General features: G+C 33.7%; 52 protein-coding genes and 2 pseudogenes (1 of these 54 running past the window's edge). 37 read left to right on the top strand and 17 right to left on the bottom strand.

The genetic code is table 11. From position 1 onward, the window contains the following. Window positions 1-179 precede the first annotated feature (179 nt). The 14 genes and pseudogenes from DMB65_RS20010 (at window position 180) to DMB65_RS20080 (ending at window position 14692) form a co-directional block, all read left to right on the top strand. Window positions 180-1081, top strand: a pseudogene (locus DMB65_RS20010) (IS1595 family transposase). A 77-nt stretch (window positions 1082-1158) separates the two neighbouring features. After that, window positions 1159-1608: a hypothetical protein gene (locus DMB65_RS20015; protein ID WP_110308404.1), complete on the top strand. Its 450-nt coding sequence runs from the start codon at window positions 1159-1161 to the stop codon at window positions 1606-1608. A gap of 113 nt (window positions 1609-1721) precedes the next feature. After that, window positions 1722-2906 carry a hypothetical protein gene (locus DMB65_RS20020; protein ID WP_110308452.1) on the top strand — a complete coding sequence of 395 codons (1185 nt, stop codon included), beginning with the start codon at window positions 1722-1724 and terminating at the stop codon, window positions 2904-2906. Window positions 2907-3120: 214 nt separating this feature from the next. Next, a complete protein-coding gene (locus DMB65_RS20025; RefSeq protein ID WP_110308405.1) occupies window positions 3121-3636 on the top strand; it encodes a hypothetical protein in 516 nt (171 codons plus the stop codon). Between the two features lie 66 nt (window positions 3637-3702). Next, the gene (locus DMB65_RS20030; protein WP_110308453.1) at window positions 3703-4569 is read left to right on the top strand and encodes an alpha/beta hydrolase; all 867 of its coding nucleotides are present in this window, start codon (window positions 3703-3705) and stop codon (window positions 4567-4569) included. Between the two features lie 2 nt (window positions 4570-4571). Next, complete coding sequence (locus DMB65_RS20035; protein WP_110308406.1) at window positions 4572-5021, top strand: hypothetical protein; 450 nt, start codon at window positions 4572-4574, stop codon at window positions 5019-5021. A 722-nt stretch (window positions 5022-5743) separates the two neighbouring features. After that, on the top strand, window positions 5744-8119 hold the full coding sequence (locus DMB65_RS20045) for a TonB-dependent receptor (RefSeq protein ID WP_110308408.1): 2376 nt from the start codon (window positions 5744-5746) through the stop codon (window positions 8117-8119). Between the two features lie 35 nt (window positions 8120-8154). Next, window positions 8155-8970, top strand: a complete 816-nt coding sequence (locus DMB65_RS20050; RefSeq protein WP_110308409.1) for a DUF4249 domain-containing protein — start codon at window positions 8155-8157, stop codon at window positions 8968-8970. Between the two features lie 9 nt (window positions 8971-8979). Continuing rightward, complete coding sequence (locus DMB65_RS20055) at window positions 8980-9456, top strand: GyrI-like domain-containing protein (RefSeq protein WP_110308410.1); 477 nt, start codon at window positions 8980-8982, stop codon at window positions 9454-9456. A gap of 11 nt (window positions 9457-9467) precedes the next feature. Continuing rightward, entirely contained in the window at window positions 9468-9911 is a 444-nt protein-coding gene (locus tag DMB65_RS20060; protein ID WP_110308411.1) for a DinB family protein, read from the top strand. Window positions 9912-10031: 120 nt separating this feature from the next. Further along, the gene (locus tag DMB65_RS20065; RefSeq protein ID WP_110308412.1) at window positions 10032-10694 is read left to right on the top strand and encodes a thiamine diphosphokinase; all 663 of its coding nucleotides are present in this window, start codon (window positions 10032-10034) and stop codon (window positions 10692-10694) included. 205 nt (window positions 10695-10899) lie between these two features. Next, a complete protein-coding gene (gene trmD, locus DMB65_RS20070; RefSeq protein WP_110308413.1) occupies window positions 10900-11580 on the top strand; it encodes a tRNA (guanosine(37)-N1)-methyltransferase TrmD in 681 nt (226 codons plus the stop codon). 258 nt (window positions 11581-11838) lie between these two features. Continuing rightward, window positions 11839-12189 (top strand): 50S ribosomal protein L19, encoded by a 351-nt coding sequence (gene rplS, locus DMB65_RS20075; RefSeq protein WP_110308414.1) that lies wholly within the window; start codon window positions 11839-11841, stop codon window positions 12187-12189. Between the two features lie 280 nt (window positions 12190-12469). Further along, complete coding sequence (locus DMB65_RS20080) at window positions 12470-14692, top strand: NADP-dependent isocitrate dehydrogenase (protein ID WP_110308454.1); 2223 nt, start codon at window positions 12470-12472, stop codon at window positions 14690-14692. Window positions 14693-15113: 421 nt separating this feature from the next. Here the strand turns inward: DMB65_RS20080 and DMB65_RS20085 are convergent, their stop codons facing one another. The 3 genes from DMB65_RS20085 to DMB65_RS20095 all read right to left on the bottom strand — a co-directional run bounded on the left by DMB65_RS20085 (window position 15114) and on the right by DMB65_RS20095 (window position 19318). After that, the gene (locus tag DMB65_RS20085) at window positions 15114-16553 is read right to left on the bottom strand and encodes an ApeA N-terminal domain 1-containing protein (RefSeq protein WP_110308415.1); all 1440 of its coding nucleotides are present in this window, start codon (window positions 16551-16553) and stop codon (window positions 15114-15116) included. Window positions 16554-16704: 151 nt separating this feature from the next. Next, a complete protein-coding gene (locus DMB65_RS20090; protein ID WP_110308416.1) occupies window positions 16705-18240 on the bottom strand; it encodes a YifB family Mg chelatase-like AAA ATPase in 1536 nt (511 codons plus the stop codon). 103 nt (window positions 18241-18343) lie between these two features. Continuing rightward, window positions 18344-19318: a Gfo/Idh/MocA family protein gene (locus DMB65_RS20095; protein WP_110308417.1), complete on the bottom strand. Its 975-nt coding sequence runs from the start codon at window positions 19316-19318 to the stop codon at window positions 18344-18346. A gap of 307 nt (window positions 19319-19625) precedes the next feature. On the opposite strand from DMB65_RS20095, the gene DMB65_RS20100 reads away from it, so the two are divergent. Continuing rightward, window positions 19626-20951, top strand: a complete 1326-nt coding sequence (locus DMB65_RS20100; protein ID WP_110308418.1) for an ammonium transporter — start codon at window positions 19626-19628, stop codon at window positions 20949-20951. Between the two features lie 436 nt (window positions 20952-21387). On the opposite strand, the gene DMB65_RS20105 is transcribed toward DMB65_RS20100, so the two are convergent. From DMB65_RS20105 to rlmF, 4 genes are all read right to left on the bottom strand, one after another. After that, a complete protein-coding gene (locus DMB65_RS20105) occupies window positions 21388-23481 on the bottom strand; it encodes a protein-disulfide reductase DsbD family protein (RefSeq protein ID WP_110308419.1) in 2094 nt (697 codons plus the stop codon). Further along, window positions 23478-24788: a tRNA lysidine(34) synthetase TilS gene (gene tilS, locus DMB65_RS20110; protein ID WP_110308420.1), complete on the bottom strand. Its 1311-nt coding sequence runs from the start codon at window positions 24786-24788 to the stop codon at window positions 23478-23480. Before tilS ends, DMB65_RS20105 begins: the two co-directional genes overlap by 4 nt. Before the next feature lie 70 nt (window positions 24789-24858). Further along, window positions 24859-26850 (bottom strand): excinuclease ABC subunit UvrB, encoded by a 1992-nt coding sequence (uvrB, locus tag DMB65_RS20115; protein WP_110308421.1) that lies wholly within the window; start codon window positions 26848-26850, stop codon window positions 24859-24861. 183 nt (window positions 26851-27033) lie between these two features. After that, the gene (rlmF, locus tag DMB65_RS20120; RefSeq protein WP_110308422.1) at window positions 27034-27984 is read right to left on the bottom strand and encodes a 23S rRNA (adenine(1618)-N(6))-methyltransferase RlmF; all 951 of its coding nucleotides are present in this window, start codon (window positions 27982-27984) and stop codon (window positions 27034-27036) included. Window positions 27985-28230: 246 nt separating this feature from the next. Here rlmF and DMB65_RS20125 point away from each other — a divergent pair, with 246 nt between their 5' ends. Further along, window positions 28231-29100, top strand: coding sequence for an archaemetzincin (locus tag DMB65_RS20125; RefSeq protein ID WP_110308423.1), 870 nt, complete (start codon window positions 28231-28233; stop codon window positions 29098-29100). Between the two features lie 101 nt (window positions 29101-29201). Beyond that, complete coding sequence (locus DMB65_RS22545) at window positions 29202-29489, top strand: NADPH-dependent FMN reductase (RefSeq protein ID WP_230470731.1); 288 nt, start codon at window positions 29202-29204, stop codon at window positions 29487-29489. 95 nt (window positions 29490-29584) lie between these two features. Here the strand turns inward: DMB65_RS22545 and DMB65_RS20135 are convergent, their stop codons facing one another. Then, window positions 29585-30607, bottom strand: a complete 1023-nt coding sequence (locus tag DMB65_RS20135) for a hypothetical protein (protein WP_110308424.1) — start codon at window positions 30605-30607, stop codon at window positions 29585-29587. A gap of 277 nt (window positions 30608-30884) precedes the next feature. On the opposite strand from DMB65_RS20135, the gene DMB65_RS20140 reads away from it, so the two are divergent. The 13 genes from DMB65_RS20140 to DMB65_RS20200 all read left to right on the top strand — a co-directional run bounded on the left by DMB65_RS20140 (window position 30885) and on the right by DMB65_RS20200 (window position 42152). Further along, on the top strand, window positions 30885-31400 hold the full coding sequence (locus DMB65_RS20140) for an RNA polymerase sigma factor (protein ID WP_110308425.1): 516 nt from the start codon (window positions 30885-30887) through the stop codon (window positions 31398-31400). A gap of 52 nt (window positions 31401-31452) precedes the next feature. Then, window positions 31453-32352: a FecR family protein gene (locus DMB65_RS20145; protein ID WP_110308426.1), complete on the top strand. Its 900-nt coding sequence runs from the start codon at window positions 31453-31455 to the stop codon at window positions 32350-32352. Window positions 32353-32436: 84 nt separating this feature from the next. Beyond that, window positions 32437-34887: a TonB-dependent receptor gene (locus tag DMB65_RS20150; RefSeq protein ID WP_230470733.1), complete on the top strand. Its 2451-nt coding sequence runs from the start codon at window positions 32437-32439 to the stop codon at window positions 34885-34887. Window positions 34888-34995: 108 nt separating this feature from the next. Next, window positions 34996-35385 (top strand): OB-fold protein, encoded by a 390-nt coding sequence (locus DMB65_RS20155; protein WP_110308428.1) that lies wholly within the window; start codon window positions 34996-34998, stop codon window positions 35383-35385. Between the two features lie 10 nt (window positions 35386-35395). Further along, on the top strand, window positions 35396-36259 hold the full coding sequence (locus DMB65_RS20160) for a DUF5777 family beta-barrel protein (protein WP_110308429.1): 864 nt from the start codon (window positions 35396-35398) through the stop codon (window positions 36257-36259). A gap of 15 nt (window positions 36260-36274) precedes the next feature. Next, entirely contained in the window at window positions 36275-36625 is a 351-nt protein-coding gene (locus tag DMB65_RS20165; RefSeq protein ID WP_110308430.1) for a hypothetical protein, read from the top strand. A 12-nt stretch (window positions 36626-36637) separates the two neighbouring features. After that, window positions 36638-37183, top strand: a complete 546-nt coding sequence (locus DMB65_RS20170; protein ID WP_110308431.1) for a YceI family protein — start codon at window positions 36638-36640, stop codon at window positions 37181-37183. Window positions 37184-37201: 18 nt separating this feature from the next. Then, complete coding sequence (locus DMB65_RS20175; RefSeq protein ID WP_110308432.1) at window positions 37202-37717, top strand: ankyrin repeat domain-containing protein; 516 nt, start codon at window positions 37202-37204, stop codon at window positions 37715-37717. A gap of 6 nt (window positions 37718-37723) precedes the next feature. Further along, window positions 37724-38506, top strand: a complete 783-nt coding sequence (locus tag DMB65_RS20180) for a T9SS type A sorting domain-containing protein (protein WP_110308433.1) — start codon at window positions 37724-37726, stop codon at window positions 38504-38506. Window positions 38507-38708: 202 nt separating this feature from the next. Continuing rightward, complete coding sequence (locus DMB65_RS20185; RefSeq protein ID WP_110308434.1) at window positions 38709-39059, top strand: cupin domain-containing protein; 351 nt, start codon at window positions 38709-38711, stop codon at window positions 39057-39059. A 103-nt stretch (window positions 39060-39162) separates the two neighbouring features. Continuing rightward, window positions 39163-40329 carry an MFS transporter gene (locus tag DMB65_RS20190; RefSeq protein ID WP_110308435.1) on the top strand — a complete coding sequence of 389 codons (1167 nt, stop codon included), beginning with the start codon at window positions 39163-39165 and terminating at the stop codon, window positions 40327-40329. Window positions 40330-40337: 8 nt separating this feature from the next. Then, entirely contained in the window at window positions 40338-41159 is an 822-nt protein-coding gene (gene blaOXA, locus DMB65_RS20195) for a class D beta-lactamase (protein WP_110308436.1), read from the top strand. A 60-nt stretch (window positions 41160-41219) separates the two neighbouring features. After that, entirely contained in the window at window positions 41220-42152 is a 933-nt protein-coding gene (locus tag DMB65_RS20200; protein WP_110308437.1) for a peptidylprolyl isomerase, read from the top strand. Window positions 42153-42222: 70 nt separating this feature from the next. Here DMB65_RS20200 and DMB65_RS20205 read toward each other — a convergent pair whose 3' ends face one another. After that, window positions 42223-42777, bottom strand: coding sequence for a thioredoxin family protein (locus DMB65_RS20205; protein WP_110308438.1), 555 nt, complete (start codon window positions 42775-42777; stop codon window positions 42223-42225). 467 nt (window positions 42778-43244) lie between these two features. On the opposite strand from DMB65_RS20205, the gene DMB65_RS20215 reads away from it, so the two are divergent. Continuing rightward, entirely contained in the window at window positions 43245-43580 is a 336-nt protein-coding gene (locus tag DMB65_RS20215) for a tRNA-binding protein (RefSeq protein WP_110308439.1), read from the top strand. Window positions 43581-43629: 49 nt separating this feature from the next. On the opposite strand, the gene DMB65_RS20220 is transcribed toward DMB65_RS20215, so the two are convergent. The 3 genes from DMB65_RS20220 to DMB65_RS20230 form a co-directional block, all read right to left on the bottom strand. Beyond that, complete coding sequence (locus DMB65_RS20220; RefSeq protein WP_110308455.1) at window positions 43630-44175, bottom strand: RBBP9/YdeN family alpha/beta hydrolase; 546 nt, start codon at window positions 44173-44175, stop codon at window positions 43630-43632. A 110-nt stretch (window positions 44176-44285) separates the two neighbouring features. After that, complete coding sequence (locus DMB65_RS20225) at window positions 44286-44654, bottom strand: PUR family DNA/RNA-binding protein (protein ID WP_110308456.1); 369 nt, start codon at window positions 44652-44654, stop codon at window positions 44286-44288. Window positions 44655-44721: 67 nt separating this feature from the next. Further along, complete coding sequence (locus tag DMB65_RS20230) at window positions 44722-46500, bottom strand: ABC transporter ATP-binding protein (RefSeq protein ID WP_110308440.1); 1779 nt, start codon at window positions 46498-46500, stop codon at window positions 44722-44724. A gap of 205 nt (window positions 46501-46705) precedes the next feature. On the opposite strand from DMB65_RS20230, the gene DMB65_RS20235 reads away from it, so the two are divergent. The 3 genes from DMB65_RS20235 (at window position 46706) to yajC (ending at window position 49316) form a co-directional block, all read left to right on the top strand. Continuing rightward, window positions 46706-47815: a Glu/Leu/Phe/Val family dehydrogenase gene (locus tag DMB65_RS20235; RefSeq protein WP_110308441.1), complete on the top strand. Its 1110-nt coding sequence runs from the start codon at window positions 46706-46708 to the stop codon at window positions 47813-47815. Between the two features lie 239 nt (window positions 47816-48054). Next, window positions 48055-48966: a transcription antitermination factor NusB gene (gene nusB / locus DMB65_RS20240; RefSeq protein ID WP_110308442.1), complete on the top strand. Its 912-nt coding sequence runs from the start codon at window positions 48055-48057 to the stop codon at window positions 48964-48966. A 74-nt stretch (window positions 48967-49040) separates the two neighbouring features. After that, entirely contained in the window at window positions 49041-49316 is a 276-nt protein-coding gene (gene yajC / locus DMB65_RS20245) for a preprotein translocase subunit YajC (protein WP_110308443.1), read from the top strand. A 231-nt stretch (window positions 49317-49547) separates the two neighbouring features. Here yajC and pepT read toward each other — a convergent pair whose 3' ends face one another. From pepT to DMB65_RS20260, 3 genes are all read right to left on the bottom strand, one after another. Then, window positions 49548-50825, bottom strand: a complete 1278-nt coding sequence (gene pepT / locus DMB65_RS20250) for a peptidase T (protein ID WP_110308444.1) — start codon at window positions 50823-50825, stop codon at window positions 49548-49550. Between the two features lie 118 nt (window positions 50826-50943). After that, entirely contained in the window at window positions 50944-52083 is a 1140-nt protein-coding gene (locus DMB65_RS20255; RefSeq protein ID WP_110308445.1) for a formylglycine-generating enzyme family protein, read from the bottom strand. Window positions 52084-52197: 114 nt separating this feature from the next. Then, window positions 52198-53121, bottom strand: a complete 924-nt coding sequence (locus tag DMB65_RS20260; protein WP_110308446.1) for a DUF6515 family protein — start codon at window positions 53119-53121, stop codon at window positions 52198-52200. A gap of 327 nt (window positions 53122-53448) precedes the next feature. Between DMB65_RS20260 and DMB65_RS20265 the strand changes: the two genes are divergently transcribed. Then, window positions 53449-54483 (top strand): quinone-dependent dihydroorotate dehydrogenase, encoded by a 1035-nt coding sequence (locus tag DMB65_RS20265; protein ID WP_110308447.1) that lies wholly within the window; start codon window positions 53449-53451, stop codon window positions 54481-54483. Here DMB65_RS20265 and DMB65_RS20270 read toward each other — a convergent pair. Further along, window positions 54469-55185, bottom strand: a pseudogene (locus DMB65_RS20270) (DUF3307 domain-containing protein). The gene DMB65_RS20265 and the pseudogene DMB65_RS20270 overlap by 15 nt on opposite strands. Further along, on the bottom strand, window positions 55182-55796 hold the full coding sequence (locus DMB65_RS20275) for a hypothetical protein (protein WP_110308448.1): 615 nt from the start codon (window positions 55794-55796) through the stop codon (window positions 55182-55184). The pseudogene DMB65_RS20270 and the gene DMB65_RS20275 overlap by 4 nt, the downstream one beginning before the upstream one ends. A 207-nt stretch (window positions 55797-56003) precedes the next feature. Here DMB65_RS20275 and DMB65_RS20280 point away from each other — a divergent pair, with 207 nt between their 5' ends. Together DMB65_RS20280 and guaB are read left to right on the top strand one after the other, a co-directional pair. After that, window positions 56004-56870 carry a hydroxymethylglutaryl-CoA lyase gene (locus tag DMB65_RS20280; protein WP_110308449.1) on the top strand — a complete coding sequence of 289 codons (867 nt, stop codon included), beginning with the start codon at window positions 56004-56006 and terminating at the stop codon, window positions 56868-56870. 261 nt (window positions 56871-57131) lie between these two features. After that, on the top strand, window positions 57132-57671 hold the 5' end (the start) of the coding sequence (guaB, locus tag DMB65_RS20285; RefSeq protein ID WP_110308450.1) for an IMP dehydrogenase. 933 nt of this gene lie beyond the right edge of the window; only the first 540 of its 1473 coding nucleotides appear in the window; its start codon is at window positions 57132-57134; the stop codon falls past the right edge of the window.

The raw sequence follows: 57671 nt of genomic DNA on the forward strand, positions 1-57671 counted from the left end.
ACCGGATAAAATTCGATAGAACAAACCAAAAATTATATTTTTTAGTACATCGAATTCTCAATAAAGTAGTCGAAAACAAGCTGAACTAGGTTAAAACCTCGTAAAGCCTTGAAGAATAAAGAAAAAATAACGTTCCGATTATTTATATCGGACAACAATGATCTTTAATAAAAAAAGCAATGAATTTATTTAGTTTTACAGCAAATTTTGGGAGTAAGAATCTTGTAGAATTCATTTTAAAGAAGAAAGAGACAAGATCGGAATTCAATGCAAATGTGGATGCAAAGAACATTTTTGGATAAAAAGCAGATGGAGTTATGAATGCATAGAATGTAGAAAACGAACTTCGTTGCGTAGTGGGACTATACTGTAAAGTTCAAATTTATCGTTCATGATTTGGTATAAAACAATGTTTTTATTGACTGCAACTAAAAAAGGATTCTCTACTAAAGAAATTCAAAATCAACTTGGTTTGAAAGGGTATGAACCTGTTTGGGCGATGGTTCATAAGTTACGAAAAGCAATGGGAAACAGTGATTCTCGTTATAGTTTGGAAGGAATGATAGATTGATAAAGACTATTTCAGTATTGAATCATCAGTGATTGAACACGAAAAGGTATTAGAGGTTGTAAAGCTGTGGGCAAATCAAATGTAGCCATTATAGCCGAATCTACTCCTTTAGAAGATATTGAAACTGGAGAAAAATCAAGTGATTGTCGATGTTTCTAAGCAAAAATACTTACAGACCATATTGTAGATAAAATTAATGAAACAATTCAAGAATCAATTTCAGAGAAAAGTGTTGTTTTTTCAGATAAAAGTACCTCTTATGTTGATATTTCAGATTATGTTGAAATACATATTACTGAAAAATCAGATAAACACACAACAAAAGAAACTTTGTGCTACGTTCATATCGCAATTAGTAATGCAGAACGAAATTTTCTGGAAAATCATCACAAAATCAAAAGAGAATATCTGCAATTCTATCTAAATGAGTTTGTTTACAAGTTAAATCGAAGGTATTTTGGAGAAAGACTTTTCGATAGACTAATAATAGCAAGCATTACGGGAGTATGATACAAAGCAGAGAATCATTTATTTTTTTTACACTTTCAAATTTTAACGTTTAAGACTTACAAAAACACTCCAAAACCATGAAAATCTCAATTCCCTTATTGGTGGTATTCACCTTGTTCAACTCTAATTTATTCAGTCAGACAATAGCTGATTTAAAGCTAAAACCTAAAGAAATTCCAAAAGGCTATACCATCAGCGACGGAAACAACTGTGTTTCTATACAGGCCTGTACTTTTTACAATGATATTGAAACATACAGTAACATTGTTGGGACTTTGAAAACCAAAGCAATGCAAAGTTTTAAAAGCAGACCGGATAGTGGATCAATCATGTATTTTGAATTTGAGCACGTATTTAAAGGAGAGCGTTTTCTGCAGGGATTGTTGTGGGGAAAAGCCGGTCAGCCTACAGATGAACATCCTGAGGAATATATCGTAAAAGGAAAATTTCTCGTCATTTGGAGTTTTCATCCGGACAGCCCAGTAAAAGAAAAATCAGAAGCTAAAATTGATGGGATTTTGCAGTAAACCTCAAAGAAGCGATTATGTAAATGATATTCTGATTCTTAAAATTAAATTTCAAAAAAGGTATAGTTGTTGAAAGTTAAAAAAGATATATTTACATCTTTAAAATGATCCGTATGCAAAAAATTACTTTATTAATAGCTATATTATTTCTTGCTTCATCATGTGGCGTAAAAACTACACAATCACTTATTAGCGATGGTAATTATGATGCTGCAATAAACCGCGCTGTAGAAGCATTAAAAACCAACAAAGATTCTAAAGGAAAACAAGAGTATGTGTATTTGCTGGAAGAAGCTTTTGTAAAAGCAAAAGACAGGGACTTGAGAAATCTTGAAATGATGGAAAAAGAAAAAAATCCCGCCAATCTCGAGCTCATCTACAATACCTATCTGCAGCTAAACAATCGGCAGGAAAAGATCAGGCCTATATTACCGCTTCAGTTGTTGAAGCAGGGAAAAAATGCTCAATTTCTTTTTGATAATTATTCTGATCAGATTGTAAACAGTAAAAATGCTTTATCTAAGTTTTTATATGAAAATGCGCAAGTTTTAATAAAATCTCCCAATAAACTTGATGCAAGAAAGGCGTATGATGATTTGGCGTATGTAGAAAACATTAATCCAAATTATAAAAACGCCAGAAAATTAATGAATGATGCCCAGTTTAAAGGAACTGATTTCGTGAATGTTTATGCTACTAACGAAACCAATATGGTTATTCCGAAGCAATTGCAGGATGATTTACTGGATTTTAGTGCTTATGGACTAAACGACAAATGGACAGTTTATCATAACGTCAAACAAAAAAACATTCATTACGATTATGGTCTGATTTTAAATTTCAGGGAAATTTATATTTCTCCGGAACAAATAAAAGAAAAGGAATTTGAAAAAGAAAAAGAGATTAAGGATGGGGTTAAAACCCTTTTAGACAGCAGAGGAAAACCGGTGAAAGATAGCTTAGGGCGCCCGATTAAAGTGGATAATTTTAAGAAGATTAAAATTAGAATTTTCGAATTCAGACAATTTAAAGCATGTCAGGTAACTGCTAAAGTGGATTATGTAGATTTAAAGAGCAATCAGCTACTACAATCATTTCCTTTAGCAAGCGAATATGTTTTTGAAAACGTTTATTCGACTTATCGAGGTGACAGAGACGCATGCGACGAAAATTATTTAGGTTACTTTAATAAACGGTCAGTACCTTTTCCTAATAACGAACAAATGGTTTTTGATACCGGTGAAGATCTAAAAGCCAAATTTAAAAACATTATAGTCAGGAATAGAATTAGAAGATAAAATACATTTCGAAAATCAAGTTTTAAATAGTGTAATGCTTTAAGTAACAACGAACGAAATTGAAACAAAGATTTCAAGCGTTCTGATTGTAATCTTGCTTTATTTGAATATGAAATTTCGCTTACTTGAGATGGGATTTTGTTTTTAAATTGATAATATTGTTTAATTGAAATATGATTTTAATTTGTATTTTCGGTTAAAAATATTTTTTTATATGCTTAAAAAATATCTGCCTTTTGAAGAACTAGTTTACCATTCAAATTTGACAAAAGAAGAACTGTTAAAACAGCTTCAGAATGAAATTGAAGTTGAAAAATCTTTTGGTTTTCGAGCTAATAATTATTGTTATAGTAAACCTTATGTTGGTAAAATCTACAAGAATAGTTTTGAAATAAAAAGGGCAATTAATTATCGAAATTCCTTTTTACCTGTCATAAAAGGATATATTAAAGATGATTTAAACGGTTCTAAAATCGATATAAAAATGAGTCTTACAGATATTGTAAAAGTTTTTATGATTATTTGGTTAGGTGGTGTTTTTTTAGCTTGCCTGGGCGTTACTTATACTTTAATTTTTAATAGTGGTTTTAATACTGAAGCAGGATTTTTTATGTTTATTCCCTATTTAATGCTTTTAGGTGGAATTGGAATGGTTATTTTTGGTTTTAAAGCGGAAAGCAGAAAAAGTGTAAAAGATCTGAAGGAAATTTTACAGGCAAAACTCGTTTAAAGAGGAAACCTTTAAAATGATTAGCAGGTGGGTAAACAGAAAATGCAAATAAACTTCAATACCAAAATGAATAATTTTTTTATCCTTGTACTATTAATAGCTACCACAACAGTTTTTAGTCAAAAAGAAAAATCAAAACCTGCTGAAGCCACTAAACCTTTTGTTTTAGGTGTTATTGACGAAATTCAGTCAGAAGAGCTAAACGAAAAAAGAGTTTTAAATATTTATCTTCCAGAAGGTTACAAGGTTGAGGATGCAACAAAATATCCGGTCATTTATTTATTGGATGGTTCTGCTGATGAAGATTTTATTCATATTTCTGGTTTGGTGCAGTTTAATAGTTTCGAATGGATTAATCAGGTTCCAAAATCAATTGTAGTGGGTATTGCGACTGTAGACAGAAGGCGGGATTTTACTTTTTCAACAACTATTGAAACCGATAAAAAGCGTTTTCCTGGTTCTGGACATTCAAATAAATTTATTGCTTTTATTGAAAAAGAATTACAGCCTTTCATTGATAAAAAATATAGAACTACCGAATCGAGAACCATAATTGGGCAGTCTTTGGGAGGATTGCTGGAAACTGAAATTTTACTAAAAAAACCTTCACTTTTTAATAAATATGTAATTGTAAGCCCTAGTTTATGGTGGGATAATGGTTCTTTACTGAATCAGGATTCTGAAATTTTTCAGGAAAGCTTTAAAGAACCAACGGAGGTTTATATTGCTGTTGGAAAAGAAGGACTTACGCCTACAGAAATCCCGAGAGTAATGGAAGTGGACGCTAATCTGTTGGCGGAAAAAATAAAAATATCAAAAAATAAAAGTATTAAAGTCTTTTTTGATTATTTACCTAACGAGAATCACGCTACTATTTTACATCCCGCTGTTTCAAATTCTTTTCGTTTTTTTTATCCTCAAACTCAAAAATAAAAATGAAATTTCCGACAACGGCTGAAGATCTTAAAGAGGAGTTTTTTAAATCAGTTGATATGATGGATAAAGTTGGGGATTTACGAATACGGCAATTAATTCAAATTTTGCCCAAAGTAGAGGGGCAGGTAATTATTGAAGGCATTATCCGGATTTTTGAAAATGAAGAAAGAACTGATTCTGTTTATACAGATCAAAAATATGTAGGAAGAATACTAAAAAGTTTGAACCCTAAAACGAAAGATACCCTAGATTCAATAATGAACAGGGTTTTGAAAAACTGGAATAAAAGTGTTGAAGAATTGCCTTTTTGGCTCAAAGACAATTATGGAGTTGAAAACCTTGAAAAAGCATTTGATGAAATAGAAAAAAGGGATTTATCAAGCTTAGAATCAGATAAATTACAGACGATGAAATGGTGGTTAAAAAAAAACAGTAAAGATCGCCTTTAAAAACTCAGCAATTTTTTTAAACTCGTAATGTTGCTTAAATCGAAGGAATGAAAAAAATTAAGCGATATCTTAAGGCTCGTTCCTAAAATACTCTGGACTCAAATTCATTCAAATTAGAATCTTTTTGAAGAATGTTTTTCACATGTAAACAGATATAAAAACAATCTCCCATTTCTTTAAAATCAACAATATCAAAATCAGATAACAATCCTTCTTTCTGGTAGAAATGAGGAAAATGCCGAAAAATTCTTTTGTTTTTCACGAAAATTTATCACTTAACGTATCTCCAACTTTTTATAGGAACCATTTATGACTGCAATTTCAGTCCATAATTTTTAATTGAAAGCAACGGATTATTTAGTTAATAAAAAGGCTCCTCGTCTAGATGGAGCTTTTTTTATTGCCTTTATCAAATGAAATTTCACACTCGATTTTAACAGAAAACGTGCCTTGCAAGATAAAGAAACGCGCTATCGTGCTTGTTAACGATTTTCAAAAGCCATTGGTCTACAGCAAGGAGTTAACCATCTAATAGTTAAAGAAAAAGCTTAAAAAGTAATCGACATTTGTAATGTAATAATTGCATAGTGCCCCAACTATAAAATTATTACCCAAAACAACTTTAGTTAATTAAAAAGCTCCTCTCCCCAAGGAGCTTTTTAATATTCCTTTTACAAAATTATTAATTGCAATTAAATTCTGTTAAAAAAAAAATATTAAATATGTTTTACTTACGAAATATAACTACAAAAAAAAACAGCACGTTTGTTATTTTTCTCATTACTTTAATTTCATTCTCTCAGGAGAAGTTTACATTAAGCGATACTATCACTGATTTTAGTAATAATGAAACTCTAATAGTGGAAAATACGCATATTCCAGCTTTGAAAATTGGATCTTATTCGCTGGCACTACCAGCTGGTGAACATCAATTAAAAATAAACCATTTAGGGTATCAGGAAGCCGAAAAAATCATGTATTTAGGGCAGGATACAAAAGAGAGTTTATTCTTAAGAGGAAGGACTGAAGAACTTCAGGAGGTCATAATTAAGGATGGGAGATATAAGGTCAATATTAAATCGTCTGAAATGAGTGTTAATAAACTGTCTATTTCTGCTATCAAAAAAATGCCTGTGGTTTTAGGCGAAGTCGATGTCTTAAAATCTATTTTACTATTGCCGGGAGTAACAAATGCAGGCGAAGGAGCTTCAGGGTTTAATGTCAGGGGAGGTGGTGCTGATCAGAATTTAGTTTTATTAGATGAAGCGACTATATTTAATTCTTCACATGTTTTTGGTTTTTTTTCTGTTTTTAATCCCGATGTTATTAAGAATTTGAAATTGTATAAAGGAGGGATTCCCGCACGTTATGGAGGCAGGGTATCCTCAGTTTTGGATGTTGATCAAAAAGACGGAAATAGTAAAGAGTTTCATGTAAAAGGCGGAGTAGGGCTGGTCTCTAGCAGAATCCTTGCCGAAGGTCCTTTGGTAAAAAATAAGGGCTCATTTTTGGTAGGAGGAAGAGCATCTTATGCTCATTTATTCCTAAAACTATCGGAAGAGCAAAAAGGCAATGCGGCTTATTTCTATGATTTAAACACCAAATTGAGTTATAAACTAAACGATAACAACAGCTTGTTTTTTTCAGGTTATTTTGGGCGTGACGTTTTTAAACTTAATGAAGTCTTTATGAATACTTATGGTAATTCTATGTTGAATTTACGTTGGAGTCATTTGTATTCGGATAAAATCTTTGCAAATTTATCTTTGATCTACAGTGATTATTATTATGGACTTGATTTGAATTTTGTAGGTTTCAAATGGAATTCCGGAATAAAGAATTATACTGTCAAATACGATTTTGAGAACTTTATTTCGGATAAATTCAAATTAAATTATGGTTTAAACGGAATTTATTATGAGTTTAACCCCGGAATAATTAAACCTTTAAGTGATGAATTTACAATCAATCCTAAGCAATTAGATAAAAAATATGCATTAGCAATGTCACCTTACATTGGTACTGAAAGTCAGCTTTCTAACAGGATTACGGTTTACGGTGGTTTAAGATTTAGTATGTTTTATCGTTTAGGAGCTTCGACAATTAACCTGTATGAAAACAATACTCCGGTTGTGTTCAATTCAGATATGCAGATTTATGAAAAAGCTACACCAATTGCTACTCAATATTACAAAAAAAATAAAGTTGTTGAAAGTTATAATAATTTTGAGCCCCGGTTTTCAATTTCCTTTCAACTTAATGATGATGCTGCAATAAAAGCGAGTTATAACAGAATGGCACAATACCTTCAGTTAATTTCTAATACATCATCCCCAACGCCTCTTGATGTCTGGATGCCAAGCGACAACTATATCAAACCGCAAATTGCAGATCAGGTCGCTTTAGGTTATTTTAGAAACTTCAATGACGGAGCGTATTCACTTGAAACAGAAATTTATTACAAAAAAGTTAAAAACAGGTTAGATTATATTGATGGGGCTGATCTGATTGCAAATGACGCAATTGAGCAAGTAATTTTAAATGGGCAAATGCGCTCCTATGGATTAGAAGTTATGCTTAAGAAGAACGAAGGTAAATTCAATGGCTGGATTTCGTATACTCTTTCAAGATCAGAACAACAAACTTCTGGCAGAACGCCAGAAGAATCGGGAATCAATAACGGTCAATGGTATAATTCTGCTTATGATAAATTACATAATTTGGCCATTACATCTTCTTATAATTTAAATGAAAAATGGACATTTGGAGCTAATTTTACCTTGCAGTCCGGACAGCCGGTTTCCTATCCCAATAGTCAGTATGAATATTTAGGAATAACTGTTCCGGGTTATGGATTACGAAATGAAAATCGGCTACCTGCTTATCACCATCTGGATGTTTCGGCTACATTAAAACCGGCAAATAATAAAAACAGAAAATGGAAAGGTGAATGGGTTTTTAGTTTGTATAATTTGTATAACCGAAAGAATGCAGCTTCAATTAACTTTCGTCAAAATATGAATACCGGTTATAATGAAGCAGTAAGAACATCTATTTTTGGAATTGTACCGGCAGTTAATTATAATTTTAAGTTTTAAAATCATTTTCTGTAAAAAGAAATAAAATATAAAGTATGAAAAAAGAAATCTTATTTTTAGTGTTTTTTATCTCTACACTCTTTACGGGTTGTGAAGAAGTAGTTGAGGTTGATTTAGATACCACTGCTCCAAAATTAGTAATAGAAGCAGCTATCAATTGGCAAAAAGGAACTTCCGGAGCTCAGCAAACAATAAAACTGACAACTACAACAGGTTATTTTGAAGATGAAATTCCAATGGTTTCTGGAGCCACTGTTTATGTTAAAAATAGTACTAACCAACAATTTAATTTTACAGAGGTACCAAATTCAGGGAGATACGTCTGTACTAATTTTAAGCCGGTAATAAATGAGACCTATACTTTAACTGTGATGACCAATGGGAGTACTTATACAGCCAGTGAAACGCTAAAATCAGTAACTCCAATAACACGTATTGAACAATACAATGCAGGCAATATTGCAGGTATCGTCGTTAGAGCTTTTTATAATGATCCGCCAGATGTAGAGAATTATTATTTATACCAATATGTATATTCAAATAAAAAGACCTCTACCTGTTATGCTAATGAAGATGAGTTATATCAAGGTAACGAATTTTTCAGCATTTCTGATCAAGAAGATTTAAAAGCCGGAGAGGAAATCGAAATAACACATTTTGGAATTTCAAAACAGTATTATAATTACATGAATATATTAGGTAGTATTGCAGGCAGTAATATTGGTGGTCCTTTTCAAACTCCTCCGGCAACAGTAAGAGGTAATATTATCAATACAACTGATAAAAGTAATTATCCGTTAGGTTACTTTTCTATGAGTGAAACAGTCACAAAAAAATATACGGTCAAATAATTAATTCGGATGGAAGCCAGAATTGAAATTTTAACTCAGAAAAAACTCATTGGTAAACACGTTACAATGTCGTTTGCAGAAAATAAAACATTCCAGTTATGGAGCAGCTTTATGCCGAACCGAAAAGAAATCAAAAACTCAATGAACACTAATTTGTATTCACTGGAAGTTTTTCCTGTAGGATATTTTGATTATTTTGATGCAAAAAACACTTTTGAAAAATGGGCGGCCATAGAAGTTTCAGATTTCAATGAAATTCCATCAGATATGGACATTTTAGTAATTCCGGACGGATTATATGCTGTTTTTGTGCATGTCGGTCCGGCGATTGAAGGAGATAAAACGTATCGTTACATTTTTACAGAGTGGCTTCCGTCTTCAGAATATAGGGTTGACGACAGGCCACATTTTGCTGTAATGACTGAAAAATATAAAAAAGATGATCCGGATTCTCAAGAGGAAATCTGGATTCCTGTAAAAAAATAAAATGTAAAATCATGTTAATTGAAACCCTGAAAGCACTTTTCAACCGCGATCTCAACAAATTAAAAGAAGAAATTATATTGTACCAAACCGAAAGTCAGCTTTGGGTAACTGATAAAAACATTTCTAATTCTGCAGGCAACCTGTGTCTGCATTTGCTTGGAAACCTCAATACATATATAGGTGCAACACTTGGCAAAACGGATTATGTTCGTAATCGTCCTCTGGAATTTTCTGAAAAAGATGTTCCAAAAGATCAATTAATAAATAAAATTAACGACATTATTTTAGTTATAAATACAGTGCTGGACTCTTTATCCGAAGCCGATTTAAACAAGACTTATCCTCAAATTGTTTTCGAAAAAGAAATGACAACCGGCTTTTTTCTGGTTCATCTTTCCACACATTTAGCCTATCATTTGGGGCAAATCAATTATCACAGACGACTAATTCAGTAAAAAAAATCAACCATTGAGTTAAAATTGCATTCCAAAATCTAAAATCTAAAATGGTTAATCAACATTCAAAAATCCCTTTCTTTCGTACATTTGCATCAACTCAAAAAACAGTAATTTAGCATGTCATCACACCATATTGTACGCGACGATCAGGAACCCGCATTAATTATTGCCAACGGAGCCGCTTGCAACGCTGAATTATTAGGACAACTGCTCGAATGGTCACCGCTTGTTGTAGTACTTGATTCTGCGATCGAAAGAGTTATAGAATTAGGGATAAAAGTAGATGTTCTTTTAGGGGATTTCGATCGGGGCTTTGATCCTGAAATCTACAAAACAGCACAATATCCAATCGAAATTGTACACACCCCAGATCAAAACAAAACCGATTTAGAAAAAGCTTTTGATTACCTCATCGACAGAAAAATTCCCGCTGTAAACGTTGTATGGGCCACCGGAAAACGCGCAGATCATACCATTACAAACCTAACCAATATCGTTCGTTACCGCAATTTGCTTAAAATCGTAATTCTCGATGACCATTCCAAAATATTCTTGCTGCCCAATAAATTCGAGAAATGGTACACCTCAAAAACGCCAATTTCACTCATTCCTATTGGTGTTGTAAACGGCATTTATTCAACTAATTTAGAATATCCGCTCCAAAATGACACCCTGACAATGGGCTATAGAACGGGTAGCAGCAATTCAGTCGCAAAAGACGGCATCGTTACTATTATCCACAAAAATGGCGATTTGTTGCTAATGGAATGTATGGATTAGTCATTGAATTTGACGAAGCTGTTTCCGGCTGTACGCTATATCTTTTATGCTCTCGTTTTAAAAAAAACAAGAGCATAAAAGGATGCCGCTTCCATCCGGGCTAGGGCTTTCGTTTTCGTAAAATCAATTATCGATGTTGATAATCTTTAAATTTCTCAAATATTTACTTTGTATCTTTGCAGCTTAGAACTATTCAAGAAATAAAATGCGAATTGATATTATTACGATTTTACCAGAATTACTAAAAAGCCCTTTTGAAGCTTCGATTATGAAACGTGCCATTGACAAAGGTCTGGTTGAGGTTCATTTTCATAATTTACGGGATTATACAACCAATAAACAAAAAAGCGTAGACGATTATCCGTTTGGAGGAGGAGCCGGAATGGTCATGACAGTTCAGCCCATTGACGACTGTATTACACATTTGAAGAGCCAGCGCGAATACGATGAAATCATTTATATGTCGCCTGATGGTGAAACACTGAACCAGAAAATGGCCAATACCATGTCGATGTATGAAAATATCATAATTTTGTGCGGACATTATAAAGGTGTAGATCAGCGTGTTCGCGATCATTTCATTACCAGAGAAATTTCGATCGGGGATTATGTATTATCGGGTGGAGAATTAGGTGCTTTGGTTTTATCTGACGCCTTAATCAGATTGATTCCAGGGGTTTTAAGTGACGAAACTTCTGCATTGACAGATAGTTTTCAGGATAATTTGCTTTCCGGACCTATATATACAAGACCAGCAGATTATAAAGGATGGAAAGTCCCCGAAGTTTTAACCAGCGGACATTTTGCTAAAATTGACAAATGGCGCGAAGATATGGCGTACGAGCATACAAAAAACAGAAGGCCGGATTTACTGGAAGGTCATTAAAAGGTTTCAGTCTCAGTTTTCAGTTTTCAGTCCCGGTCTCGGTTTTCAACAAATCCAGATTGAAAACTAAGGCAAAGACAAAGACTAAAAACTGAGACTGCGACTGCGACTAACCACCAATTTATCAGTAACTTAAAATAATTTATTAATTTATAATTCATAATTTATAATTATTTTCTACCTTTGCACCCGAATTAGACTAACCTCTGGCGAGATCCGTGAATGTTGCTCTAATATAAAATCATAATTTAAATTATCATGGCAGATTTATTGAAATTCGTTCAGGACGAATTAGTTGCTAGAAAAGATTTCCCTGTTTTCGGAGCTGGAGACACTATCACAGTTTTCTACGAAATTAAAGAGGGTGAAAAAACAAGAACTCAGTTTTTTAAAGGAGTTGTTATTCAAAGAAGAGGTTCTGGTAATACAGAAACTTTTACTATTCGTAAAATGTCTGGAGCTATTGGTGTTGAGCGTATCTTCCCGGTAAACTTACCAGCTTTACAAAAAATTGAAATCAACAAGAAAGGTGCTGTACGTAGAGCAAGAATTTTCTACTTCAGAGATCTTACTGGTAAAAAAGCTAAGATTAAAGATAAAAGAAGATAATTATTTATCTCTTTGTTATAAAAAACTCGTTTCAGGTAATTTGAAACGAGTTTTTTTTTCGACCTATTTTTCAACCTGTTAAAACTGTAATTTTTTAGCATTAAAATCATTAATTCAACAATTAAAGGTCACTCAAATAACAATCTGTTAATTTCAGGATTTCTCTTCAAAACTACACCGTTTTCGCACTGTTTTTACTATATTTGCTCCGCTCATTTTGAGCCGAATATACCTTTTCACATTGCCATTCTCTGGTAATACGATTATAAAAAAAAAAGAAATGACACAGAATTCAAAAATTTTTTACACTTTAACTGACGAGGCGCCATTATTAGCGACTTACTCTTTACTGCCTATTGTTCAGGCTTTTACTTCGACAGCAGGTATTGCAATTGAAACAAGAGATATCTCTTTGGCAGGAAGAATTTTATCTAATTTCCCTGAATCTTTAACAGATGCTCAAAAAACAGGAGATGCTTTGGCAGAATTAGGTCAGTTGGCTACACAACCTGAAGCTAACATTATCAAATTACCAAACGTTTCTGCATCTGTACCGCAATTAAAAGCGGCAATTGCTGAATTACAATCTCATGGCTACAACGTGCCAAATTTTCCTGAAGATCCGCAAAATGATGCTGAAAAGGAAATTAAAGCAAAATACGCTAAAGTTTTAGGATCTGCTGTAAATCCTGTTTTACGTGAGGGGAACTCTGACCGAAGAGCTCCAAGAGCAGTAAAGAATTTTGCAAAAGCAAATCCACATTCAATGGGGGCATGGTCTGCTGATTCAAAAACTAAAGTGGCTTCAATGCCAAACGGTGATTTTTACGGAAGTGAAAAATCGGTTACTGTTTCAGAAGCTAATGATGTAAAAATTGAATTCGTTGCAAAAGACGGAACAACAACTGTTCTTAAAGCAAGCACTCCGCTAAAACCCGGAGAAATCATTGATAGCTCTGTTTTAAACTTAAAAGCTTTAAAAAGTTTTGTTGCTGATGCTATTGCTGATGCTAAGCAAGCAGGAGTTTTGCTTTCTGTGCATTTAAAAGCTACCATGATGAAAGTTTCAGACCCAATTATATTTGGTGCTATCGTGGAAGTATATTTTGCTGATCTTTTCAAAAAATATGAAACTTTATTCAGTGAATTAAACATTGATACTAAAAATGGTTTAGGCGATATCTATGCAAAAATTTCAGGAAAACCTGAGCAGGCTGAAGTTGAAGCTGCCATTAACGAGGCAATTGAAAATGGACCAGCTTTGGCAATGGTAAATTCTGACAAAGGAATTACTAACTTACACGTACCTTCTGATGTAATTGTTGATGCTTCTATGCCTGCAATGATCCGTACTTCAGGTCAAATGTGGAACAAAGAGGGGAAATTACAGGATACTTTTGCTGTTATTCCAGATCGTTGTTACGCTGGTATTTATACTGCAACTATCGATTTCTGTAAAAAACACGGTGCTTTTGATCCAAAAACGATGGGAAGTGTGCCTAACGTGGGATTAATGGCTCAAAAAGCGGAAGAATACGGATCTCATGATAAAACTTTCCAAATGAAAGCTGACGGAGTTGTTCGTGTGGTTGATGCAAACAGAACTGTTTTAATGGAACAAAGCGTTGAGGCTAATGACATTTTCAGAATGTGTCAGGCTAAAGATGCCCCAATTCAGGACTGGGTTAAACTGGCTGTAAACAGAGCTCGTTTGTCAAGTACTCCTGCTGTTTTCTGGTTAGACGAAAACAGAGCACACGACAGGGAATTGATCGTAAAAGTTCAAAAATACCTTAAAGATTATGATACTACAGGTTTGGATATTCGTATCTTAAATCCTGTTGCCGCTACTGAATTTACTTTAGAAAGAATCATCAAAGGAGAAGATACAATTTCTGTAACAGGAAATGTATTACGTGATTATTTAACTGATTTATTCCCAATTTTAGAGTTAGGAACTTCTGCAAAAATGTTATCTATCGTTCCTTTAATGAATGGCGGTGGATTGTTTGAAACCGGTGCCGGAGGTTCTGCCCCTAAACACGTTGAGCAATTTACAGAAGAAGGCTATTTGCGTTGGGATTCATTAGGAGAATTTTTAGCACTTGGTGCTTCATTAGAACATTTAGGGCAAACTTTAAACAATTCTAAAGCTATCGTTTTATCTGAAACTTTAGATCAGGCTAATGATAAATTCCTTGCTAATGATAAATCACCTGCCCGTAAAGTTGGTCAGATTGACAACCGTGGTTCTCACTTTTATTTAGCATTTTATTGGGCTCAGGCTTTGGCTGCTCAAAACAAAGATGCCGAATTGAAAGCTATCTTTACTCCAATTGCTGCTGAATTTGAAGCAAATGAAGCTAAAATAGATGCTGAATTGATTGGTGCTCAGGGTAAACCTCAAAATATTGGAGGTTATTACCAACCAACTCCTGAATTAACCAGCAAAGCAATGCGTCCAAGCGAAACATTCAATTCTATTATTGCTAAAATAGCGTAATTAAGAAATAGCTAATTTATTTATATTTAAAAGACAACTGGAAACGGTTGTCTTTTTTTTGTGCTGATAGTAAAAGAAAATGAAAATTTAGTCCAGCGATTATGGAATAGATTTTAGATAATAAAGTTCAGCTTGAATTTTAGAAATTTCTAGTGAATACCATAAGATATTTAGATAAAACTACAAGTCTTTCTTCGTACAGTTTAGTAAACTTGAAATTTTCTTTTGCCTTCAATGCATTAATTTCAGTTTGAAACTGAGAAATTTCAATTAAATGTTCTTTTTTTACTTCTTCAAACTTTTTATCAAAAGATTTTTTTACACTAGCTTTGACATGTTCAGTTACATATAAAGCGACTAAGGTTGGAATGACTGAATAAACAACTAGATAACAATAAAATAATATTTTTCCATATTCTCTTTAGTTAAAAACTCTTGATGATTTATTAATAAATAACTGATTTAGTACTTCTTTATCAAATCCCACTTCAATAAGAATTGCCGCAATTAAAAGTCGTTGTAGTTTCATATATAGCTCCACTAAATTTATACCATCTAAAGCATTCTTTTTAACACTTGGATTAAAATGTGTATAATAATTTCTTGAATGTTTGACTTGTTTTACAAACAATTCAGTATCGCCAATAAAATTTGAAATTGAAGGAATTGAATATTTTGCAATAAGCTCCTTTAATCTCATTTCTAAAATTAAATTATTATTGAGTTGCATATTTATCCAATCGTATAAATCATCATCATTTAATGATTCTTTAATTTTCTTTTTTCTTTGTTCAAATTCAGCCTTTGGTAATATTCTACATTGTTTATTATTTATATTTAACAAATAATGAAAGCTTTCTGCTGCTTGTGCTAAATTCAAAAAGAAAACATCAATTATTTTTTCATTCATATAAAAATGATAAAATATCAAATTAAAAGTAGCATTTAAGTTCTTATAATTTTCAAACCAATTATTAATTATTAAAGGAAAGTTTTCTTTTATATCATCATAAGTGAATAACATTTGAAAATGAGTTCTCGGTATTTCATTTACGATGTTTTTTCGATGACTATAATACAATTTAACTCGCTTAGGAATTTGGATGTGTTCTATTTCACCAGTTCTAACATCATCAAATATTTTATCGCATATTAATTCAATATTTGAAGGATTGGTATGCCTGTATAAGGAAATAACTAAAAAATTTTGAAACTTAAATAAATAATGAATACAATCAGTAAGAGATATTGAAACTTTTGATAATAATGTTAAATATGTAGTTTGCTTTACAAAATATTCTTTTTGAAATGTTGATGTATTAGATGTAGTTGTATTAAATCTAAATGCTCCATTTAATTCTTCATTAATTTTAAATTCAATAGATGTTGGTTCAACATAATTTAGATTAAGATTTAAACTATTATCTCTTTCAAAATTAGTATCTATATTTGAAAATCCGTGAACACCAAGCCATTCATCAAGATTAAATATCTCAGAGAGAATTTCGTTAAAGGATAATTCATCATAATTTTTTATATGCGCACCTTCAAATATAAACTCTAAAGCATAACTACTTGATTGTTGACCGCTCAAATTACGCATTCTTAATTTTTGTTCAGGATTTTTTGGCACACCCCTTATATTACGAATGTAGCATTTATGTAAAGTAATTTCAGTTCCGTCAAAACTTCTTCCTAAAATAAAATCGATATTATCAGTATTTTCAAATTCATAAAAACTTCCAAATAGTTCAAGTAAACTATATTTCTCATTAGGTTTAAATGTTAGAATACCTTTGATTTTCTTATCTAAATTATCAGGCAAGAACCATTCACCTTTAAATACTATTTCTTTATCCATAAATTGACTATATGCAAATACTCCTGAATAAATATCAGAATTAAATTATTTAAATAAAAACTATAATTCGTTTCATTCTAACCTTATCAAAAACCCATATGAGAACTTTTAAAGATTTCGATTTTGACACAGATAAAAAAACAATTCCCTTTTATCCCAACCAACCATCTCGATCTAAACTCCTGTATTGAATCGCCTCAGCAATATGAGAGGAAATTATATGCGGCGCAGCATCCAAGTCAGCTATAGTTCTCGAAACTTTCAAAATTCTGTCATAAGCTCTTGCTGAAAGATTTAAACGTTCCATTGCTGTTTTCAATAGTTGTTTGGATTGATCATCCAAAGGACAAAACTCCCGGATTAATTTACTGCTCATTTGTGCGTTGTAATGAATATTAGTCATTTCTTCAAATCGGACAGACTGAAGTTCACGGGCTGCCGTGACCCTTTCCCGAATAGCAACACTACTTTCTGCTTTGTTATCATCTGATAATTTTTCGAAAGGTACGGGTGTGACTTCAATATGAATATCAATTCGGTCTAATAAAGGGCCGGAAATTTTACTCATATAGCGTTGCATTTCATGGGGTGATGAAGTATTTGGCATAGATGGATCGTTAAAAAAACCACTCGGACTTGGGTTCATACTGGCCACCAGCATAAAAGAAGAAGGGTAGGTTACTGTAAATTTAGCTCTTGAGATAGTCACTTCTCTGTCTTCCAGAGGCTGACGCATCACTTCTAAAACATCTCTTTTAAATTCGGGCAATTCATCCAGAAACAAAACACCATTATGAGCCATTGAAATTTCACCTGGCTGTGGATAACTTCCTCCTCCGACTAGGGCTACATTTGAAATAGTATGATGCGGACTACGAAATGGCCGCTGATTCATCAAACCAACTTCTTTTAATTTTCCGGCAACACTATGAATTTTGGTGGTTTCTAATGCTTCACGCAAGGTCATGGGGGGTAAAATGCTTGGTAAACGTTTGGCAAGCATTGTCTTTCCTGCTCCTGGAGGACCAATCAAAATAATGTTGTGTCCTCCGGCTGCCGCAATTTCCATACAACGTTTAATGCTTTCCTGCCCACGAACATCAGAAAAATCAAACTCAGGAAAATCCAGGGTTTTATAAAATTCTGCACGGGTATCAATAACTGTCGGTTCCAAAGTTCCTTTTCCTTCAAAGAAATCAATGACCTCCTGCACATTTTCAACTCCATAAACATCTAATCCAGCAACTATAGCGGCTTCTTTTACATTTTGCTTTGGAAGAAAAAAACCTTTATAGCCTTCTTCTTTAGCCTTAATTGCAATGGAGAGCGCACCATTTATGGATTGTAAGCCGCCATCAAGAGAAAGTTCTCCCATGATAATATAGCGGTCAATTTCAGTTGCTTTTATCTGGTCTGAGGCTACTAAAATTCCAATTGCTAAAGTCAGGTCATAAGCAGAACCTTCTTTGCGCAAATCGGCAGGTGCCATGTTTATGGTTATTTTTTTTCCGGGAAGGGCGTATCCATTATTTTTAAGTGCTGCTGCGATACGATAACTGCTTTCTTTTATGGCGTTATCGGGTAAACCTACCAAATGATACCCAATTCCTTTATCAATATTTACCTCTACGGTAATGGTGGTGGCTTCAACTCCAAAAACAGCACTTCCAAAAACTTTAATTAACATATGAAGGTCTTATTTGTAAATAATTTTTTAAATATAATAAAGTAAAATTATATTTTAACAAATAAAGTATCACTATTAAGAAATATTTTTTTACTACCAACTATTAATGAAATTCTAAACCAATTTGATTTTTGACCTTTTCAACCATGCTGCTTAAGTCTAAACTGTTTTGATGCGACCAGAATTGACTTTCAATTTGATTTTCCCTGATACAGTTGTGACATTCAATTGCTTCATGAGCATACCCTTTTCCAATATTGGGAATCTTAAATTTTTCTTCCTGTCCATCTTTAATAATTGAATATCCTTCGGTCATAAACCAAGGGGAGTTAATGTCGATTCTCCCTTTTGTCCCGCTAATGGTCGCTTTCATGTCAGAAGCCGAAACTAAACCCGCGTGTAAAACTGACTGGGACGATGGGTATTGTAAAATCATAGTGGTCTGCAAATCGACTCCTGTTGTATGATAAGTTGATTTTGATATGATTTCTTCTGGAATTCCGAGTATTAGGTAGGATATAAATAGAGGGTAAACTCCTATATCATAAAGGGCTCCGCCACCCAGTTTTTTGTCTGTCAGTCTAATTGCTAACTCATTATTGTAATAAGCGAAATCAGCCTTGAGGTATTTAATTTCTCCTATCTCGCCATTTTTTACTTTGGACAGAAGTTCCTTTATTGACGGGATAAATCGTGTCCAAAAAGCTTCCATGAAAAACTTATTGTATTTTTTTGACGCTTCAATCATGTTGAAAGCATCGCTGTAAGATAATGATAAAGGTTTTTCACATAATACATGTTTTCCGTTTTTCATTGCCAGAATTGATAATTCTGTGTGTGAATTATGGGGTGTTGCTATATAAACGACATCTATGTTATCGTCTTCAAAAAGATCATTATAGGATCCATAATATTTATTGCAATCATACTTTTTGGCAAATTCATTTGCTTTAGTAATGTCTCTGGAAGCCACAGCATACAATTCGGCATCTTCTATTAATTCTAAATCGGCAGCAAACTGATTGGCAATATTTCCTAAACCAATGATTCCCCATCTTATTTTTTTTACACCACTCATGTTTAAATTATATTAATAAAGAATGTTAAACAATCAAATATAAATCAAACTAATTAAAAAATAGATGTATTTTTCATAATGAACGTATTATTTCTTACATATTATGTGTAATAAATATGCTAAAAGGTTAACCTTTTTTTAAGTTGGGTTTGATATTTTGTAAATTTACCATTGTTTTAAAGTAATACATTCAAAATATAGGGGTGTAAAATGAAAAATTAGTAAAAGTTGGGCAACATGTGGTATTTTTTATGGGGGTTGTGTAATGATTTCATATTTTTACCAAAATTTTTAAAACTAAATAACTATGCGAAAAATTATTTTAAGTGTGATCCTCATCACAATTTTGTTACTCTCAATTTTTTCAATTTCATTTGTTACTGAATCAAAGACATTAGGCGCTCATGTTGTTGAATTAAAAATGGATACAGGTGATACTGCATGGATGGTTGTAGCAACTGCCCTTGTATTATTAATGACTCCAGGTTTAGGTTTCTTCTACGGAGGTATGGTAGGCAAGAAAAACGTAATCAGTACCATGCTGCAAAGTTTTATGGCCATGGTAATTGTTACTGTTTTATGGGTAGTAATTGCTTTTGGGCTTTGCTTTGGACCATCAATAGGCGGATTCATTGGAGATCCTACTTCAAATATATTTTTCCAGGGTGTCAGTGCCAATACGGCATGGGAGTTAGCACCAACAATACCTTTTTTGCTTTTTGCATTATTTCAGGCAAAATTTGCAATTATTACTCCAGCCTTAATTACAGGAGCTTTTGCTGAGCGTGTACGTTTTTGGGCTTACTTATTATTCATGGTTTTATTTATTTTGTTAGTATATGCTCCATTATGTCATATGACTTGGCATCCAGATGGATTATTCTTCGGATGGGGAGTTTTGGATTTTGCTGGAGGAACGGTAGTTCACATGAGTGCAGGATGGGCTGCATTAGCCGGAGCTATCTTCTTAGGGAAGCGTAAAGTTCAAAAAGTAAATCCTGCAAGAATCACTTATGTACTATTAGGTACAGGTTTATTATGGTTCGGATGGTTTGGTTTCAATGCTGGTTCTGCTGTTGGAGCAGGAAGCCTTGCTGCTCAGGCTTTAGGAACTACAACTGTTGCTGCTGCTTCTGCTGCTATGGCCTGGGTTTTCCTTGATAAGATTTTAGGTCACAAATTATCTGCAATGGGTGCTTGTATTGGTGCAGTTGTTGGATTGGTAGCAATTACACCTGCTGCTGGATTTGTATCAATTCCTCACGCTTTAGCAATTGGTATTATTGCTGCTGTAATTAGTAATCTTGTTGTTAGTAAATTCCCTAAAGGAAAAATTGATGATGCACTTGATGTTTTTGCTTGTCACGGTGTTGGTGGTATGGTAGGAATGTTATTGACTGGAGTTTTTGCTTCTAAATCAGTAAATTCAATTGTAGGTGACAACCAAGGATTAATTTTCGGAGACGCTACTTTATTCTTAATACAATTAAAAGCATTAGTATTGGTTTCAATATTTGCTTTTGGAGTTTCGTATGCATTATTCTTCATCGTTAATAAAATTACTCCTTTAAGAGTTTCTGAAGAAAAAGAAGAACTAGGATTAGATATCTCTCAACACGGAGAATTCTTGTAAAAATAAACAACCATAACCAAAAAATAACCACAAAAAAAGAGGCTGTCCTAAAAGTAAGGACAGCCTTTTTTTATACTATTTGGACTCCTATTGGAGACGAATTTTATTTATGTAATTCTCAGAGGCCTAGCTTCGATTTTCGGACAGCCTCTTTTTTATTTGTATTGTAAACAAAGACTAAATGAACAATAACGAAAACATTATTATATCCTTTGTTCTGTTTTATTCTAATTTAACGCGTTGGATTCATTAGTTTTAATGGTAATTTTTCGTCAGTTCGAATTTTCATAGAAAATGTAACGTGAAAAGAAAAAAAGCATTGAAAACGATTTCGGATACTTTTTTTGTTCCGTTTCCCTACACAAAAAGATGCTAACTGACTTTTGAATACAACAGGTTAATTATTTTGAGAAGAATTAATTCACAAAGACCCTCCCTATTTAAAATTTGAAATTCCTTCTTTAAGCCATTTCAAATATTCTTCTGTACTAACGTAACTAATAGTAGGTTTTGAGCTGTTTAAATTATTTCCTTTCAAATCTGTGATAACATACAAAGGCTGCGTATTAGTCTTGTATTTTGAGATCATAAAATCTGTCCATTTATCCCCTACGGTTATAATTTCATCACCATCAGCTGTTACAAATTGTTCACTTTTTGGCAATTCTCTTTTATCATCAACATACAAGGAAATCAAAACTACATCATTTTTAAGAATAGGTAAAACATTAGTATCAGACCAAACATTGTTTTCCATTTTCCTGCAATTAACACAGGCATAACCGGTGAAATCAAGCATAATGGGTTTGTTAATTGATTTCGCATAAGCCAAACCAGCTTCATAATCATGAAAAACCATAATTCCGTGTGGTCCTAATTCAGAACCTTTAGGCAAACCTTCATCCGAAGTAGCACCTGCATTATCTGAGCCACCTAATCCAAACGGACTTTCGCTATATTGTGGTGGTGGAGGAAAAGCACTGATTAACTTTAATGGAGCTCCCCAAAGTCCTGGAATCAGATAACATGTAAATACAAGTGTAAGCAATCCTAAATACAGCCTTCCAACAGAAATATGTTGTAATGGACTATCGTGAGGCAATGTTATTTTTCCAAATAAGTACAATGTCAATGCTGCAAAAATGGCTATCCAGATGGCTATAAAAACTTCTCTTTCCAGAAAATGCAATTGTAAAACCAGATCCGCATTTGATAAAAATTTAAGAGCTAAAGCTAATTCCAAAAAGCCAAGAACCACTTTTACCGTATTTAACCAGCCTCCCGATTTTGGCAATGAATTTAACCATCCCGGAAACATCGCAAATAGCATAAACGGCAAGGCCAATGCAGATGAGAATCCCAACATTCCAACAACCGGAGCGATTCCACCATTAGAGGCCGCTTCGACCAATAAGGTTCCGACAATTGGTCCGGTACATGAAAATGAAACGATAGCCAAAGCCAAAGCCATAAATAATATGCCAATTATACCGCCTTTATCTGCCTGCTGATCCGCTTTATTTGCCCATGAATTTGGAAGCATAATTTCAAAAGCGCCTAAAAATGAAGTAGCAAAAATAATCAGTATCACAAAGAAAATCAGGTTAAACCAAACATCTGTTGACAATGCATTTAAAGCATCTGCTCCAAATATCTTTGTTACAATTAAACCTAAAATTACATAGATAGCAATAATAGAAAGTCCGTAAAGAATAGCATTACGAATTCCTTTTGCCCTGCTTTTACTTTGTTTGGTAAAAAAACTTACCGTCATTGGTATCATAGGGAACACACAAGGTGTTAACAATGCCGCAAAACCGGATAAAAAAGCAATAAAAAAGATAGACCATAAGCTTCTTGCCGGAGCAGGCTTTTGTAAATCGTCTACAACTTTTGCCGTTGCATTATCTATTTTTTCTAATTTAATTACTTTAGAATCTGCTTCTTTTTTAACTACTGTATCAACAACTAAACCTTCTTTTTGGGTTTCGTCCTTTTTAGCTTCTGTTACAGCCGGAACTGTCTCCATTTTAAAAGTTGCCGGAACAGCTATAGAGAATTTTTTATTCGAATTGATGCAAACCTCTTTACAAACCTGAAAATCAAATTCAGCTTCAACGGTTTTTAAATTAGGGTTTATAACTTTGATTTCCTGCTCAATATGTGCTTTGCCTTCAAAGAAAGTTTCGTTAACACCAAAGACATCATTAAAAGCTGTTTTTGTCTTTCCTTCTTTGGCCTTGCCAATTAATTCATAATTTCCTTTTTGGTTTTTAAAGGAAATTTCTAAAGCGAGAGGACCTCCGTCTGGCGTAAATTGTGAGTACATATGCCAGTCCTTTTCTATAATTCCGTCAAAAATTAAAACTAAATTGGTTTCAGATTTTTTCTCGATTTTAGAAGTCCATTTTACGGGTTCTAAAACCTGAGCGTTTCCTTTTGCAAAAGCAAAAATCAAAATCATTAAAAATACAGTAAGTTTATTCCAAATATTCGAAATTATAACCTGACAATTTGTGTTTGATTTCATTGTTCTAATTCTATTTTAAGTATTTTATTTGAGGTGTTTGTTATTTTAAATCTTTCATCCTGCCTGATTCCAACTACCCATACAATCTGATTATTTGAACATAAAAGCCAGCAGTTTTCTTTTTCTATTAATGATAACTTTTCATCCTTAAAAAGTTTACTGATTTTTTTTGACTTTCCGTTCATTCCAAAAGGCTGAAAAGAATCGCCTTCTTTCCATTTACGTAAAATCAAAGGGAAAAGGATTTTTTCAGCATCGACAAATATAATCTTATTTGATCCTTCTGTAATGTGACTTACGTTACAAAGACGCAACTTTAAGGGAATATTAACCTGCGTATCCGTTTTATTAATTTCAAATTCTAATTGTCTTATTTTCGAAATCGGACTTAATATCAACGTATCCCTGTTTTTGAGCAATCTGAACTCTGTCGAAAAAATCTGTTTCCCTGATTGTCCATCTGTTAAATCGTAAATATCTTTCCAGGCCAGAAATCCAAATTCATTCAGCCATTGGTATAAATACGATTTGTAATTGGGTAATTTTTTAAGCTGATTCAAATCAAAATGTATTTCTTCTCCGTATTCTTTTGCAACTTGCTGGTAAATCATAATAGACGCATCTTCGGCCATTTCATTAGATTCCTGCAAATAAGATTGTGTTTTTTGGAAAGCTTTCAGAAATTTCGGATTGATTTCTTTTAAAACAGGAACGAGATCATGACGGATTTTATTTCGCAGATATTTATTCGAAGCATTGCTGCTGTCTTCCCGCCATTCGATATTGTTTTCTTTCGCATAATTCAGGATTTCTTCCCTTGAAAAAAGTAAAAGTGGACGAATAATTTTGTCATTCTGTTCCGGAATACCAAGCAAACCGTCCAATCCTGTTCCACGGCTGAGATTGATGATAAAAGTTTCCAGATTATCATCTGCGTGATGTGCTGTCAGGATATAATCGAAATTATGAATTTCAAGAAGTTCGTAAAACCAGCTGTATCGAAGCTCACGGGCTGCTATCTGGGTAGAAAGTTTATAATCTTTTGCAAAAGCTTCGGTGTCGAACTGAGTTGAAAAAATAGAGATTTTATTTTCTTCGCAGTAATTTCGAATGAAATCCTGATCGCCAAAACTTTCTAATCCACGAAGCTGAAAATTACAATGTAAAACCGCAATTTTATATTCTAATTGCTGTAATAAATGCAGTAAAACCATACTGTCCAATCCGCCACTAACAGCAAGAAAGAGCTTTTTGTTTTCCAAAAAAGGGAATCTTGCCGAAATATGATTTTTAAAATTTGAAAGCATCTGTAAAATTAAAAGATGGATATTGTAAGAACTCCAAAATTAAGGTTTTTTGAAAGAAACATAAAGGTTTCTAAGAAAGTTGTTCCTGTAATTTTTTAATATCATCACGTAATTTGGCCGCCTGTAAAAAGTCTAATTCTTTTGCCGCTTTTTCCATTGATTTACGTTTTTCACGAATCATCTTTTCTAATTCAGGTTTTGATAAGTAGGCTGTTTCGGGTTCTGCAGCTGCAGGTAAAGTATGTCCCAATTCATATTCAACCAATGGATTTTTGGTAAAAGCACTTTCGATTTTTTTGTTTAATGCCTGTGGTGTTAAGCCATTCTCGGTATTGAAATTAATTTGTTTGGTTCTTCGGTAATTGGTTTCATCAATTGTTTTTTGCATACTGGCTGTGATTTTATCCGCATACATAATTGCTTTTCCGTTTATATTTCTGGCCGCACGCCCAATAGTCTGTGTTAAAGACCTGTGATTACGAAGAAAACCTTCTTTATCGGCATCTAAAATAGCCACTAACGAAACCTCTGGCAAATCCAGGCCTTCACGAAGCAGGTTGACACCAATTAATACATCAAAAATTCCTTTTCGTAAATCCTGCATGATTTCGATGCGCTCTAAAGTATCTACTTCTGAGTGAATGTAACGACAGCGAACTCCTACTTTAGTCAGGTATTTGGCTAATTCTTCGGCCATTCTTTTGGTCAGGGTGGTTACCAAAACCCTTTCATCCAATTCACAACGTACCTGAATTTCTTCAATTAAATCATCAATCTGATTCAAACTGGGTCTTACTTCAATAGTAGGATCCAATAGTCCGGTTGGACGGATAATCTGTTCTACATAAATACCATCTGATTTTTGCAATTCATAATCGGCAGGAGTTGCAGAAACATACACTACCTGATTTTGTAAGGCTTCGAATTCTTCAAATTTCAAAGGCCGGTTATCCATTGCGGCGGGCAAACGGAAACCGTATTCCACCAGGTTTTCTTTTCGGCTGCGGTCACCACCATACATAGCATGCACCTGTGAAACAGTTACGTGACTTTCGTCAATTACCATTAAATAATCACTTGGAAAATAATCCAGTAGACAGAAAGGTCTTGTTCCGGCTTCTCTTCCGTCCAGGTAGCGGGAATAATTCTCAATTCCGGAGCAATAACCCAATTCACGAATCATTTCCAGATCAAAATTAGTACGTTCCTCCAGACGTTTGGCTTCGAGATGTTTTCCGATTTCTTTAAAATAATCCACCTGTTTTACTAAATCCTGCTGGATTTCCCAAATAGCGCCTTGCAGGACATCAGGAGAAGTCACAAACATATTGGCAGGGTAAATCGTCAGTCTTTTGAATTTTTCAATAACCTGTGCAGTTTTTACATCAAACGATTCAATTTCCTCGATTTCATCTCCAAAAAAGTGAACTCGATAGGCATCATCGGCATAACTTGGATATACTTCGACAATATCCCCTTTAATCCGAAAAGTTCCGGGATTGAAATCTGCTTCAGTTCTGGCATATAAACTTTGTACAAGACTGTGTAATAATTTAGTTCGGGAAATAACCTGATCTCTTGATATTTCAATTACATTTTTTTTAAATTCAACGGGGTTTCCGATACCGTACAAACAAGAGACCGAAGCAACGACTAAAATATCCCTGCGTCCGGATAGTAAAGAAGAAGTTGTGCTTAAACGCATTTTTTCCAGTTCTTCATTGATAGATAAATCCTTTTCGATGAAAACACCAGTCACAGGCATAAAAGCTTCGGGCTGATAATAATCGTAGTAAGAAACAAAATATTCTACGGCATTATTAGGGAAAAATTGCTTGAATTCTGAATACAACTGAGCAGCCAAAGTTTTATTATGCGCCAAAACAAGAGTAGGTTTTTGAACTTCCTGAATGACATTAGCAACCGTAAATGTTTTTCCTGAGCCCGTTACACCCAGCAAAGTCTGGTATTTTTCGCCATCAACAATACCTTGTGCTAATTTTTGGATTGCCTGAGGCTGATCTCCTTTTGGACTATATTCTGAGGATACCTGAAAATTCATTTTGGAATGATGAAAAAATTAGTTTTGTAAAGATACAAAGTTTCAATTCTTTTAATGTTAAGTTGTCCTTATTCTAAGAAATCTATCATGGCATCATTTTTAGCATACTTGAATTTGACCCGGCAATATAATGTGAGCCATTCCAAAACTGGTTTTGATGTTTTCTTCAATCTAAGGTATATTTCAAAGTTTCCAGGACTTTTGTTGTGCTTCACTTAAAAAAGTCCAGGCTACAATTCGGCTTGTTTTTTGGCCCTGAGCCATATCAATTGTTTTTATAGAAGCAGCATTTACTTTGTTTAGGGTTTTGTAAATGCTCGAAAGATTATCTCTTTTAGAAACCAAAGTGGTAAACCACTGGCACTGCATGGCATATTTGGCACTTTCATAAATCATTTGAGTTATAAAACCAATTTCACCGCCATTGCACCATAATTCGGCATTATGGCCTCCGAAGTTTAAAACCGGATTTGTTATTTTCTTTTCTTTCGGATTTAAATTGGCAACTTTTCTTGTTGTAGTTTTATTAGCTTCTTCGGCTGACGCATGAAAAGGCGGATTACACATCGTAAAAGTAAACCGGTCTTCTGGTGTGATAATATTTTTGAATATAAAACGGGACTCGGTTTGCTGTTGTAAACTAATTGCTTCAGTCAGTTTTGGATTTTCCTCAATAATTTTTGCGCAGTTTTTTATTGCTATTTCATCGATATCTGTACCTACAAAACACCAATCGTAAATTGCATTTCCTAAAATTGGATAAATGCAGTTTGCTCCGGTTCCTATGTCTAAGCCCAAAACATAGGATCCTAGCGGAATATTTCCGTTGTTTGCTTCAGCCAATAAATCGGCTAAATAATGAATATAATCGGCTCTTCCAGGGATAGGCGGACAAAGGTAATTTTTCGGGATATCCCAATTTTGAATATCGTAATAGGTCTGCAATAAAGATTTGTTAAGAACTTTTACAGAATCAGGATTACTAAAATCAATTGTTTCAATTCCGTGAATGTTGATGAAAACATGTGTTTTTAACTCCGGGCAATTCGAAATAAGAAGTTCGAAATCATATCGCGAACGGTGAAGGTTTCGAAGATGTAAGTTGTTCTTTCCGGAATTGTCTTTTGCTTTCATTTTGTGAATTTGTATACAAAGATAGTCATTCCATTTCAGAAAAAAATTTGGCTATTTGAACCTGCAAGAATAGTATATAAAGGACCGGTAATGCAATAAGGAGCATTAAAAATCCAGTTATTTTTTTGTAATCAAAATCTTTAAACACAAAAATTAAACTCATTATAAATAAGAAAATTCCATAAAAATAGTTACGGTTTTAGGTTTCGATTATTTATTTTTGGCTTTGATAAGCCCCAGATTTATATGAAAAAAATAGCACTTCCCATAATCATACTCATCTGTACTACATGCGTTAAACAGGATGGAGATGAATATTTCGATCAGATTAAAAAAAATGATGTTGAATTGGCAAAACCGGTTGAGGGTGATTGGTTGTATTCTCATAAAGAGAAAGGTCAGAGTTATGAGCAGTTCATGAATTCAAAACATATTGTTCCCACTACTGGATCCAATATTATTTACATCAGACCCATTGGGAATTTTAATTCCCTGCAAAACAAACAAATAGAACTACTTAGAGAATATCTCGAAATTTACTTTCAGTTAAAAACAAAAACGTTGGAAATAGTTTCCAATGATGTAATTCCTGAATCTGCACAAAGAATGGGACATGAAAATAACCAACAGTTTTTAGCTGGATATATTTTAAATAATGTTTTGAAACAAGACAAGCCTTTAAACAGAATTGCCCTGATGGGATTAACAGAAGTTGATTTGTATCCTAAACCCGAATGGAATTTTGTTTTTGGATTAGCTTCTTACCGAGATAAGGTAGGAGTAAGTTCTATTTACAGATTACAAGATGGAAAACTGGCTCCTGATAATTTTAATCTTTGTTTATCACGGCTGCTAAAAATAAGCTCCCATGAAATTGGTCACATGTTTGGTTTACACCATTGTATTTATGCTGATTGTGTAATGAATGGAACCAATAGTATGAGTGAAACAGACAAGGGGTCTATAAGATTATGTTCTGTTTGTCAGAGAAAATTAAATTCGGGTATTAAATATGACAACAATAAAAGACTGTTGGAATTAGAAATGTATTTTAAAAACAATAACTTGACAGACGAACTGAAACTCATACATAAAGATGTTGTAGCTATTCAATAAACATTAAAATAAAGGTAAATTCGAAGAATGAAATATTTGAAAGTCTGGCCGAAATTCCACATTTTAATCCGGATCTTGATACAGATTATCCACCGAAAAATGTGGTTTTATTCAGAGATAAAATTATAGCTGCTGAGGGAATTATAATATGTACTTCCGAATATGTTTTTAGTTTGCCGGGTAGTTTAAAAAACGCTCTCGAATGGTGCGTCTCAACGACCATTTTTTCAACTAAACGGGTTGGGCTTATTACGGCTTCTGCTTCCGGAGAAACGGTGCATGAACAGCTTTTGTTAATCATGAAGACGCTTGAAGCTAAGTTTCAAAAAGAAAGGCAGCTTTTAATAGCAGGCATAAGGGGAAAATGGATACCGAAGGAAAAATTGTAAATAACAAAACGCTATCGAACTTCAAACCTTTCTTCGTAACTTTGAGAATCAGTTTTTTATAATAAATTACTTTTCAAATAAATTGTTTACCGTAATTATTTGTTTTTTTCAAAATAAAGATAGTTGCCGTTACTCTCATCACGCAAGTGTATCAGGGAATTATTAAGTTCGAACAATTTCCAGCTGTAATCTAATTTGTGAAGCAATAAGTAATCATAGCTAAAACTGATTTTAAAATTTCTCACACCGTATACAACATTGCTTTCCCATTGCCCTGTTTGAGAAACGCCTGCTTTTGTAGCGATCACAGATTTATCACTTTTAAAAACAAAAGAATAATCAGCGTATTCGGATGTTTTTTCTGCCTTATTATAAAAATAGGATATGTGCCATGAACCCTTTGTAATAATTTCGTCAAAGTCAAAAGTATTTAGATTGTTTTCTGTGCAATAATCCATTGCATATTTAATTGCATTTTCGAACTCTAAATTATTTCTAATCGATTTTGTCTGGTAATTATAATCTGTTATGGAAATAGGATAACTTAATGAAATATACTGGCTCGAATTCAGGTTTTTTATAAAATTAAAAAAGACCTGATCACTTGTAATAGAGACAGAACTTGCGACCTGATTATAACTGTTATAAATGTTTATTGTTATAGGATAGTGGATGTTTAAACCATTTATTTTAGATAAAAGATCAGGGTAAAGATTCCAATAATCAATTAATTCATCAAAATCGGCTTCAGTTGGCAGTAATTTTTCTATATAGTTATAATAAACCATTGTTACTGGAAAATCAATTTTTACAATATCATCATCAGTAGTACTTGCGTTGATATTATCCAGTACTTTTTGGTAATCAGCAGTAGTATTTATAGCAATCTTAGCAGTATTGACAGTAATTGTATACGGTAGTTTGATAGTACAATAAGTGGAACCATCTATAAAATTATCCTGTACCGTTTTTACCATGGCAACCCTTTGTAAATAAGAAGTAAGGGGTGTGGTATTCGTAATGGTCTGGGTATCTTGATTCTGGTCTTCTATCTCGCTTTGACAAGAAAAAAAGAACAGTAACCCCACTATCGATAAATATTTTTGGAAGCGTGACATACATTAATTTTTACAAAGATAATTAAATTAGGAATTCTGGTTTTAACAATTTTTACATCAATTTTTAAATTCTTAAAATATTTCGATTAATGAGCTTTAATTTTTTCCAAAAAAAATAGTATAAAAATACCTAATAGTCCAGACAGAATAAGGTTTTAGGTTAGCTATGATACAAAATGCCTATATATATTAATAAAAACAATTTACTTTGCATTTACCCTACTTAAATTAAAAAGAAATACTTTTGCAAAGTCCAAATTGAAAGATATTACTGCTAATGCTAAACATAAACCAATCAAATACCTGTAACGAAATAGTTTTTTCATCTTTTTTTAGAAGTCATATTAAAGCACTTCGGAATTTTCTTTTTTATAAATTTGGTAATAAAGACCAGGCAGAAGATATTGCCCAGGAGGCGTTTATGAAACTTTGGCAAAACTGCTCTTCCGTACCTGTAGAAAAAGCAAAATCGTATATTTATACTATTGCAAATAACAGTACTTTAAATGAAATTGCACATCAAAAAGTTATTTTACGTTATGAAAAAAACTTCAATACATTAGACAGAACCAATGAAAGTCCGGAATATATCCTTGAGGAAAAACAATTTCAGGATAAACTTTTGAAAGCTATTGGAAATTTAAACGAAAAACATCGGGTAGCTTTTTTGATGCATCGGATTGACAAAAAAAAATATAGCGAAATTGCCCTTGAATTAGATATTAGCGTAAAAGCAGTAGAAAAACGCATTCATCTGGCTTTGTTAAACTTACGTAAAGAAATTGATTTATAAAAAGTAGGGTAAATCTAACCCTGATTGTTTTAATAATATAATGAGTAATACAATGAAAAAAAATGATTTGCTAGCCCGATGGTTAAATGATGATTTATTGGAGAAAGAATTAGCCGAATTTGAAGCGAGTCCCGATTTCGAAAAATACCAAAAAATAAAAAACTATACGGCTCATTTAGAAGTAGATGATTTTGATGAAAATGCGATGCTGTCGAACATTCTTCAACAGAAAAAAAGAACTCCAAGAGTAGTTCCATTATACAAGAAGTGGATGTTACGTGTTGCGGCTATTTTTGTTTTGGCACTTGGAGTAACTTTTGTGATGAAAAATTTCGTACCAGAAACACAAACATCAAATTTCGGCGAAAGAACTACTTTTTTATTACCTGATAATTCTGAAGTTGTCCTGAATTCGGGATCAGAAATAAGTTATAAAAAATGGAACTGGGACAACAACAGACATCTTGAACTGGAAGGAGAGGCTTATTTCAGGGTTTCTAAAGGCAGACGTTTTGTCGTACAGACGAATCTTGGAGAGGTAGCTGTTTTAGGCACCCAGTTTAATGTCAGAGCCCGAAAAAACAGGTTCGATGTGATTTGTTATGAAGGCCGCGTAAAAGTAAATTACGCCAGTAGACAAATCATACTGACCCACGGTCAAAGTGTTACTTTCGAAAACGGAAAGCAGTTTAATACTCGTGTTAAATCAGTAAGGCCAGAATGGATGAACAACCAAATCTGTTTTAATAAGGAGAATATAAAAAGTTTGTTAGACGAAGTTCAAAGACAATACAACATTACGATTGAATTAAATTCAAAAGATACAACTTCATTGTTTACGGGCAAATTGCCTACTAAAAACCTGAAAGTAGCATTACAAATTATAAGTACAACCTATCATTTAGAAGCAAAAAAAGTTTCAGAAAATAAAATAATTTTTGACGAAAAATAGATGTTGGCTCCCAAACAATTTCATTTTTCGTTTTTTTTGTTTTTCCTTGTCCTTAGCGTTTTAGCTCAGGGCAAAGGAAAAACAATGCCATTGAAAAACATACTGATTGAAATTGAGCAGCGATATCATGTAAATTTTAATTATACCGAAGAGAATGTTGCAGGAGTACAATTAATTCGCCCCAAAAAATCACTTTCCTTTGAACAAATTCTGCAATATCTTACTGAAAAAACCAATTTGTCTTTTGAAAATCTGGATAATAAATTTATTAATATTTATAAAAAAGAGAAAAATTCAAAAAAAATATGTGGATATGTTTTTTCAAATACGGACAGAAAACCTATTGAAAATGCGAATATTCATTTAAATGACGGAACCCGAATTACAACGGATTCAAATGGTTATTTTGAATTTGAAAAAGATGCTGAAAATATTTTTTCGATTAGTCATATTGGTTTTATAGCAAAAAAAGTGATAATACGGAATTTCGATTCTAAAAACTGCCTGAAAATACTACTAGAATCTGAAATTACAGAACTTGAGGAAATTAAAACCAACACGATCCTGGCTTCTGGAATTTCAAAAAACATTGAGGGTTCGTTTGAAATTAAACCAAAAAAATTTGGGATTCTGCCCGGACTTATCGAGCCAGACGCTTTGCAGGCCATGCAGCAGATTCCAGGGGTAAACAGTCTGGACGAAAGTGTATCAAGTATTAATGTTCGTGGCGGCACCCATGACCAGAATTTATTTTTATGGAACGGAATTAGAATGTACCAAACGGGACATTTTTTTGGTTTAATATCGGTCTTTAATCCTAATTTGGCACACACGATTTCTATTTTTAAAAACGGAAGTTCTGCTTTTTACGGAGAAAGTGTTTCGAGTGTGGTAGCTATTTCTTCTACTCCGGAAAAGACAGAAAAAAATACTTTTAGTGCCGGAATCAATATGATCAATGCCGATGTGTATGCTAAATACAATCTTTCAAAAAAGAGTTATATTGAAGTTTCAGGGCGAAAATCAATTACCGATTTTGTAGAAACTCCAACTTACAGGGAATATTTTAATAAAGTATTTCAAAATACAACGATTACTGATTTTTCTAAAACCCAAAATATCGATTACCAAAGTGACAAAGATTTTGATTTCTACGATGCAACTTTTAAATACGTACAAAAAATAGGTACCAAAGACCAGTTGATAGTTGATTTTATAACCATAAAAGACAACCTGAAAGTATTTCAGAGTGCTTCTGTAAACAGCATAAACAAATCGGAGAACAATATTTTGCGTCAGCAAAATTATGGTGGAAATGTATCATGGAAAAGAAAGTGGAATAGCTTCAATACAACTAAAATCAATATTTGCAACTCTTCTTATGAACTTTTGGGAAACCAAAAAACAACGAATGAAAATCAGATAGTTATTCAGGAAAATACAGTTGACAACAATGGAATTAATTTAGAAAACAACCACATAATCAATTCAAAATTCAGTTTTAACAATGGATATCAGTTTATTGAAACCGGTGTCGCCAATTTAGAGAGAGTAAATAATCCGGATTTTTATCGAAAAACTAAAGATGTTTTAAGGACTCATGCCTTGATTTTAGAGGGGAAATTTAATGATACACTCTCTAGGATCCTATGGAGTGCGGGAATACGATTAAACTATATTGAAAAATTCAAAAAGTATATTGCAGAACCCCGAATACAATTTAATTATGCTTTTAATAAAAATTTGAACCTGGAACTGCTGGGAGAATTAAAAAGTCAAAATTTCCAACAGATTATTGATTTGCAAAAAGATTATTTTGGTATTGAAAAAAGACGTTGGATTATTTCGAATAATTCTACAATTCCAATTCAGAGAAGCAGGCAGGTATCCCTGAATTTATTCTATAAAAAGAATGACTGGCTCCTGGACATCGAAAATTTTTATAAAAGAGTAAACGGAATAACAACTGCCAGTCAGGGCTTTCAGAATCAGTTAGAATTTGTACGAACAACCGGTGATTATGAAATTGTAGGAACAGAATTTCTGATTCAAAAGAGAATGAATCATTTTCTGACTTGGCTAAGTTATACTTATAATAATAATAATTACCATTTTGATAATTATGAATACCCGGGTTTTCCAAACAATTTTGAGTTGGCACACACGCTATCATGGGCAGGAATCTATGAAAAAAACAATTTTAAAATTGCATTGGGAACAAAATGGTCCTCTGGCAGGCCCAAAACTTCTCCCGATATTTCAAGAATGGATCTTGCAAACCCTGTATTGATTTACAACAAGCCTAACAATACGAACTTGAATGTTTTTTCACAGGTTAATTTTTCCTCAACTTATAAATGGGAATCATCAAAAGGGATTCAATACAAATTAGGAATTTCAATCCTGAACATTCTGAACAGGAAGAATGAAATTAGTGAGTATTACCGAATAAATTCACTTTCAAACTCTATTGAGGATGTTGAAACATTTTCATTGCAAAGGACTCCTAATCTGAGTTTTAGGGTTTCTCTTTAAGTACGTCAGTATTTCTTTTAATTTTTTTTTCAAAAAACAATAATTCTTTGGTAGGGTAATTCGTATCAGGGCTGTTTTACTATTGAATCTCTTTAAAAGAATAAAAAAATGAAAAGAAAAATAATAGTAATAGCTTTAGTAATCACAGTTTTTGGGCTTTGTGGTTATTATTACGTATGGTATGGCGGTGCCAGAAACGTCTCTTCAGAAGAAGCTGTTTTTAATGTTTCCTCAAAAAGCATAACAGCAGAGTTTAATTCGGATATCGACAAGTCAAATGCTAAATATCTCGAAAAAGCAATTACTGTCAATGGAGTTATTAGCAAAGTAACAGACAAACAAGTTATTATAGATAATACAATTGTTTGTGAATTCAAAGAATCGATCCCTTCAGTTAAAAAAGACCAACAAGTAACACTGAAAGGCAGAGTAGTGGGATATGATGACCTGATGGAAGAAATAAAATTAGATGAGTGTTCAGTAGTAAATAATAATTAATAAAATAAAAATGAAGAATTTTTTAGGCTTTATGCTTGTGTTTTTTTTAACGGGAAATTTATTTGCCCAGGGTGATTTACTCAGTGAACTCGATACTGTTAAGTCAAGTGAAAAACAGATTGAAATTGCAGCTTTTAAAGGTTTACAAATAGCCAACATGCAATCAACAAAATTACCGGCCAAAGGAGAGTGGTACATGCTTGTTTCGCATCGTTTTGGTGACCTGTCTGAGGGAATTAATAATTTCTTTGGTCTGGATAATGCCCTGACAAAATTTGGAGGGATTTATGGTGTAACAAACTGGCTGAGCTTAGGGGCTAGCAGACATACGTACAATAAAACGTATGAGGTAACTGCTAAATACAAAATGGCTAATCAGGAAGTAAACGGATTTCCTGTTACAATTGTAGGATATAATACGGTGGATATTAATACTGCTTTAGAAAAAGATTTATATCCAAATATAAAATTTTCTGATCGTTTGGCTTTCACTACGCAATTATTGGTTTCCAGAAAAGTAAATGAAAAATTCTCAGCAGAAATAGGTTTGATCAATGTTTACAAAAACCTATATGACGACAAGGCAGAGCAGCAAAATGTTTTTTCTGCCGCAGCAGGATTGCGATACAAAGTAGCCAAAAGAATGAGTGTAAATCTTGAGTACGCAGCTAGGGTGATAACAGAAGAAAAGGACCTGGATCCTTACCATAATCCACTTACAGTTGGTTTAGATATTGAAACAGGCGGACACGTATTTCAATTGGTAGTTTCTAATAGCCAGCCAATGAATGATGTTGCCGTATTCTCTACCGCATCAGGAGATTGGAATAAAGGCAAGGTTTACTTTGGATTTAACATGTACAGATCGTTTTAAAAAAAGATAAAAAATATGAAAAAGAGCATACTAATACTACTATTTACCTGTGCAGCATTTTTGGTTTCCTGCACAACCAGAACTTACGAAGAAATTTCAGAAGCAGAAGCAGCTACTGCACCTAGTTATACAAATAATGTAGCCCCTGTCATACAGTCAAATTGTTTGGGATGTCATGCTGATGGCGGGCAATATCCAACTTTACAAACGTATGAACAAGTAAAAGATGCAACCCAAAACGGAGATTTAATTTGCAGAATAGATCAAACCCAATCCTGTGGAAGCGTAATGCCCAGATCAGGAGCCATGCCCAGACAAACGATCGACATGATTATACTTTGGCAAAAAGAAGGATATAAAAATTAAAAGAAATATAAAATGAAAGAAGTAATAGTATCTGTGTTGTTTTTATTGGCCGGAAATCTGGTTTTTTCACAAAAGATGATAACCAGAGCGGGAGAAGTAAAATTTGAGGCATCAATGCCTGCTTTTGAAGAAGTGGCAGCAACAAACAAAACAACTTCCTGTATTCTTGAAAAGAATACGGGAGATTTTGTAGCGTTGACTTTGATAAAATCATTCAAATTCAAAGCCCCACTGATGGAAGAGCATTTTAATGAAAATTATATGGAATCTTCCAAATTTCCAAAGGCCACTTTTAAAGGAAAGATTTTGGATTTTGATGCCAAAAAGCTATCTGCTTCAAAGACTGTTTATGACTTAGAAGGTGATTTAACCATTCATGGTGTAACAAAAAAGATAAAAACCAAAATCAATCTTACCTTAAACGGAGCAAAAATTTTGGCTACAAGTGCAATTTCGGTGAAACCACAGGATTACAAAATTGAAATTCCAAGTTTGGTCAAAGGAAAAATTGCCGAAAATGTAAAAGTTTCAATGAATTTTGTTCTTGAAGCTAATTAATTCGATAACTCTTTAACGATGAAAAAATTAGTTTTACTTACTTTGTTTCTGAGCTTTCTAAATAGCAAAGCACAAGACAAAAGCGTTTTTGATATTGCCAGAAGCGGAACTTTAACAGAGATTCAAAATCTGAACAAATCCAATCCGGATTTAATTAATTCTCTTAACGAAAGTAATACTAGTCCTTTGATTTTGGCTTGTTACAGAGGAAATGTTGAGGTTGCGAAATTCTTAATAGAAAATGTAAAAGACCTTAATTATAATTCTGATATGGGAACGGCAATGATGGCTGCTACCTATAAAAACCAATTTGAATTAGTAAAATTATTATTGGATAAAAAAGCCAATCCAAATGCAGCAGATGCTAATGGGACAACGGCATTATCCTTAGCTGTACAATTCAAGAACAGCGCTTTGGTGAAATTGCTTTTAGAATATAAAGCAGACAAAACAATTAAAGACAGTAAAGGAAAAACAGCATTTGAATATGCTGTTTTTTCTCAAAATGAACAAATCATCAACCTTTTTAAATAATTGATTATGAAGAAAATTACTCTTTTAGGACTTTTAATAATTAATATGAACTGTTTTGCCCAGCAAAAAACTACAGGAGATGTCACTTTGTCTACCAATATGACGGCGAATTTGACCTTAAACAATACCACCCAAAAAGCAACATTAAAACTTACCGGGCCTTCAGACAGGTGGTTTGCTTTGCAGTTTGGGAGTTTTGGAGCGGGAGGCGGAATGCTAGCAGGAGAAGATTTTGTGTATGTTAATGGAACTACAAATACATTAGTTGATGGTAATTTGACCGGAAAAGGTAACTCTCCAAATACAGATGCAACACAAGACTGGATAGTAACTTCTGATGCAGTAACTTCAGGAATCAGAACTATAATCGCTGAAAGAAAATTTTCTACCGGAGATGCAAAAGATTATACGTTTACTTATGGCAACAGTACTATTGATTTTGTCTGGGCAAGAAGAGGTAATGCCGGATATGCGTTAAATAATCATGGAGGTAATCGCGGATATAATGTAAGTGTTCCATTATCAGTTACTTTGGGTGTCGAAGATTTTAGTTTAAAAACGGCTGCTGTTTATCCCAATCCATCAAACGGCAATTTTAGTATTGAGAGTGAAAGAGGGTTAGATACAATAAAAGTTTATTCCCAAACAGGAATATTGGTTAAAACCATTAATGTTGAAGGTAAATCTAATACTGTAGATGTATCGTTGAAAAGTTTGCAAGCAGGAATTTATTTGATTGAATTGCAAAATGATCAGGAAAAAACATGGAAAAAAATTATTGTTAACTAGTAGATAGGCTGGTAATTAGTCAGATAAAATTATTTTTTTTAGGTGAAAAACGTCAGGCATATTCCTTAAACGGGATAATATGTCTGGCGTTTTTAATTTATAGGAGGATTGCTTTACTGAGTGCATACAAATTATATTATTTCAAAGTTAATTTGTCAAAATGCACTATTTTTGTTTTGTAATTAATTTTCAAAAAAGCAATATGGATCATTCTATGACAAGTGCTGAATTTCTTTTTGGAGAAGAAATTCAATGGGAAGTGGTTGGAGAAGGGGTAAAACGCAAGATTTTAGCCTTCGATAATCGGGTTATGCTCGTAAATGTCTATTTTGAAGCAGGAGCTATAGGGTCTTTACACGAACACTATCATACGCAGGTTACGTATGTAGCAAAAGGAAAATTTGATGTTACCATAAACGGAGTGACAAAATTACTGAAAGAAGGTGACAGTTTTTATATTCCGCCACATGCAATTCATGGTGTTTTGTGCCTGGAAGAAGGAATGTTGACAGATGTTTTCAGTCCGATGCGTGAAGATTTTATGAAGTATTAAAATTAGATGAATTGACAAGATTTAGATCCTATTGAGTTCTAAATTTGAAAATTTTATACATTTTTTAAAGTTTTGCTAAACATTAGATTGGTATTTTTGTAACATGAATTTATCCAGAACGAATGTCCTTTTTATGACAGTTTGCACGGGTCTTATAGTTGCAAATCTGTATTATTGCCAGCCCTTAATCGTTTTAATAGCCAATGAGTTTAAAATTCCCGAGGCCAAGGCCGGAACCATAGCCTATCTTACACAGGCAGGATATGCTTTAGGTTTGTTTTTTATGGTTCCGTTAGGGGATAAAATTGAACGAAAAAAACAAATTTTAATGACCACTTTTGCTTCTGTAATTGCATTAATCATTGCAGCTACGGCAAAAAGTTTTTTTATCGTACAAATTGCCTCCTTACTTATTGGGATCACATCCATTGTACCACAGCTTATTTTGCCATTGGCCGCAGCATTAAGCAGTCAGGAACAAAGAGGAAAAGTGATAGGGACAATTATGAGCGGCTTATTGGTTGGTATTTTACTATCCAGGACTTTAAGCGGTTTCATTGGTCAGCTTCTCGGATGGAGGTCCATGTTTTATATCGCTGCCGGAATTTGTCTTTTGATCTTTTTTGTCATTCAGAATACATTTCCTCTCAATAAACCTCAGTTTCAGGGCTCATACGGCCAGTTAATTCAGTCACTTTTTACATTAATAAAAACACAACCCGTACTGCGTGAAGCAACTTTAATCAATATATTCAGCTTTGCTCAGTTTGGAGCTTTCTGGACCACTATGGTTTTATTGCTTTCCGGAGAACCGTTTCATTTTAATAGTGCAACAATTGGTTTGTTTGGAATTGTTGGGGCTTCGGGAGCTTTGGCAGCACCATTAGTGGGTAAAATAGGTGACAAAGGAGGTTCAAGGGTAGCAGTTGGCTATGGCTGTTTACTAATATTAATCAGTTTTTTGATTTTTTATTTTTCAGTAGAAAGTGTAATTGGAATTGCGATCGGAATTGTATTTATTGATATAGGAATTCAGGGAGTTCATATTTCAAACCAAACCCGTGTATATTCTTTACTTCCGGAAGCCAGAAACAGATTAAATACCGTTTTCATGGCGTTTAGTTTTCTGGGAACTGCCGCCGGATCTGCTTATGGATTGTTATTATGGAAATTAGGAGGCTGGCACGCTGTAACAATCGGATGTGTTGGGTTGTCAATATTAGCATTAACCGTTTACGGACTTACTTATAAATCAAAAGCTAAAAAATAAACTGCTAAATGAAAAAACGGATCCTGGTTGTACTATTCTTTTTATGGATTATAAATGTAAATGCCCAGACAAAAACAACTGCACCAGCCGAAGTTGTAGTTCCGGAATTCGGAAAAATCCTGGATAGCTTAAAAATAAAAGGCTCGGTTTTAATTTTTGATCTGGGTAAAAACAGCTTTTATTCCAATGATTTTACCTGGGCAAAAAAAGGACATTTGCCAGCATCGACCTTCAAAATTCCTAATTCGATTATTGCTTTAGAAACAGGAGTTGTAAAAAATGATTCGGTAGTTTTTAAATGGAACGGTGAGAAGAGAAGCCAAAAGGCATGGGAGCAGGATTTAACCTTTAAAAAAGCATTTCAGGTTTCCTGTGTGCCTTGTTATCAGGAGATCGCACGAGGAATAGGTTTAAAAAGAATGAAGTCTTACCTGAAAAAGTTAGCTTATAATACAATGGTTTTTGGTCCCGCAACTATTGATAACTTTTGGTTACAGGGAGAATCAAAGATTTCACAACTGCAGCAAATTGATTTTTTGAGAAGATTATATTTCTCTGAATTGCCTATTTCTGATAGAACACAATCTATAATGAAAGACATTATGGAAATCGAAAAGACAGATCAATACGTTTTAAGAGGAAAAACAGGCTGGGGATTTAATAATAAAATAGATAATGGATGGATCGTTGGTTATATCGAAAAAGACGATAAAGTTTATTTTTTTGCCACGAATATCGAGCCGGGTGAAAGTTTTAAAATAGATGACTTTCGCACAGTTAGAATCATTGCCACAAAAGAAGCTTTCAGAAAGTTAGAAATACTAAAATAGAAAGCATAAATTGATAAAAAATTAATTTGTAAATTTGCGTCCAATTAAAAAATAACAACAATGGAAAACGGAATATACGCTAAATTCAATACTGGTAAAGGTTCGATTTTAGTAAAATTAGCACACGAATTAACACCAGGAACTGTAGGGAATTTTGTGGCTCTTGCAGAGGGAAATATGGAAAATAAAGTAAAACCTCAGGGGCAAAAATTCTATGACGGATTAACTTTTCACAGAGTAATTCCGGATTTTATGATTCAGGGTGGTTGCCCTAAAGGTACAGGAACAGGAGATCCTGGATATAAATTTGATGACGAGTTTCATCCAAGTTTAAAACACGATCGCCCGGGAGTTTTGGCAATGGCAAATTCAGGACCTGCAACCAACGGTTCTCAGTTTTACATCACGCATGTTCCAACTTCATGGTTAGATAACAAGCATACCGTTTTTGGTCATGTTATCGAAGGTCAGGATGTAGTTGATGCAGTTGCTCAGGGTGATGCTTTAGAAAATGTAGAAATCATCAGAGTGGGTGAAGAAGCTCAAAAATGGAATGCGATTGAAGCTTTTATTAGCTTAAAAGGAGCGCGTCTAAAAAGAGAAGCAGCTTTGAAAGCAGAATCTGAAGCAAAAATGGAACAATTAGCAGCCGGTTTCGATAAAACAGAAAGTGGTTTACGTTACAAAATGATTCAAAAAGGAGAGGGTAAAAAAGCAGAAGCAGGAAAAACAGTTTCTGTTCATTACGAAGGTTCTTTAGAAAATGGAAAAGTTTTTGATTCTTCATATCCAAGAAAAAAACCAATCGAATTCAGATTAGGGCAGGGTCAGGTTATCGAAGGATGGGACGAAGGTATTGCTTTATTACAAGTTGGGGACAAAGCCCGTTTTGTAATTCCATCTGATTTGGCTTACGGACCAAGTGGAGCTGGTGGAGTTATTCCTCCGCACGCAACTCTGATTTTTGACGTTGAATTAATGGACGTCAAATAATAAGATGTTTAATACGAATCATTATTTTTAAATACTATCCCATTCGATTGCCGAATGGGATTTTTTATGTTTATTTCCATTTAATGTTGCAGCCTATACTTGGTTTTTGAGTTTCGTTTAAGCTTCTGTTGTAAATCAAAGCATCAATAGCACTCCGTAAATCGTTTCCGCTTAACGGAATTCCGTTTCCGGGTCTTGAATCATCTAATTGGCCTCTGTAAAATAAACGGTTTTGACCATCAAACAGAAAAAAATCAGGAGTACAGGCCGCATCATAAGCTTTGGCAACTTCCTGGGTTGCATCAAATAAATACGGAAAATCTATTTTATTTTCAAAAGCAAATTCAGTCATCATTTTTGGTGAATCCTGCGGAAATTTTTCAATGTCATTACTGGAAATAGCAATAACTCCAAGTCCTTGTACGCGATAATCATTTGCAATCATCACAATTTCTTTGATTACATGAAGTACAAAAGGGCAGTGATTGCACATAAAAATGATAAGTGTACCTTTTGATCCTTTTAAATCTTCAAAAGAGTATTCATAATTAGAATTGGTGTCTTTTAGATAGAAGTTTGGAGCAATTGTTCCAAGCGGAATCATATTTGAAGAAGTTCGGGCCATTTTTTCTAAGAATTTGTTATTCAAAAATAACTTTTAATTCTGAAAAGAAAGGTGACACCTTTAAAAATATATCCAAAGAAATTTAGAACAATAAAGTTCTTTTGGATATAAATCATCTTTATGCATTTAAGAAATCGAGTAAGTCCTGGTTCAACCGATCTTTTTCCGTGTAAAATAATCCGTGTGGTGCGCCTTCATAAACGATAAAAGTATTGTTGATGATAGTTTTAGCAGTTTTTGTGAGCTTACTATAATTAAAACATTCTTATTAGCATCTCCATGAATAATCAGGCCTCTAAGGGATTTATGAATATTTAAAAGACTATTTTCTATCTAAGCGCTTTTAGGTTACCTTAATAATTTGTTTTGTAAAGTTAAAGCCGCAACTAAAAAAAAAGGTTATAGGATTAATGTTATTACTTACAAAAATGAATAGGTTTGCAAATAAACTTATTATTACAAATAAAATGGATTTAACCTGGAATGAATTTGAAAGAACCGATATGCGTATCGGAACCATAATCGAAATAAATGATTTTCCCGAAGCAAGAAAACCAGCTTATCAGCTTACAATTGACTTTGGTTCCGAAATCGGTATCCGAAAATCATCTGCACAAATTACAAAACGTTACCAAAAAGAAGATCTGTTCAATCGGCAAATTGTTGCTGTGGTAAATTTTCCTAAAAAACAAATAGGAAAATTCATGAGCGAATGTCTGGTATTGGGGGCTGTAGGCAAAGAGGATGATGTGATTTTACTCGCACCCGATTTTAAAATAGCAAACGGATTACGAATTGGATAGTGGTTTTGAGTTACAAAGTATGTGAAATAAGACTGAAAACGCTTTAAAATCACTTTGTTTTATTTATCAGTTGGTTCAAAATCAATTGTCCTTCTTCCCAATATTTTAAATCAGAATCAGAGTTAATGTGTCCTTGCTGACCCACATTTACAAAATCACTTCCCCACATTTTTGCAAAATATTGTTTTCTTTCGAAAGTAGCGTAGGGATCGTTTTCACTCGCGACAACAATTGATGGAAATGGTAGTTTTGAAATGGGCATTGGAGAAAAGTTACGAATACATTCGGGTGTGTGTTGGGGTGAATCTACATCAGCAGGAGCTACCAGTAAAGCTCCAATAATATTTTTGTTATTGTTTGTTTCTGCCCAATGTAAAACCAAAGAAACTGCCAGACTATGCGCTACTAAAATTGTTGGTCGTTCCAGTTTACTTATTTCTTCATTTAATCTTTCCAGCCATTCTTCACGAATAGGCTCGTCCCAATTATCCTGAACCAGCCTAATTGAGTTTTTAAATTTTTTATGCCAAAAGGTTTGCCAGTGTTTTTCTCCTGAATTTCCAAGTCCGGGTAATATTAATAAGTTTGTTTCCATTGCCGTGGATTTATTGAAGGAACTATTTTTTTGATGATTCAAATATATAAAAAAAGCCCAAAATGCAGGACATATTGGACTTGTACTTTAAAAAAAGTTATATACTGGGACTAAATATCATCAAAATCAATATCGGTAAAGTTTGATCTGTGCTCTTCCGTTTTATCAGAACTATATTCTTTTTTAAAATCTCTTTGGTGTCTTTCAGATATTACTTCTTCGCCTTTGTGATTCAGTACGTAAGAAGTCATTTCTTCTAAAATTTCTGCAAAAGCACTAAAATCTTCTTTGTACAGATAAATTTTGTGTTTTTTAAAATGAAAAGAACCATCCTCTTCAGTAAATTTTTTACTTTCAGTAATCGTGATATAGTAATCATCAGCTTTAGTAGCTCTCACATCAAAGAAATAAGTTCTTCTTCCTGCTCGTAATACTTTAGAAAAAATCTCTTCTTTTTCTAACATGTCGTTTTCTCTCATAATACGTTCTATCATTTTGGAATTAATAGTAACCAAAAATCATAAAAAAATATCTATTACGCAACATTTAAAGTAATTCTTTTTCTGAAAGTTGTTTTAAATATAAAGATGAATAATACCCTTCCTGATTTATTAATTGATTATGAGAACCTTGTTGTATGATTTTGCCATTTTCGAGAATGATTATTTTATCTGCATTTTTGGCTGATGAAACACGATGGCTAACAATAATGGTTGTTTTGTCTTTGCAAATTTCAAATAAATTATTCAGAATTGTTTCTTCGGTTTCGGTATCAACAGCAGACAAACAATCATCAAAAAGCAAAATTTCAGGATTTTTAATGATCGCCCTCGCAATAGAAACACGCTGCTTTTGTCCGCCTGAAAGTGTGATACCTCTTTCGCCTAAAACAGTATCGTACTGTTTGTTGAATGCGATAATATTATCATGAACCACAGCGTTTTTGGAAGCCTGGATTACTTCTTCATCCGAAGCATTCTGGTTGCCGAATTTGATATTGTTTTTAATAGTATCAGAAAACAAAAAGGCATCCTGAGGTACAATTCCTATGTTGTTTCTCAGATCATTCAGGTTTAAAGTGCTGATTTCGTTTTCGTCAATTGTGATTTTCCCTTCGGTAACATCGTATAGTCTTGAAATTAAAGATAATATTGTTGATTTCCCGGAACCTGTTTTTCCTAAAATGGCTAATGTTTCGCCTTTTTTTACAGAGAAGCTTACATTTTTTAAGGCTTTAATATTAGTGTCCTGATAAGTAAAGCTTACATTTTCAAAAGCAATTGAACCATGAATGTCTGATGAATTCGGATTGTTGTTTTTGATTTCAGGTTCGATTTTCAAAAATTCATTTAGACGTTTTTGAGAAGCTTCGGCTTCCTGAACCATCGATGAAACCCATCCTAAAGAAGCAACGGGCCAGGTAAGCATATTGACGTATAAAATAAATTCGGCTATAGTTCCAATATTCGGAATGGTTCCGTTTATGTACATCACGCCCCCAAAGTATATTACAACCAAATTACTGATTCCGATAAGGGCTATCATCAAAGGACCAAACAAAGACTGAACCCTTGCCAGACTTAAACTTTTGCTTTTACTTTCGTCAGACAAGGCAATCATATTATTCTGATTCTGATTTTCTAATGAATAAGCCTTTATTACCCGGATTCCGGAAAAAATTTCCTGTGTAAAACTGGAAACTTTAGATAAATATTGTTGAAAAGTGGTACTACGTTTATTGATTTCAGAACTCAGTTTAAAAATACAATATGATAAAATCGGTAAAGGAAGAATCGTATATAATGTCAACAAAGGCGAAACGTTGTACATATATAAGATAACAATCGTAAAACGTATAAATGTATTGATAGTGTACATAACAGCCGGACCTACGTACATTCTCACTTTTGAAACATCCTCGCTGATGCGGCTCATTAAATCTCCGGTGCGGTTTTGCTTGTAGAAATTCTGGGAAAGATTTTCATATTGTTTAAAAACCTCATTTTTTAAGTCAAACTCAATATGACGGGACATTACAATTAAGGTCTGACGCATTAAAAAAGTTAGAAAACCTGCTACTATTGCACTTCCTATGATTAACAGTACATTATGGATTAATTCTTGTCTGTAATAGCTAATTAGGATAGAAGATTTTTGATCATCAGCAGCCAATTTAAGAAACCGCTCTATAACATCAAAAGAGTGACTTACCAGTTTTGGGGTGAAGAGAAAAAATATTTGTGCGATTATAGTGGTTAAAATACCAAAGGAAAAACTGTATTTATACTTAATGAAATATTTGTTTAAATAGCTTAATTCTTTCATTTTTTTAAGAGATTCGATATTGAGTTGATTTAAATCTTTGAATTATTCTTAATTAAAAGTATAATAAAATGAAATTTAATCAAAACATTTATATTGTAAAATTATTATTTTAAAGATAAAAAAAATATAGCATGTGTATTTTTTAATTATGTTTGAGATGTCTTTTTGACAAATTCATAAAATTTAACTAAATAACACGAGTGCTATGGATGCAACTTTCGCAACTGGAAAAGAACTTCAAAAAATGGATCCTGTCTTTGGTCAGTTATCTTTTAACGATCACGAACAAATTGTATTTTGCAATGACAAAGATACAGGATTAAAAGCAATTATTGGTATTCATAATTCAGTTATGGGCCCTGCTTTGGGAGGTACCAGAATGTGGAATTACAAAACAGAATGGGAAGCCCTTAACGATGTTTTACGTCTTTCAAGAGGGATGACGTATAAATCTGCTATTACCGGATTAAATATTGGTGGAGGTAAGGCAGTTATTATTGGTGATGCTAAAACACAGAAGACGCCTGAACTGATGCGTAAGTTTGGTGAATTTGTTCATTCGCTTAGCGGAAGATATATTACAGCTGAAGATGTTGGTATGGAAACAAAAGACATGGACACCGTTAGAGATGTGACGCCTTATGTTACAGGGATTTCTGAAGAAAGAGGTGGGTCTGGAAATCCTTCACCTGTAACGGCTTACGGAGTCTATTTAGGAATGAAAGCGGCAGCTAAAAGTCAGTTTGGTTCTGATATTTTAGAAGGTAAAAAAGTTTTGGTTCAGGGTATTGGACATGTAGGTGAAACTTTGGTTGAATATTTAACTAAAGAAGGAGCACAGGTAACGATTACGGATATTAATGAAGAAAAATTATATCAGGTTGCTCAAAAATATAACGCATCAATTTATACAGGAGACGATTTGTATACAGCAGATGTTGACATATATGCACCATGTGCAATGGGAGCAATCATCAACGATGATACAATAGAAAAAATTAAGGCAAAAGTGATTGCAGGTGCTGCAAACAATCAGCTGGCAGATGAAAATGTCCACGGAGCCAGATTACAGGAAAGAGGAATTTTATACGCTCCGGATTTTCTAATTAACGCTGGTGGAATCATCAATGTTTATGCAGAATTGGCCCATTATGGAAAGGCTGAAATCATGAGTAAAACCGAAAACATCTACAACACAACTTTAGAAATTATCGATTATGCTGTGAAAAACGGAATGACAACACATAAAGCGGCGCTTACTATTGCTCAGAATCGTATAGATCAGAGGAAAATCGAAAACGCCACGAAGAAATAATTTTTAGTTTACAATTTACAGTCTCAGTATTCGGTCACAGTTTCGCAAGTGAAAACTGAGACTGAAAACTGAGACTTTTTTTAATCTGAATACTGAGACTGAATACTAAAACTAATTTTTTTTGTTCGAAAATTAATTGGTTTAAATTTTAATATAATCTGTTTAATTCTTATTTTTGCAGACTAATTTTTAAAAGTTCTTACAAGGTGGTAAATAGAAGACACTTACGCGTTAAAGTCATGCAATCCATTTATGCAATGCATCAAAGCGGTTCTGATAATCTGGAAAAAGAAGAGAAATTCCTATTTTACAGCATAGATAATATTCAGGATTTATATCTTATAATGCTTTCTTCATTGATTGAAATCTGCAAAAAAGAATCGGTTTTTTTACATCTTTCAAGCAAAAAACATCTTGCAACTGCTGCAGAACGCAACCCAAACGAAAAATTTATCAAAAACAAAATTTTTCAGCTTCTTGCCGAAAGCAACTCTCTGAGTATCGCTTTAGAAAACCGAAAAATCAACAACTGGTCATTAAATGATGATTATATCATTTTGCTTTTAAATGATATTAAAGCGAGCGATTTGTATGCAAAATACATGAGCAATAATGTGAACACTTTTGAAGAAGACAGACAATTTGTAATTGATTTGTTTACTGAAGTGATTGTTCCAAATGAAAAATTATATGAATATCTGGAAGATGATAAGTTAACCTGGGTTGATGATATTCCGGTGGTAAACACACATATCATCAAACAGTTAAAAGCGATAAGAACAGAAGATCCGGATGCCTTCAGAGTCCCTAAATTGTACAAGGATGTTGAAGATAGGGATTTTGCAAAAGATTTGTTCAGAAGAACAGTTTTAAACGAGTCGGTTCTGGCAAAAGAGTACGATGACAAAACTCCAAATTGGGACAGTGAAAGAATTGCGGAAATTGATACCATTATCTTAAAAATGGCAATCTGCGAATTTTTAAAGTTTCCTTCAATTCCGGTAAAAGTAACGCTGAATGAATATTTAGAAATTGCCAAAGAGTATTCTACACCAAAAAGCAGTATTTTTATCAACGGAATTTTAGATAATCTTGTAAAAGAACTTACTGCTAATAAAAAGTTGGTTAAGGTTGGAAGAGGGTTAATGTAAAAATGCATAAATTCCAAAAACAAGACAACAAATTTTAAAATAATATTAAATATAAATCAAAAACAGAATTTATTATGGGACAATTAGGTCAATTTGCGCCATTTCTTTTAATGTTTGTGGTAATCTATTTCTTTATGATCAGACCACAGCAAAAAAGAGCAAAAAACGAAAAAGAATTTGAAAGCAGCCTGAAAGTAGGCGACAAAATAATTACTAAAAGTGGTTTTCACGGGAAAGTTGTTGAGCTTGCAGAAACTACAGTTGTAATCGAAACAATGTCAGGAAAGTTAAAATTAGAGCGTTCTGCTATTTCTATGGAGATGAGTGCTGCTTTGAATAAAAAGGCATAAATTTTCAAAAAACAAAAAAACATAAATCCCAAATTCCAAAGCTGTAAAAGCTGGAATTTGGGATTTTTTCTTTGAGATTTTCATTCTATTCAGATATTAGCACTACAGTAATCTCATCTCTACTCTACATTATAATAATCTGCTATTTTTTGTACTCTCACAAGTAGAAAATATTTGCGAACCTTGGGTATAAAATTCTGGATTTCAAGTTTAACGATGAGTAGATTCTAATTATCCTCTTCTTTTAATCTTTTCAGGAGCATCAAAAATTTCAGGAATTGCAGTAAGTTCCGCGATTTTCACAATAACTTGTGTTGCCTTCTGGATGCTTTCAACCGGAACATATTCGTATTTTCCATGGAAATTATGACCGCCCGCAAATATATTCGGACAGGGTAATCCCATAAATGATAATTGAGATCCGTCTGTACCTCCACGAATTGGTTTAATAATTGGTTTGATGTTTAGTTCTCTCATTGCTTTCTCTGCAATATCCACAATATGTTTTACAGGAAGTACTTTTTCTTTCATGTTGTAATACTGATCTTTTATTTCAGTCATTACAATATCTTCTCCAAATTGCTTAGCGAATTTTTTATTGATTTTTTTGGCAATTTTTTCAATTAAAGCTTTTCGTTTTTCAAACTTATTCTTATTATGATCACGAATGATTAATTCTAAAACTGTTTCCTCAATGTTTCCTTTTATATGATGAATGTGAAAAAAACCCTCATAACCTTTCGTGTTCTCTGGTGTTTCTCCTTTTGGAAGTTCATTGATAAAGTCATTCGCAATCAACATCGAGTTAATCATTTTTCCTTTGGCATAGCCGGGATGAACGCTTTTGCCTCTAAAAGTGATTTTAGCTCCTGCAGCGTTGAAGTTTTCATATTCTAATTCTCCAATCTGGCTTCCGTCCATTGTGTAGGCCCATTGCGCACCAAATTTTTCTACATCAAAATGATGGGCGCCTCGTCCAATTTCTTCATCAGGAGTAAAACCAATTCTGATTTTTCCGTGTTTGATTTCCGGATGCTGAATCAGATATTCCATTGCCGAAACGATTTCTGTAATTCCTGCTTTATCATCGGCACCCAGTAAAGTAGTACCGTCAGTTGTGATGATGGTTTGTCCTTTATATTGTAATAAATCCTTGAAGTAATTCGGAGATAAAACGATATTTTTTTCAGCATTCAAAACAATATCTTTTCCATCGTAATTTTCAACAATCTGCGGTTTTACATTTGCACCGCTAAAGTCAGGTGACGTATCAAAATGCGAAACAAATCCAATTGTTGGAACTTCATGATCTACATTACCAGGAAGCGTCGCCATGATGTATGCTTTATCGTCTATTGTGACGTCTGATAAACCAATTGTTTTTAGCTCCTCAACTAATTTATTGGCAAGATTCCATTGTTTTTCTGTACTTGGTGTTGTTTGGGAATTTGGGTCTGACTCCGTATCAATTGTTATATAACTGATAAAGCGATCTATGATATGTTGCATTTTCTTTAATTTTTAGCAAATATAAGCATTTTTTTTGCTGATATAATTGGGGATTAAGGTCTAAGAATCATAAAAAAGGATTCTGTTATATGAACTTTTTTCACAGTATTATTTTCCTTTAAATATTTTTCACACATCTAAAACCAAGATGATTTGCGGCAGATCGTACTTCTCCTTTTCCTCTTGTGCCCACCATATAGCGTGTGCAATATTGATCTGTACATAAAAACGAGCCTCCACGATGTACTCTTTTTATTTGAGTCGGATCATTAGGGTCATTGTAAGCGTCGGGACCTTGTGGGTTTTTAGTTATTTTTTTGCTTTTACTTAATGATTTATAATAGTCTACGCTGTACCAGTCATTTGTCCATTCCCAAACATTTCCTCCCATATCATACAATCCATAAGCATTTGGCTGGTATTGGGCTGTTGGTGCAATGTCTTTGAAACCATCTTCTCCCGTGTCTCCATCTTTGACAGGGAAGTGTCCCTGATAAATATTGGCCTGGAATTTTCCTTTTGGTTTTAAGGTATTTCCCCATGCATAAAGTTCCCCTGTTTTTCCACCACGGGCTGCAAATTCCCATTCGGCTTCAGTAGGCAATCTTTTTCCTGCCCAATTAGCATACGCAACAGCATCTTCATAAGCAATATGTACAACAGGGTATTTTTCTTTGCCTTTTATAGAACTTTGCGGACCTTTGGGATGTCTCCAGTCTGCGCCCCCAACATAGCTCCACCATTGTATGTAATTGTTTAAATCTACTTTAGCAGGAGTAGGGGTAAACACAGCTGATCCGGCAATCAGATTCTCTACAGGAACATTAGGATATTCTTCAATAGTTGGTTTTTTTTCGGCTAATGTTACATAACCTGTGGCTTTTACAAAAGCTTCAAATTGCTCATTTGTAACTTCAGTTTTGTCCATATAATAGCCGTCAACATACACACGATGGACTGGAGATGCATCTTTGGTAATACCTTTTATACTGCACAAACTTTCGTCTTCAACATTGCTCCCCATAGAGAATTCGCCTCCTGGAATCCATACCATGCCTTTTGGTGTTTTATTAGTTGGAGGTGTATTTTTATTTTCTATTGTTGGTTTGAATTGTGATTCTCCGGAAGTCTTAGCCGTTTCTGTACAATCCATTGCTTCTGGTTTATCTTTTACTGCATCAGGTTTTGTAAAACCATATGTAATTGCAAGGACAGATATTGCCAATATTGAAAAAAAACAATACGTTTTATTTTTCATTGTAAACAGATTTAATTGAAAGTAATTGTCAGTGGCAAAATTAAGTTAAAACAAAAAAATAACCCTATAAAATTCTATTTGTTTTATAGGGTTAGTGAGGTTAAGTTATTTTGCTTATTTATCTTCTTCAACAAGAACAACTTCGTATTTATCTTTGCCATCAACCTGAACAGGCTGGTAGTAAGTTTCTCCAAATTTTATGTATTTTACATCTCCAATAGTAACTTCTTCACCACCTTCCGGAAGACTATCAACCAAAGTTCCTGCAGTTGGCGCTACTACTCTATATTCATTTCCGTCTTTTTCATAATAAGTGCCGCCGTAATAATAATTGTTTACTGTACCGGTATAAACCGTTTGCGCTCCGTTGGGGATATTATTTACAATTCCTCCAACAGGGGCAGGTACTACTTCATAACCACCATTGTACGGTGCATACCAAACTCCCTGATCGTAATGATATGGTGTGCTTTCTATGTTAATTACAATTGCCGTAACAGCCAGGGTTGTTGCAAAAAATCCCCATGGGTGCCAAACCGGTCCCCAGTAATAAGGTCTGTATGGATGATAGTAATACGGATGGTACGCATGATATCTATAACCGCCATATCTGTAAGCCGGACGTGTATAGACTACCGTATTTCTTCTTACAATTGTATTGCGATTGTTGCGAATACGAATATTGTTATTTACGTTAATGGTAACGTTGTTTTGGCTTCTATTTACAGTATTCCTGCGAATGTTCGTGGTTTTATTATTTCTGTTAGTTGTAAAAGCAGCTCTGTTGTTAGTGAATTTTTTATCTCTAATTTTTGATATTGGGGCATTTGATGGCATTGCTGCCCTATTACCATTAAGAGTTTTGTTAACTGTAGAAATTTTGTTGTTTACAGATGGTCTGGCATGTATTGATCTTTCAGTTTTTTGTGTTCTGCCATTGTCGCGACGTTGTGCGAAGCCATCTGTTGAGATCAGAAAAAATGATCCTGTCATACCTATCAGAATCATCTTTTTAAGGGAATTTAGAGTGGTTTTCATTTTTATTGTATCTATTGGTTATATAGGTTAGATAAACAAAAGTAGTTTTGGTTTAAACTTCCCTGTGAAATTGATTGTTCTTTTTGAAACGGAGTAAGTAATTATAAATGTTGGCTCAGAAGGAACAATGTAGATTTTTTTGTTTTTATAACTATTTGTTTTAAAGTGAATTATGTCTAATGTACTCATTGTAATTTCAAATTTATTGAAAATAGTGTTCGGGATTTTGATGCTTGGATTAAACTATAAAATTTGTTTTTTGTAAAAAAGGGTCATTTTCAAGTATTATAATTAAATTTGCAACCGAAAAAATAACAATCTCTCACCATGTATAAATTGCTAATCCGCCCGATACTTTTTTGTTTTGATCCTGAAGAAGTACATTACTTTACTTTTTCATTTGTAAAATTCATTTCAAAAATTCCGGGAGTTTCATCAATTATACGATCTATTTATGAAGTAAAAGATACTCGTTTAGAAAGAGAGGTTTTTGGAATCAAATTCAAAAATCCGGTTGGACTTGCAGCAGGATTTGATAAAGATGCGAAGCTGTTTAAAGAACTTAGCGATTTTGGTTTTGGTTTTATCGAAATTGGAACTGTAACTCCGGTTGGTCAGCAAGGAAATCCAAAGAAACGTTTATTTCGATTAAAAGAAGACCAGGCAATTATTAACCGAATGGGGTTTAATAATGGTGGAGTTCTGGAAGCTGTTGAGCGTTTAAAAAAGAATTCAGGTGTTTTAATCGGAGGAAATATTGGAAAAAATAAAGTAACGCCCAACGAAAATGCTGTTGACGATTACATTATTTGTTTTGATGCGTTATTCAATCATGTAGATTATTTTGTTGTGAATGTAAGTTCTCCCAATACCCCCAATTTAAGGGCTTTACAGGATAAAGAACCTTTGACGGCATTGCTTCAGACCTTGCAGGATAGAAATGTAGAAAAACAAAAAACAAGCAGTCAGAAAGTAAAACCAATTCTTTTGAAAATCGCTCCGGACTTAACAGATGACCAGTTATTAGATATTATTGATATTGTGAAAACTACTCAGATTGCCGGTGTAATTGCAACAAATACAACCATTTCAAGAGATGGTTTACAGTCTGATAACCAGTTAGAAACAGGAGGTTTGTCAGGGAAGCCATTAACAAAGCGTTCGACAGAAGTCATTCGTTTTCTTTCTGAAAAAAGCAATAAAGCATTTCCGATTATAGGAGTAGGAGGGATACATTCTGCCGATGATGCGATCGAAAAACTGAATGCAGGTGCAAGTTTAGTACAATTGTATACTGGTTTTATTTATGAAGGACCAGCTTTAATAAAAGCAATAAACAAGAAAGTTTTAGGACAATTGTAAAAGAAGTGCCTGAACGATTAATCCAGCCAATACTGCAATCCCAAAACTGATTAGCGTACCAATTAAAACATATTCGGTTAGTTTTCGGTCTTTGGCCTCGTTTAAATCTCCAAATCTAAAAATAGATTTTGCAGCCAATAAAAAACCGATGGCTTCAAAATGGCCGGTTAAAATAAAACAAAAGATAAATAAGCGTTCTAAAATACCAATGTCATTTCCTGCGTTGGCAAGTGAATTATCTGTAGGTGAATTTTCATTTTCCGGACTCCAAATAGATATGATGGTTTTAATTATAATGGAAACTGGTTTGGTGATAAATACGATTCCGGTTAATAGCATCCAAAATTCATTATTCTGCCAAAAATAAATAATACTTTTATTTCCATACAGGAGCATAATTCCAATTAGAATCAAAATATAGGCAATTTGGTCTGCAACAAACCAGCTGCGTTTTGTTTCTGGTTTCTGAAAATTTAATTTGATTGCGTCAATAACACCATGCGTAAGGGTTATTAAAAACGCATAAGGAATAAAATTGATCTCCCAAACTAAAAGCGCTGCCAGAACTCCGTGTAGCAGAATATGAAGGTACAAATAAATGCTTTTGTGTTTTTAAATTTCCTTATCGGCTACCCATGAAGCTGGTTGCCATATAAAGTCACCTAATAAATGCACTAACAATAGTTTTATAAATAAAATCATGGGGCTGTAAGTTGTTTTATTTGTGTTCTGAAATAACGATCGAAATTCATGACCAGATCAAATTGCGCGCGTTTTTGCCTACGGCTTACCGCAGCCTGATTAATGCCTAATTTCTGTCCCAATTCTTCCTGCGATAAAGTTGGATTTTCTATGGCAACAGCGACAAATTCAGCTGATTGTGCAAGCCAGCTGTCCATAAATGTTAAAGCGAGCTGAATCATTAGATTCATTTTCTCATCGATCTCATTATTTCCAGTTCGTATTGCTAAAGTTATTTTTTGTTTTTTCAAAGTTTCAAAAAGTTCGCCCGAATGTACAAAGGCTTCACCATTACTTTCAGAGATTTTTTCGGCATTATGTGTTTTATCTCCAAAGCCAATACTCATTCTGGCATCTAATTTTACGGCTCTTAAATGTGCTTTAATTAAAATGGCCGTTAAAAGAGCTTCTTCGGGATTTTGTATTTCAATCTGAAATTCATCACCTCTGTATACTTCCCATTGGCCGGGTGTTTTACCAAAAGGAGCCAGAGTTCTTTTCAGGTCTTCAACCCAATTTTTAGATTTTTGTTGTCTGGAACCAATTATATCACCTGTAAGTACACTAGTCATAGCTTCAAATAGAATTAAATATAAAATTTATATTACAAATATAAAGAATGTTTTTAGATATTACGTTTTTATGTAATAATTAAATATATTACATTTTTTGGTAATATATTATTTTATTACAGTTTTGAGTAATATATGTATATTGAAAATTATAACTTTTATTTCTTTAAAAAAGAGCCTAACTTAGCCTTTGCAAAACAATAAGCTTTGAATAAAGAAATCAAGATCATCGAATGTCCACGAGATGCCATGCAGGGTATCAAAACTTTTATTCCTGTAAAAAATAAGATTTCTTATCTGCAGGCTTTACTAAGGGTGGGTTTTGATACGATTGATTTTGGAAGTTTCGTATCGCCCAAAGCGATTCCACAAATGCAGGATACCGCAGAGGTTTTAGCAAAGCTCGACTTATCGCAAACAACAAGCAAACTTTTGGCGATTATAGCCAATACACAAGGTGCAGAAACAGCCTCGCAATATGAAGCTATTCAGTATTTAGGATTTCCTTTTTCTATTTCTGAGAATTTCCAGATGCGGAATACGCATAAAACTATTGCGCAGTCTTTGGTTACTCTAACAGAAATTCTTGAAATCGCAGATAAAAAAAATAAAGAAGTAGTAACCTATCTTTCTATGGGTTTCGGAAATCCGTACGGAGATCCCTGGAATGTTGAAATCGTAGGCGAATGGACAGAAAAATTATCTGAAATGGGTGTGAAAATTCTGTCACTTTCAGATACCGTTGGTAGCTCAACCCCCGAAGTAATTACCTATCTCTTTTCGCATTTAATTCCGAAATATCCTCAAATTGAGTTTGGTGCGCACCTGCATACAACACCAAACAGCTGGTTCGAAAAAATTGATGCGGCACATAAAGCTGGCTGCACACGTTTTGATGGTGCAGTTCAGGGTTTTGGAGGATGTCCAATGGCAACTGACAAACTAACTGGAAATATGCCTACAGAAAAACTCATTTCTTATTTTACGGCCAATAAAAAACATACAGGTTTAAACTCTTTAAGTTTCGAAAGTGCCTATAATGAGGCTTCAAAATTATTCGGCAAATTTCATTAAGATTTTTGAAGCTATTCCGGCTCTCCATTACAAGCACTCGTGCAAAACCACTTTTTTCCATGGCTTTAAAAGAGCTTCCGCTGGGCGCTTTTTAAATCCGGGAAAAAAATGTGTTTTGCCTCTCGTGGCTTTTCATTTCCATCCGGGCTAGGCAGTAAGGTAACGATTTCGTTAAGAGTTCAAAAAAAATCTGAATAAGTTAATAGGCAAGTTTCCAATTTATTCACTACATTTGCACGCAATTCAACTACAAATTGCAACATGATAGCACACAACTCCAAGATCATCGGCGAAGGTTTAACTTACGATGATGTATTATTAGTACCCAACTACTCGAATGTGCTTCCTCGCGAAGTGAGTATCAAATCAAAATTTTCAAGAAATATAACACTAAACGTTCCAATCGTATCTGCTGCTATGGATACAGTGACCGAAAGTGCAATGGCAATCGCTATGGCGCAGGAGGGAGGAATAGGTGTTTTACATAAAAACATGACCATCGAGCAACAAGCAGCGAAGGTTAGAAAAGTAAAACGTGCAGAGTCAGGAATGATTATAGATCCTGTTACGTTGCCAATGACCTCTACCATTGCAGACGCAAAAGCGGCTATGAAAGAATTCGGAATTGGAGGTATTCCAATTGTTGATGAAAACAGAATCTTAAAAGGAATTGTTACCAACCGCGATTTGCGTTTTGAGAAAAACAGTTCAAGACCAATCGCTGAGGTTATGACAAGTACTAACCTGGTAACAGTTGCCGAAGGAACTTCATTAGAACAAGCCGAAGTTGTTTTGCAAGGT

This window comes from Flavobacterium cheongpyeongense, from assembly GCF_003202435.1.
Classification (GTDB): domain Bacteria; phylum Bacteroidota; class Bacteroidia; order Flavobacteriales; family Flavobacteriaceae; genus Flavobacterium; species Flavobacterium cheongpyeongense.

Excerpts from the sequence above, each read along its gene's own strand:
- DMB65_RS20015 (WP_110308404.1), top strand. The coding sequence starts at position 1,159 with ATGAAAATCTCAATTCCCTTATTGGTGGTATTCACCTTGTTCAACTCT.
- DMB65_RS20020 (WP_110308452.1), top strand. The coding sequence starts at position 1,722 with ATGCAAAAAATTACTTTATTAATAGCTATATTATTTCTTGCTTCATCA.
- DMB65_RS20025 (WP_110308405.1), top strand. The coding sequence starts at position 3,121 with ATGCTTAAAAAATATCTGCCTTTTGAAGAACTAGTTTACCATTCAAAT.
- DMB65_RS20030 (WP_110308453.1), top strand. The coding sequence starts at position 3,703 with ATGAATAATTTTTTTATCCTTGTACTATTAATAGCTACCACAACAGTT.
- DMB65_RS20035 (WP_110308406.1), top strand. The coding sequence starts at position 4,572 with ATGAAATTTCCGACAACGGCTGAAGATCTTAAAGAGGAGTTTTTTAAA.
- DMB65_RS20045 (WP_110308408.1), top strand. The coding sequence starts at position 5,744 with ATGTTTTACTTACGAAATATAACTACAAAAAAAAACAGCACGTTTGTT.
- DMB65_RS20050 (WP_110308409.1), top strand. The coding sequence starts at position 8,155 with ATGAAAAAAGAAATCTTATTTTTAGTGTTTTTTATCTCTACACTCTTT.
- DMB65_RS20055 (WP_110308410.1), top strand. The coding sequence starts at position 8,980 with ATGGAAGCCAGAATTGAAATTTTAACTCAGAAAAAACTCATTGGTAAA.
- DMB65_RS20060 (WP_110308411.1), top strand. The coding sequence starts at position 9,468 with ATGTTAATTGAAACCCTGAAAGCACTTTTCAACCGCGATCTCAACAAA.
- DMB65_RS20065 (WP_110308412.1), top strand. The coding sequence starts at position 10,032 with ATGTCATCACACCATATTGTACGCGACGATCAGGAACCCGCATTAATT.
- trmD (WP_110308413.1), top strand. The coding sequence starts at position 10,900 with ATGCGAATTGATATTATTACGATTTTACCAGAATTACTAAAAAGCCCT.
- rplS (WP_110308414.1), top strand. The coding sequence starts at position 11,839 with ATGGCAGATTTATTGAAATTCGTTCAGGACGAATTAGTTGCTAGAAAA.
- DMB65_RS20080 (WP_110308454.1), top strand. The coding sequence starts at position 12,470 with ATGACACAGAATTCAAAAATTTTTTACACTTTAACTGACGAGGCGCCA.
- DMB65_RS20085 (WP_110308415.1), bottom strand. The coding sequence starts at position 16,553 with ATGGATAAAGAAATAGTATTTAAAGGTGAATGGTTCTTGCCTGATAAT.
- DMB65_RS20090 (WP_110308416.1), bottom strand. The coding sequence starts at position 18,240 with ATGTTAATTAAAGTTTTTGGAAGTGCTGTTTTTGGAGTTGAAGCCACC.
- DMB65_RS20095 (WP_110308417.1), bottom strand. The coding sequence starts at position 19,318 with ATGAGTGGTGTAAAAAAAATAAGATGGGGAATCATTGGTTTAGGAAAT.
- DMB65_RS20100 (WP_110308418.1), top strand. The coding sequence starts at position 19,626 with ATGCGAAAAATTATTTTAAGTGTGATCCTCATCACAATTTTGTTACTC.
- DMB65_RS20105 (WP_110308419.1), bottom strand. The coding sequence starts at position 23,481 with ATGAAATCAAACACAAATTGTCAGGTTATAATTTCGAATATTTGGAAT.
- tilS (WP_110308420.1), bottom strand. The coding sequence starts at position 24,788 with ATGCTTTCAAATTTTAAAAATCATATTTCGGCAAGATTCCCTTTTTTG.
- uvrB (WP_110308421.1), bottom strand. The coding sequence starts at position 26,850 with ATGAATTTTCAGGTATCCTCAGAATATAGTCCAAAAGGAGATCAGCCT.
- rlmF (WP_110308422.1), bottom strand. The coding sequence starts at position 27,984 with ATGAAAGCAAAAGACAATTCCGGAAAGAACAACTTACATCTTCGAAAC.
- DMB65_RS20125 (WP_110308423.1), top strand. The coding sequence starts at position 28,231 with ATGAAAAAAATAGCACTTCCCATAATCATACTCATCTGTACTACATGC.
- DMB65_RS20135 (WP_110308424.1), bottom strand. The coding sequence starts at position 30,607 with ATGTCACGCTTCCAAAAATATTTATCGATAGTGGGGTTACTGTTCTTT.
- DMB65_RS20140 (WP_110308425.1), top strand. The coding sequence starts at position 30,885 with ATGCTAAACATAAACCAATCAAATACCTGTAACGAAATAGTTTTTTCA.
- DMB65_RS20145 (WP_110308426.1), top strand. The coding sequence starts at position 31,453 with ATGAAAAAAAATGATTTGCTAGCCCGATGGTTAAATGATGATTTATTG.
- DMB65_RS20150 (WP_230470733.1), top strand. The coding sequence starts at position 32,437 with ATGCCATTGAAAAACATACTGATTGAAATTGAGCAGCGATATCATGTA.
- DMB65_RS20155 (WP_110308428.1), top strand. The coding sequence starts at position 34,996 with ATGAAAAGAAAAATAATAGTAATAGCTTTAGTAATCACAGTTTTTGGG.
- DMB65_RS20160 (WP_110308429.1), top strand. The coding sequence starts at position 35,396 with ATGAAGAATTTTTTAGGCTTTATGCTTGTGTTTTTTTTAACGGGAAAT.
- DMB65_RS20165 (WP_110308430.1), top strand. The coding sequence starts at position 36,275 with ATGAAAAAGAGCATACTAATACTACTATTTACCTGTGCAGCATTTTTG.
- DMB65_RS20170 (WP_110308431.1), top strand. The coding sequence starts at position 36,638 with ATGAAAGAAGTAATAGTATCTGTGTTGTTTTTATTGGCCGGAAATCTG.
- DMB65_RS20175 (WP_110308432.1), top strand. The coding sequence starts at position 37,202 with ATGAAAAAATTAGTTTTACTTACTTTGTTTCTGAGCTTTCTAAATAGC.
- DMB65_RS20180 (WP_110308433.1), top strand. The coding sequence starts at position 37,724 with ATGAAGAAAATTACTCTTTTAGGACTTTTAATAATTAATATGAACTGT.
- DMB65_RS20185 (WP_110308434.1), top strand. The coding sequence starts at position 38,709 with ATGGATCATTCTATGACAAGTGCTGAATTTCTTTTTGGAGAAGAAATT.
- DMB65_RS20190 (WP_110308435.1), top strand. The coding sequence starts at position 39,163 with ATGAATTTATCCAGAACGAATGTCCTTTTTATGACAGTTTGCACGGGT.
- blaOXA (WP_110308436.1), top strand. The coding sequence starts at position 40,338 with ATGAAAAAACGGATCCTGGTTGTACTATTCTTTTTATGGATTATAAAT.
- DMB65_RS20200 (WP_110308437.1), top strand. The coding sequence starts at position 41,220 with ATGGAAAACGGAATATACGCTAAATTCAATACTGGTAAAGGTTCGATT.
- DMB65_RS20205 (WP_110308438.1), bottom strand. The coding sequence starts at position 42,777 with ATGGCCCGAACTTCTTCAAATATGATTCCGCTTGGAACAATTGCTCCA.
- DMB65_RS20215 (WP_110308439.1), top strand. The coding sequence starts at position 43,245 with ATGGATTTAACCTGGAATGAATTTGAAAGAACCGATATGCGTATCGGA.
- DMB65_RS20220 (WP_110308455.1), bottom strand. The coding sequence starts at position 44,175 with ATGGAAACAAACTTATTAATATTACCCGGACTTGGAAATTCAGGAGAA.
- DMB65_RS20225 (WP_110308456.1), bottom strand. The coding sequence starts at position 44,654 with ATGAGAGAAAACGACATGTTAGAAAAAGAAGAGATTTTTTCTAAAGTA.
- DMB65_RS20230 (WP_110308440.1), bottom strand. The coding sequence starts at position 46,500 with ATGAAAGAATTAAGCTATTTAAACAAATATTTCATTAAGTATAAATAC.
- DMB65_RS20235 (WP_110308441.1), top strand. The coding sequence starts at position 46,706 with ATGGATGCAACTTTCGCAACTGGAAAAGAACTTCAAAAAATGGATCCT.
- nusB (WP_110308442.1), top strand. The coding sequence starts at position 48,055 with ATGCAATCCATTTATGCAATGCATCAAAGCGGTTCTGATAATCTGGAA.
- yajC (WP_110308443.1), top strand. The coding sequence starts at position 49,041 with ATGGGACAATTAGGTCAATTTGCGCCATTTCTTTTAATGTTTGTGGTA.
- pepT (WP_110308444.1), bottom strand. The coding sequence starts at position 50,825 with ATGCAACATATCATAGATCGCTTTATCAGTTATATAACAATTGATACG.
- DMB65_RS20255 (WP_110308445.1), bottom strand. The coding sequence starts at position 52,083 with ATGAAAAATAAAACGTATTGTTTTTTTTCAATATTGGCAATATCTGTC.
- DMB65_RS20260 (WP_110308446.1), bottom strand. The coding sequence starts at position 53,121 with ATGAAAACCACTCTAAATTCCCTTAAAAAGATGATTCTGATAGGTATG.
- DMB65_RS20265 (WP_110308447.1), top strand. The coding sequence starts at position 53,449 with ATGTATAAATTGCTAATCCGCCCGATACTTTTTTGTTTTGATCCTGAA.
- DMB65_RS20275 (WP_110308448.1), bottom strand. The coding sequence starts at position 55,796 with ATGACTAGTGTACTTACAGGTGATATAATTGGTTCCAGACAACAAAAA.